Annotated in this window: 38 protein-coding genes (1 of these 38 cut by a window edge); 19 read left to right on the plus strand and 19 right to left on the minus strand. The window is 69.5% G+C overall.

The window, feature by feature from the left end; all coding sequences use genetic code 11:
* Both ACFWU3_RS12575 and ACFWU3_RS12580 read left to right on the plus strand, forming a co-directional pair.
* Positions 1-1384, plus strand: the 3' end of a protein-coding gene (locus tag ACFWU3_RS12575) for a trypsin-like peptidase domain-containing protein (protein ID WP_384435131.1). It extends 2375 nt beyond the left edge of the window; the window shows 1384 of its 3759 coding nt (coding positions 2376-3759); the start codon falls outside the window, past its left edge; it ends in the stop codon at positions 1382-1384.
* Between the two features lie 40 nt (positions 1385-1424).
* Positions 1425-2369 carry a bifunctional riboflavin kinase/FAD synthetase gene (locus tag ACFWU3_RS12580; protein WP_384435134.1) on the plus strand — a complete coding sequence of 315 codons (945 nt, stop codon included), beginning with the start codon at positions 1425-1427 and terminating at the stop codon, positions 2367-2369.
* A gap of 28 nt (positions 2370-2397) precedes the next feature.
* Here ACFWU3_RS12580 and ACFWU3_RS12585 read toward each other — a convergent pair whose 3' ends face one another.
* Positions 2398-3306 carry a LysR family transcriptional regulator gene (locus tag ACFWU3_RS12585; RefSeq protein WP_384435137.1) on the minus strand — a complete coding sequence of 303 codons (909 nt, stop codon included), beginning with the start codon at positions 3304-3306 and terminating at the stop codon, positions 2398-2400.
* Between the two features lie 154 nt (positions 3307-3460).
* Here ACFWU3_RS12585 and ACFWU3_RS12590 point away from each other — a divergent pair, with 154 nt between their 5' ends.
* Positions 3461-4171: a type 1 glutamine amidotransferase domain-containing protein gene (locus ACFWU3_RS12590; RefSeq protein WP_384435140.1), complete on the plus strand. Its 711-nt coding sequence runs from the start codon at positions 3461-3463 to the stop codon at positions 4169-4171.
* An 84-nt stretch (positions 4172-4255) separates the two neighbouring features.
* Here the strand turns inward: ACFWU3_RS12590 and ACFWU3_RS12595 are convergent, their stop codons facing one another.
* The 9 genes from ACFWU3_RS12595 to eccE form a co-directional block, all read right to left on the minus strand.
* The gene (locus ACFWU3_RS12595) at positions 4256-5230 is read right to left on the minus strand and encodes an ABC transporter ATP-binding protein (RefSeq protein WP_328861890.1); all 975 of its coding nucleotides are present in this window, start codon (positions 5228-5230) and stop codon (positions 4256-4258) included.
* A 14-nt stretch (positions 5231-5244) separates the two neighbouring features.
* Positions 5245-6222: an ABC transporter ATP-binding protein gene (locus tag ACFWU3_RS12600; RefSeq protein ID WP_384435144.1), complete on the minus strand. Its 978-nt coding sequence runs from the start codon at positions 6220-6222 to the stop codon at positions 5245-5247.
* A complete protein-coding gene (locus ACFWU3_RS12605; protein WP_384435147.1) occupies positions 6219-7121 on the minus strand; it encodes an ABC transporter permease in 903 nt (300 codons plus the stop codon). The genes ACFWU3_RS12600 and ACFWU3_RS12605 overlap by 4 nt, the downstream gene beginning before the upstream one ends.
* Positions 7118-8170, minus strand: a complete 1053-nt coding sequence (locus ACFWU3_RS12610; protein ID WP_313943762.1) for an ABC transporter permease — start codon at positions 8168-8170, stop codon at positions 7118-7120. Before ACFWU3_RS12610 ends, ACFWU3_RS12605 begins: the two co-directional genes overlap by 4 nt.
* 3 nt (positions 8171-8173) lie before the next feature.
* Positions 8174-10009 carry an ABC transporter substrate-binding protein gene (locus ACFWU3_RS12615; RefSeq protein WP_384435152.1) on the minus strand — a complete coding sequence of 612 codons (1836 nt, stop codon included), beginning with the start codon at positions 10007-10009 and terminating at the stop codon, positions 8174-8176.
* Between the two features lie 210 nt (positions 10010-10219).
* A complete protein-coding gene (locus tag ACFWU3_RS12620; protein WP_384435155.1) occupies positions 10220-13387 on the minus strand; it encodes an SCO5717 family growth-regulating ATPase in 3168 nt (1055 codons plus the stop codon).
* Between the two features lie 487 nt (positions 13388-13874).
* Positions 13875-14108 carry a DUF397 domain-containing protein gene (locus ACFWU3_RS12625; protein ID WP_340475743.1) on the minus strand — a complete coding sequence of 78 codons (234 nt, stop codon included), beginning with the start codon at positions 14106-14108 and terminating at the stop codon, positions 13875-13877.
* Between the two features lie 215 nt (positions 14109-14323).
* A complete protein-coding gene (locus ACFWU3_RS12630) occupies positions 14324-15031 on the minus strand; it encodes a hypothetical protein (RefSeq protein ID WP_384435159.1) in 708 nt (235 codons plus the stop codon).
* Positions 15031-16365 carry a type VII secretion protein EccE gene (eccE, locus tag ACFWU3_RS12635; protein WP_384435162.1) on the minus strand — a complete coding sequence of 445 codons (1335 nt, stop codon included), beginning with the start codon at positions 16363-16365 and terminating at the stop codon, positions 15031-15033. Before eccE ends, ACFWU3_RS12630 begins: the two co-directional genes overlap by 1 nt.
* Positions 16366-16545: 180 nt before the next feature.
* Here eccE and eccB point away from each other — a divergent pair, with 180 nt between their 5' ends.
* The 7 genes from eccB (at position 16546) to ACFWU3_RS12670 (ending at position 24025) form a co-directional block, all read left to right on the plus strand.
* On the plus strand, positions 16546-18072 hold the full coding sequence (eccB, locus tag ACFWU3_RS12640; protein ID WP_384435165.1) for a type VII secretion protein EccB: 1527 nt from the start codon (positions 16546-16548) through the stop codon (positions 18070-18072).
* A gap of 10 nt (positions 18073-18082) precedes the next feature.
* Positions 18083-19306, plus strand: coding sequence for a type VII secretion-associated serine protease mycosin (mycP, locus tag ACFWU3_RS12645; RefSeq protein ID WP_384435168.1), 1224 nt, complete (start codon positions 18083-18085; stop codon positions 19304-19306).
* 260 nt (positions 19307-19566) lie between these two features.
* On the plus strand, positions 19567-20043 hold the full coding sequence (locus tag ACFWU3_RS12650; RefSeq protein ID WP_384435171.1) for a hypothetical protein: 477 nt from the start codon (positions 19567-19569) through the stop codon (positions 20041-20043).
* A 6-nt stretch (positions 20044-20049) separates the two neighbouring features.
* Positions 20050-21915 (plus strand): hypothetical protein, encoded by a 1866-nt coding sequence (locus tag ACFWU3_RS12655; RefSeq protein ID WP_384435174.1) that lies wholly within the window; start codon positions 20050-20052, stop codon positions 21913-21915.
* Positions 21916-21953: 38 nt separating this feature from the next.
* Complete coding sequence (locus ACFWU3_RS12660; protein WP_384435177.1) at positions 21954-23183, plus strand: S8 family serine peptidase; 1230 nt, start codon at positions 21954-21956, stop codon at positions 23181-23183.
* Between the two features lie 118 nt (positions 23184-23301).
* Positions 23302-23655 carry a WXG100 family type VII secretion target gene (locus tag ACFWU3_RS12665; protein WP_384435180.1) on the plus strand — a complete coding sequence of 118 codons (354 nt, stop codon included), beginning with the start codon at positions 23302-23304 and terminating at the stop codon, positions 23653-23655.
* Positions 23656-23722: 67 nt separating this feature from the next.
* Positions 23723-24025, plus strand: coding sequence for a WXG100 family type VII secretion target (locus ACFWU3_RS12670; RefSeq protein WP_384435184.1), 303 nt, complete (start codon positions 23723-23725; stop codon positions 24023-24025).
* A gap of 122 nt (positions 24026-24147) precedes the next feature.
* Here the strand turns inward: ACFWU3_RS12670 and ACFWU3_RS12675 are convergent, their stop codons facing one another.
* From ACFWU3_RS12675 to eccCa, 7 genes are all read right to left on the minus strand, one after another.
* Complete coding sequence (locus tag ACFWU3_RS12675; protein ID WP_384435187.1) at positions 24148-26208, minus strand: PQQ-binding-like beta-propeller repeat protein; 2061 nt, start codon at positions 26206-26208, stop codon at positions 24148-24150.
* Between the two features lie 43 nt (positions 26209-26251).
* The gene (locus ACFWU3_RS12680; RefSeq protein WP_384435191.1) at positions 26252-28447 is read right to left on the minus strand and encodes a PQQ-binding-like beta-propeller repeat protein; all 2196 of its coding nucleotides are present in this window, start codon (positions 28445-28447) and stop codon (positions 26252-26254) included.
* A 211-nt stretch (positions 28448-28658) separates the two neighbouring features.
* Positions 28659-28967, minus strand: coding sequence for a hypothetical protein (locus ACFWU3_RS12685; protein WP_384435195.1), 309 nt, complete (start codon positions 28965-28967; stop codon positions 28659-28661).
* A 284-nt stretch (positions 28968-29251) separates the two neighbouring features.
* On the minus strand, positions 29252-29893 hold the full coding sequence (locus ACFWU3_RS12690; protein ID WP_384435198.1) for a hypothetical protein: 642 nt from the start codon (positions 29891-29893) through the stop codon (positions 29252-29254).
* Positions 29894-29896: 3 nt separating this feature from the next.
* Positions 29897-32191, minus strand: coding sequence for a hypothetical protein (locus ACFWU3_RS12695; RefSeq protein WP_384435201.1), 2295 nt, complete (start codon positions 32189-32191; stop codon positions 29897-29899).
* A gap of 5 nt (positions 32192-32196) precedes the next feature.
* On the minus strand, positions 32197-32694 hold the full coding sequence (locus ACFWU3_RS12700) for a hypothetical protein (RefSeq protein WP_384435204.1): 498 nt from the start codon (positions 32692-32694) through the stop codon (positions 32197-32199).
* A gap of 109 nt (positions 32695-32803) precedes the next feature.
* A complete protein-coding gene (gene eccCa / locus ACFWU3_RS12705) occupies positions 32804-36775 on the minus strand; it encodes a type VII secretion protein EccCa (RefSeq protein ID WP_384435207.1) in 3972 nt (1323 codons plus the stop codon).
* Positions 36776-37000: 225 nt separating this feature from the next.
* Between eccCa and eccD the strand changes: the two genes are divergently transcribed.
* The 6 genes from eccD (at position 37001) to ACFWU3_RS12735 (ending at position 44077) form a co-directional block, all read left to right on the plus strand.
* Entirely contained in the window at positions 37001-38500 is a 1500-nt protein-coding gene (eccD, locus tag ACFWU3_RS12710) for a type VII secretion integral membrane protein EccD (RefSeq protein WP_384435261.1), read from the plus strand.
* 165 nt (positions 38501-38665) lie between these two features.
* The gene (gene rpsO, locus ACFWU3_RS12715) at positions 38666-38956 is read left to right on the plus strand and encodes a 30S ribosomal protein S15 (protein WP_093600212.1); all 291 of its coding nucleotides are present in this window, start codon (positions 38666-38668) and stop codon (positions 38954-38956) included.
* A 279-nt stretch (positions 38957-39235) separates the two neighbouring features.
* A complete protein-coding gene (locus ACFWU3_RS12720; RefSeq protein ID WP_313943745.1) occupies positions 39236-41455 on the plus strand; it encodes a polyribonucleotide nucleotidyltransferase in 2220 nt (739 codons plus the stop codon).
* Positions 41452-42831 (plus strand): M16 family metallopeptidase, encoded by a 1380-nt coding sequence (locus tag ACFWU3_RS12725; RefSeq protein ID WP_384435211.1) that lies wholly within the window; start codon positions 41452-41454, stop codon positions 42829-42831. Before ACFWU3_RS12720 ends, ACFWU3_RS12725 begins: the two co-directional genes overlap by 4 nt.
* Before the next feature lie 26 nt (positions 42832-42857).
* Positions 42858-43610, plus strand: coding sequence for a 4-hydroxy-tetrahydrodipicolinate reductase (gene dapB / locus ACFWU3_RS12730; RefSeq protein ID WP_384435214.1), 753 nt, complete (start codon positions 42858-42860; stop codon positions 43608-43610).
* A 14-nt stretch (positions 43611-43624) separates the two neighbouring features.
* Positions 43625-44077 (plus strand): hypothetical protein, encoded by a 453-nt coding sequence (locus tag ACFWU3_RS12735; RefSeq protein ID WP_384435218.1) that lies wholly within the window; start codon positions 43625-43627, stop codon positions 44075-44077.
* 75 nt (positions 44078-44152) lie between these two features.
* Here the strand turns inward: ACFWU3_RS12735 and ACFWU3_RS12740 are convergent, their stop codons facing one another.
* Together ACFWU3_RS12740 and ACFWU3_RS12745 are read right to left on the minus strand one after the other, a co-directional pair.
* Positions 44153-44707, minus strand: coding sequence for a hypothetical protein (locus ACFWU3_RS12740; protein WP_384435222.1), 555 nt, complete (start codon positions 44705-44707; stop codon positions 44153-44155).
* Positions 44708-44837: 130 nt separating this feature from the next.
* Positions 44838-45077: a hypothetical protein gene (locus ACFWU3_RS12745; protein WP_384435225.1), complete on the minus strand. Its 240-nt coding sequence runs from the start codon at positions 45075-45077 to the stop codon at positions 44838-44840.
* 179 nt (positions 45078-45256) lie between these two features.
* On the opposite strand from ACFWU3_RS12745, the gene thyX reads away from it, so the two are divergent.
* The 3 genes from thyX to ACFWU3_RS12760 all read left to right on the plus strand — a co-directional run bounded on the left by thyX (position 45257) and on the right by ACFWU3_RS12760 (position 48912).
* Entirely contained in the window at positions 45257-45997 is a 741-nt protein-coding gene (thyX, locus tag ACFWU3_RS12750; protein ID WP_327679580.1) for an FAD-dependent thymidylate synthase, read from the plus strand.
* 199 nt (positions 45998-46196) lie between these two features.
* The gene (gene dapA / locus ACFWU3_RS12755; RefSeq protein ID WP_384435229.1) at positions 46197-47096 is read left to right on the plus strand and encodes a 4-hydroxy-tetrahydrodipicolinate synthase; all 900 of its coding nucleotides are present in this window, start codon (positions 46197-46199) and stop codon (positions 47094-47096) included.
* A gap of 130 nt (positions 47097-47226) precedes the next feature.
* Positions 47227-48912, plus strand: coding sequence for a ribonuclease J (locus ACFWU3_RS12760; RefSeq protein WP_384435232.1), 1686 nt, complete (start codon positions 47227-47229; stop codon positions 48910-48912).
* The last annotated feature ends 412 nt before the right edge of the window (positions 48913-49324 follow it).

A 49324-nucleotide genomic window follows, 5' to 3' on the forward strand; every position in this document is an offset into this window, starting at 1 on the left:
GCCTCCCGGGGCCCGGCGCCTGCCCCGCTATCTGGACGCCGCCGCCGCACGGCTGGCCGACAGCCCCTCGGTCGTACAGCCGCTGCTGTGCCGCTGGTTCACCGACACCACACCGCTGCCCGCCGAGCCCGGCGCGGAGATGCGGCCCACCGTCGCGGGTGCCGCTCAGGCACTGCTCTACGCCCGCCGGGACCTCGCCGTCGACGACCTCACCGAGGCCCTCGTCGCCACAGCCCACCCCCGCGCCGACGAACTGCTCGTCGCGCTCGCCGAGGACGAGCCGTCCGCCCTGTGCCGGGCCATCGACCGCTGGGCCCACGATCCGCGTCCCGAGCGACGTGTCGCGGCAGCCGCGTACGGACCGGTCACCGCCGCCCGGGTCACCACCGAGGCCGACCGCGAACTGCTGCGCTACGCCGCGTTCGCCCTCCTCGCCCGGGCCGCCGACACCTCGCTGCACGGGGCCGCCCTCGCTCTCCTCGTCCGTGACCCGCACACCCGCTCCCGGCACCTCGGCCGGGCGCTGGCCACCTTCGCCACGGGGGACCCGCAGCTGCCGGTGAGCGCGCTCGCCACGGCCCTGACCACGCATCCCGAGCCCGTGCTCGCCGCCTTCCGGGAGCGGCTGCGTCAGCCCGGCGAAGGGGCGGCGGAGGTGCTGCGGGCCCTGGCGGAGGTCGACGAACCGGTCCTGGCGTACCGGGCCGCGGAGCTCGTCGGCGAGTACCTCGACCACCGGCCCGAGGGCGCTGCGCACGCCGCCGCGTACGTCGAGCGCCGTCTGGAACAGGGACCCGCGGCCAGAGCTGTCCTCTTTCCCCTGGTGAGGGGGCTGCTGCGGGGCCGCCCGTGCCAGGTGCGCCGTGCGCTGGCACCCGTGCTGGCGGCCCCCGGCACGGTGGCTTCACGCGCGCTGCGGTCCGAGCTGCTCGACATCCTGCTGGACTGCGAGGAGCGGGAACAGGCGCTGGGGTACGGGCCTGCCCCGGGGCACGGGTCCGCCCCGGACGCACCGGCGTACGGGCGCGTCGCGCCGCAGCGGTCGCGGAGCAGCCGCGATCTGTCCGTCCTCGACGCGGTGCTGCGGGCCGCCGCGCTCGGCTGCGCGACCCGGCCGCAGGCCCGTACCCGCGATCTGGTGCACCGCACCGGCATGCTCCTCGTGCGTACGCCCGAGGGCGCCACCTGCTTCGACCGTCGTCTGGTCGAGCTGGCCCGCGAGGTGCCCGGGTTCGCCGCCCAGGTCGCGGGCTGGCTGGCCGGAGCGCCCCGGGAGTGGGCGGCGGTCGTCGGTCCGAGCGCGCGGCGGATGGTCGAGACGCTGGGCAGCCCGGTGCCGATGCGTGCCGGCAGCCGTGGGCATGGCAGTCTTAGACCTGCGTAATCGGCAATCCAGACACAGGTTCGGGCGAGGAGCGGTCACAGTGCAGCGCTGGCGTGGGTTGGAGGACATCCCCCAGGACTGGGGACGCAGCGTCGTCACCATCGGCTCCTACGACGGGGTGCACCGCGGGCACCAGCTGATCATCGGGCGGGCGGTGGAACGCGCCCGTGAGCTGTCGGTGCCGTCGGTCGTCGTCACCTTCGACCCGCACCCCAGCGAGGTCGTCCGTCCCGGCAGCCATCCGCCGCTGCTGGCCCCGCACCACCGGCGCGCCGAGCTGATGGCGGAACTGGGCGTCGACGCGGTCCTGATCCTGCCCTTCACCTCCGAGTTCTCGAAGCTGTCGCCGGCCGACTTCATCGTCAAGGTGCTGGTCGACAAGCTGCACGCGCAGGCGGTGATCGAGGGGCCGAACTTCCGGTTCGGCCACAAGGCGGCGGGGAACGTCGAGTTCCTCGCCGAGCTGGGCCCCACGTACGACTACGGGGTCGAGGTCGTCGATCTGTACGTCTCGGGCGAGGCCGGCGGCGGTGAGCCGTTCTCGTCCACCCTCACGCGGCGGCTGGTCGCCGAGGGCGACATCGGGGGCGCGAACGAGATCCTGGGCCGCCCGCACCGGGTGGAGGGCGTGGTCGTGCGCGGCGCGCAGCGCGGCCGCGAGCTGGGCTATCCCACCGCGAACGTGGAGACGCTTCCGCACACGGCGATCCCGGCGGACGGTGTGTACGCGGGCTGGCTGACGGCGAACGGCGAACGCATGCCGGCGGCGATCTCGGTGGGCACGAACCCGCAGTTCGAGGGTACGGAACGCACGGTGGAGGCGTACGCGATCGACCGGGTGGGTCTTGATCTGTACGGACTGCATGTGGCCGTGGACTTCCTGGCGTACGTGCGGGGCCAGGAGAAGTTCGAGTCGATCGAGGCGCTGCTGGAGGCGATCGCCGCGGACGTCAAGAAGTGCCGCGCGCTGACGGCGGGTCTCTAGCGCCGCAGCCGGCCGGTCGCCGCCCGGGTCACAGCGCTCCCCACAGGCGTGAGCGCTTCACCAGGTGGTCGTGGACGAGCGCCACGGACGGATGGGCGAGACCGCCGACGCGGGTGGCCAGATAGAGCGTGTTGAGCGGTGCCACGTGCGGTTGGTGGAGCAGCTCCACCGAGCGCGCGGCCAGGGCGGGCTCCGCGAGGTAGCGGGGCAGTACCGAGACTCCCGCTCCGGCGACCACCGCCGCCAGCACGGCGCGGAGGTCGGGCACGACGACCGCGACGTCGTTGGACGGCCGGCGGCCGAACTCCGAGCGCCAGTAGCGGCGGATGATGGGCAGCTCCTCGGCGTATGCCACCAGGGGCAGCGCCCCCAGGGCCTTGACCGGGTCCGTGGCCAGCAGGACGGGGTCGACGGTGCGGGCCAGCGTCGGCGGTCCGACGAGCATGAACTCCTCGTCCGCGAACGGTGTCGCCGCCACGTTCTTCAGGGCCGGCCGGACGGCGGAGACCACGAGGTCCAGGCGGGAGTTCGCCAGGGCGGCGAGCAGATCGTCGGCCAGTCCGACACTGATCCGCAGCCGTAGCCCGCGGGCCGCCAGCGGAGCGAGAGCGGGGACGACGCGGGCGGTCACGAGCTCCGCCGGGCCGGCGAGGTGGACCTGACCGTGGAGCGCGTCCCCGTCGGCGTCCCCGTCGCTGATGGCGGACCGCAGCTGGTCGAGGTGCGGTCCGACGCGCCGGGCGAGGTCGTCGCCGCGCGCGGTCGGAGTCACCCCGCGGCGCGAGCGCACGAACAGCGGCTCCCCGATCTGCTGTTCCAGGCGCGCCAGTTGGCCGGTCACGGCCGGCTGGGAGAGCCCGCGCCGGGTGGCGGCGGTGGTCAGCGATCCCGCCCGGTGGATCTCCAGGAAGGTGGCCAGCAGGTCGAGATCCACCACGCAACCCCTCAGTCATAAGAATCGTGATGACTGAAATCAGCCTATCGGACTAATGCTGATGGTTCCGTGGTTGTGTCGACCGCAACGAGGTACGCGGAGGAAGCGAGTGATCGCCCGACGCGTCCGACCGAGAACGACGAGAGAGAAGAACACGATGGCCAGGATCCTCATGATCGTCTCCGCCGCCGACAGCCTCACGCTGGCCGACGGCACCGACCACCCCACCGGCTTCTGGGCCGAGGAGCTCGCCGCCTCCCACCGGCTCCTGCGCGAGGCCGGGGCCCAGGTCGACATCGCCACCCCGGGCGGCGCCGCCCCCACCGTCGATCCGATCAGCCTCGACGAGCGGGGCGGCGTGGAGGAGGCGGACGCGGCACGGTTCCGTGCGTACCTGGACGACATCGCGCAGGACCTCGCCGCTCCGCTGGCCCTGGACGCGGTGTCTGTGGGCGACTACGACGCCGTCTTCATCCCCGGCGGCCACGGCCCGATGGCCGACCTCGCCCACGACGCCGACCTCGCCGGGCTGCTCGTCGAGGCCGACGCGAGCGGAAAGCTCGTCGCCGCGCTCTGCCACGGACCGGCCGCCCTGCTCAGCGCCACCCGCGAGGACGGCGGCTTCGTCTTCGCCGGGCGTTCGATGACCTCGTTCACCGACGAGGAGGAGAAGCAGGGCGGACTCGGGGACGCGTCCCCGTACCTCGTCGAGACGCGGCTCCGGGAGCTCGGCGCCGTCATCGACGCGGGCCCGGCCTGGCAGAGCAAGGTCGTCGTCGACGGCAACCTGATCACCGGGCAGAACCCGCAGTCGAGCGTCGACACCGCACGCCGGGTCCTCGCCGAGCTCGAAGCCCGCACGGCCTGAGGGCATCGGAGGCGGGCCGTCTTCCGGAGGGGATCCGGCCCGCCTCCAGCCGCACGCTCGTCCAGGGTGAACACGCCGCCGGTTTCACGCCGATGCCCAGTGACAGGCCACGCCGGCCACCGCTCCGCTCCCCAGTACCGGCAGCTCCTTCGTACGGCAGTCGCCCGACACTCCCGCCCGGTCCGCCTCGCCCGAGGACAGCACCTGGCAGCGGGCGTGGAAACGGCACCCGGCCGGGATACGGGAGGGGTCCGGGGGCTCGCCCGTGAGGACGACCGGCGGCACCTCCGACTCCGGGAGCACCGACAAGAGCGCTTGCGTGTAGGGATGCTGAGGGGACGTCAGGACCTCTTCCACCGTGCCGGTCTCCACGATCCGCCCCAGGTACATCACCGCCACCCGGTCGGCGATGTTCCACGCGAGGCCGAGGTCGTGCGTCACCACGAGGGCCGACAGTCCCAGTTCGTCGCGCAGGCGCAGCAGCAGGGCGAGGATCTCGCCGCGCACGGACGCGTCCAGCGAGGCCACCGGCTCGTCCGCGACGATCAGTTCGGGCTCCAGGACCAGTGCGCCGGCGATGACGACACGCTGGCGCTGGCCCCCCGAGAGCTCGTGCGGATAGCGCAGGAAGAAGCGCTCGGGCGGACGGAGCCCCGCCCGCGACAGCGCCTCGCCGACCGCCGCGCGCTCGTCGCCCTCGTACCCGTGGATCCGCAGGCCCTCGGCCACGGCGTCGTACACCGTGTGCCGCGGGTTGAGGGAGCCGCTCGGGTCCTGGAGGACCAGCTGGACCCGCTTGCGGTACGACTTGAGCGCACGCGAGCCGTAGTCCAGCGGGCTGCCGCCGAAGGTGACCCGCCCCGACGTCGGCGGCACCAGGCCGAGCAGCGAGCGCGCCAGGGTGGTCTTGCCGCAGCCGGACTCGCCGACCAGGGCCACGATCTCGCCCGCGCCGATGTCGAGGTCCACCCCGTCGACGGCGCGGGCGGACGGGCCGCCGCGGCGTCCGGGGAAGGTGACGTGCAGACCGGCGGCCGAGAGCAGGGGAGTGGTGGTCATGACGGGCTCCTGGGTCACAGCTGTTCCTCCACCGCCGCGCCGACGTGCACGCACGCCGCCCGGTGGGTGTCCCCGGCCGACACGAGCTCCGGGTCCGCGTCCGTGCAGACCTCCAGGGCAACGGGACAGCGGGGGTGGAAGGTGCATCCGGTGGGCAGGGCGGCGGGATCCGGCGGGTCGCCCGGCAGGCCGCGCGGCGCCCGGCGGGAGCCGATGTCGCCGATGCGCGGAAACGCGTCGGAGAGCGCCCGGCCGTAGGGGTGCTGGGCGGAGTCGTAGACGGTACGGGCGGGGCCCTCCTCGACGATCCGGCCGGCGTACATGACCGCGAGGCGGTCGCAGGTGTCGGCCAGGACCGCCAGGTCGTGGCTGATCATCAGCAGGCTGATGTCCTGCTCGGCCACCAACTGCTCGATCAGGCGCAGGATCTGAGCCTGGATCATGACGTCCAGGGCGGTCGTCGGTTCGTCCGCGACGATCAGGCGCGGGGCGCAGGCGAGAGCCATGGCGATCATCACGCGCTGCCGCTGGCCGCCGGAGAGCTCGTGCGGATAGGCGTCGGCGCGCGCCACCGGCAGACCCACCTGCTGGAGCAGCTCCCCGACCTTCTTCCTCGCGACCGCGGGGGTGGCCTTCTGGTGCAGCAGGATCGGCTCCGCGATCTGGTCGCCGATCCGGTGCACCGCGTTCAGCGAGTGCATCGCGCCCTGGAAGACGATCGACGCACCCGCCCACCGCACGGCCCGCAGCCGCCCCCATCGCATGCTCAGGACGTCCTCGCCGTCGAGAAGGATCTGTCCGCTCAGCCGTGCCGAGGCGGGCAGCAGACGCAGGAGGGCGAGGGCGAGCGTCGACTTGCCGCAGCCGGACTCACCGGCGACGCCCAGCTTCTGTCCCGCCGCAAGAGTGAGGTCGACACCGCGTACGGCGGGCACGGCTCGGGCGCCGGAACCGTACGTCACCTGAAGGTTCTTGAGTTCCAGGAGGCTCAACGAGCCACCCCCAGCCTCGGGTTGAGCACGGACTCGATGGCCCGCCCGCACAGTGTGAACGCCAGTGCCACGAGCGCGATCGCCAGTCCGGGCGGCGCCAGGTACCACCAGTGGCCGGACGAGACCGCCCCCGCCTCCCGTGCGTCCTGGAGCATGCCGCCCCAGGAGACGACCGTCGGATCGCCGAGGCCGAGGAAGGCGAGCGTCGCCTCGGTGAGGATCGCCGTCGAGATGCCGAGGGTCGTCTGCGCGAGGACCAGCGGCATCACGTTCGGCAGCACATGGCGGCTCATGATGTGGCTGTGGCCGCCGCCGAGCGCCTTGGCGCGTTCGATGTAGGGCCGCGACTCGACCGCGATGGTCTGCGCCCGCACCAGACGCGCCGTGGTCGGCCAGCTGGTCACGCCGATGGCGAGGATCACGGTCCACACACTGCGCGACATCACGGTGGCCAGCACGATCGCCAGGACGAGCGCCGGCATCACCAGGAACCAGTCGGTGATCCGCATCAGCACGGTCTGGAACCAGCCGCCGTAGTGCCCGGCGATGATCCCCACGACCGTCCCGATGGCGACCGACAGCGCGGCGGCCAGCAGACCGACGGTGAGCGAGATCCGGGCGCCCCACACCAGGAGACCGAGCAGGGACCGCCCGAACTGGTCGGTGCCCAGCGGGAATTCGGCACTCGGCCGTTCCAGCGCGGTACCGGGCGCGTTCGTCACGCTCTGCACGTCGTCACCGACGAGCAGCGGCGCGGCGAGCGCGATCAGGGTGATCAGGGCGAGCGCCGCGAGCCCGAAGATCCCGGCCCGGTGCGTACGGTACGAGCGCCAGAAGCGGCTCACCGAGTCGCGGCGGCGCGCCCACGTCAGCGACGAGGCGGTGGTTGCGGTCGTCATCGGCCCACCCGGGGGTCGAGCAGCGGATACAGCAGGTCGGCGAGGAGGTTCATCACGATCATCGCGCCGGCGAAGACCACGAACAGGCCCTGGACGAGCGGCAGGTCGGGCACGCTCAGCGCCTGGTAGAACAGGCCGCCGAGCCCCGGCCAGGAGAACACCGTCTCGACCAGGATCGAGCCGGCCGCCACATGGCCCAGATTGATGAAGACCATGGTCACGGTGGGCAGCAGGGCGTTGGGCACGGCGTGCCGGCGGCGCACGACGTCGTCGCGCAGCCCCTTCGCCCGTGCCGTCGTCAGATAGTCGCTGCCCATCTCGTCCAGCAGCGAGGACCGCATCACCAGCAGGGTCTGCGCATAGCCGACCGCGACCAGCGTGATCACCGGTAGCACCATGTGGTGGGCGACATCGGCGATGTAGGCGAAGCCCGTCTCGTCGCCCGACTCCATGCCGCCGGTCGGGAACAGCCCGGGGATCGGGCCGATGCCCACCGAGAAGGTGATGATCAGCAGCAGACCCAGCCAGAAGGACGGCACCGACCACAGCGTCAGCGCCACACCCGTGTTGACCTTGTCGCCCAGGCTGCCGTGCCGCCAGGCGGAGCGGGTGCCGAGCCACAGGCCGATCGCCGAGTAGACGACCACGGCGACACCCGTGAGCAGCAGCGTCGCCGGGACCTTCTGGGCGATCAGCTCACCGACGGGCGCGTGGAACTGGTACGACATGCCCAGATCGCCCGTCAGCGCCTTGCCGCAGTAGTCCGTGAACTGCTGCCACATCGGCTGGTCCAGCCCGAACTGCTTGCGGAGCGTCGCCAGTTGCTCGGCCGACGTCGGCATTCCGTGCGTCATGGCCTTCACCGGGTCACCGGGGATGATCCGGAAGAGGAAGAAGCTGGTGACGAGCACGGCGAGCAGCGAGATCGCCGCGCCGCCCAGCCGACCCGCCACATAGAGGAGATAGGCCCGTGCGTTCCCGCCGGCGGCGCGGGCCTCAGGGACCCGCGCCACCGCGGTTGCGGTGCCTGTCGTGCTGGTGGTGCTCATCGGCTATTCACGGTCTTCCGCGGTGGACCGGCGGCGCATCGCGACGAACACTCCGAGGGCGGCGACGAGGACCACGGCCGCGCCGATGCCGATCACGACGCCCGTGGAGGAGCCGCTGTCGGAACCGCCGTCACCGGCGGCCGGCTCGGCCGACCACCAGCTCCAGTACCCGTCCTGACCCCAGAGGTTGCCCGCCGCCTCCGGCATCGTCGTGATGGACTTGATCTGGTCGGTACGGTACGCCTCGACCGCGTTCGGATACGCGAGGACATTCATGTAACCCGTGTCGTACAGCCGCGACTGCATCTGCTTCACCAGATCGGCCCGCTTGGCCGTGTCGTACTCGACGGCCTGCTGGGCGTACAGCTGGTCGAACTGCTTGTCGCAGATGAAGTTGTCGGTGGCGCCGGTGTCCTTCGGGGTGGCCGGCAGCGCCGCGCAGGTGTGGATGGACAGGACGAAGTCCGGGTCGGGGTTGACCGACCAGCCGTCGAAGGCCAGGTCGTAGTCGCCCTTGAGCCAGGGGTCGGACACATTGTCGAGACAGTCGACCTTGAGCCCGACGCCGAGCTCGCCCCACCACTCCTGGAGGTACTTGCCGATCGCCTTGTCGTTGGGGTCGGTCGCATGGCACAGGATGCGGAAGTCGAGCGCCTTGCCGTCCTTGCCGACGCGCTTGCCGCTGCTGTTCTTCTTGTAACCTGCCTGGTCCAGCAGCGTGGCCGCCTTCGCCGGGTCGTAGGCCATCTTCTGGGTGGCCGCCGGCTTCCAGAAGTAGGAGCCGAAGCGCGGCGGGATGTACCCCTCGCCCTCGACGGCGTGCCCCTGGAAGACCTTGTCCACGATCGTCTTGCGGTCGGTGGCCTGGAAGAGCGCCTTGCGCACGTTCGGGTCGAGCAGGGCCTTGTGGCCGCTGCCGAACGCCTTGCCGTCCTTCGACTTCGCCCCCGGGTTGGTGGCCAGGGCGAAGAAGCGGCGGCCCGGCGCGTCGTTGACCTTGATGTTCTTCGCGCTCTTCAGCGCGGTCGCCTGGGCGGGGGTGAGGCCCTGGACGAAGGAGACCTCGCCCTTCTGGAGTGCCGCGACCGCCGCGTCACCGTCCTTGTAGTACTTGAGCACCAGCTCGTCGAACTTGGGTGCGCCGCGCCAGAAGTCCTTGTTCGGCTTGAGCTTGACGAACTGGTCGACCTTGAAGTCCGTGACGACGAACGGACCGTTGCCGACGATCGGGAACTGCTTGTCGTTGTTGAACTTCGAGAAGTCCCCGACCTTCTCCCACACATGCCGCGGCACGATCGGGACGTCCAGCGCCGTCATCGTGGCCTGCGGCTTCTTCAGCTCTATGACCAGCGTCTCGGGATCGGGCGCGGTGACGGTCTTGAAGTTGGACGTGAAGCTGCCATTGGCCGTGGCGGCGTTCTCGTCCGTCATCATCTTGTTGAACGTCCACGCGGCGTCCTCGGCCGTCGCCTGCTTCCCGTCGGACCACTTGGAGTCCTTGCGGATGGTGTAGGTCCACGTCAGCTTGTCCGGCGACGACTTCCACTCCGTCGCGAGACCCGGGATCGTGTGGCCGTCCTTCACGTCGTAATTCGTGAGGTACTCGTAGGCCAACCGGTGGACGGTGGTGCTGACCAGACGCTGCGCCAGAAACGGGCTCAGCGAGTCCACGCTCTGCGACACAGCGACGGTGAGCACCTTCTTGGCGTCGTCGTCCGCCGCCTGGACCGGCTGCTGCGGTACGGCCACGAGCGCGGAGGCAGCGAGGCCCGAGGCGAGGAGAAGGCGGATGAACCGTGGGCGTTGCCGGGCAGTGCGGGACGAATCCTTGTGGACCATGGGGCGTGACCTCGCGTCATCACTCGCTGTGGAGTCCCGCGTGGAGGCGGGGCTCATTTCTCTGGTTCGCCAGCTGGTGAAGCGAAGGTTTATCAGCGGTGGTCGAGCGGCGTCAACGGCGCGTCAAACATGGTGTGGTCTGCGGGAATGCGCCGAGGGCCCGCACCGTGGAGACGGTGCGGGCCCTCATTGGTTCAGACCTCTGACGCCCTACTGCTGAGGGGCTGGCGGCGCCTGCGGAGGCTGCTGCCGCATCCACTCGGCGGGCGGAACGGGATCCTGGGAATCCGCTTGCCCCGGACCGGCCTGCTGACCCTGCTGAGAGGGGTGGCTCGGCTGCGGCGGAGCTCCGGCGGGCTGCGCCTGGGGCGGCTGCTGCTGCCATCCCTGGGGCGGATAGGGCTGCTGAGGCGGCTGCTGACCGCCGTACGGCTGCGGCGGCTGGCCCTGCTGCGGCGGGTAGGGCTGCTGACCCTGGGGGTGGGGCGGCTGACCCTGCGGATAGGGCTGCTGCGGCGGGTACGGCTGCTGACCCGGGGCAGGCTGACCCGGCATCGGCTGACCCGGCATCTGCTGTCCGGGGATCTGCGGGGCGGGGTACTGCCCCGGAGCCTGCTGGTGGCCCGGCATGGGCGGGGCCATGGTCGGCGGCGGGTTGCCGTCGGCGGTCCACAGGCCCTGCTGCTGCTGTGCCCGGGCGAAGTCCTCGGCGATCAGCGCGGACAGATTGAAATACGCCTCACGGGTCTTCGGGCGCATCATGTCCAGGTCGACCTCGGCGCCGGCCGCCAGGTGCTCGTCGAAGGGCACCACGACGACACCGCGGCAGCGGGTCTGGAAGTGCTGGACGATGTCATCGACCTTGATCATCTTGCCGGTCTCGCGGACACCGGAGATGACGGTGACCGAACGCTGCACCAGGTCCGCGTACCCGTGCGCCGACAGCCAGTCCAGCGTCGTCGACGCGCTGCTCGCGCCGTCCACGGACGGCGTGGAGATGATGATCAGCTGGTCGGCGAGGTCGAGCACACCGCGCATGGCGCTGTAGAGCAGCCCCGTGCCGGAGTCGGTGAGGATGATGGGGTACTGCTTGCCCAGCACCTCCAGCACGCGCCGGTAGTCCTCGTCGTTGAACGCCGTCGAGACGGCCGGGTCCACGTCGTTCGCGATGATCTCCAGGCCGGAGGAGGCCTGCGAGGTGAACCGGCGGATGTCCATGTACGAGTTGAGGTACGGGATCGCCTGCACCAGGTCGCGGATCGTGGCCCCGGTCTCCCGGCGCACCCGGCGGCCGAGCGTGCCGGCGTCCGGGTTGGCGTCGATCGCCAGGATCTTGTCCTGCCGCTCGGTGGCCAGTGTCGAGCCCAGCGCGGTGGTCGTCGTGGTCTTGCCGACACCGCCCTTGAGACTGATGACCGCGATCCGGTAGCAGGAGAGCACCGGCGTACGGATGAGGTCGAGCTTCCGCTGCCGCTCCGCCTCCTCCTTCTTGCCGCCGAGCTTGAACCGGGCGGCGGCGCCGGACGGGTTGCGGCTCGACTTGGCCTTCTGCTTGTTGTTGCGCAGCAGGCGGTCGGACGACAGCTCGACGGCGGCGGTGTACCCGAGCGGCGCGCCCGGCACGGACCTCTCGCGCTGGTCGTGCGTGACCGGCGTGGGCCACGCGGCACCGGCACGCGGATCGACGGGGGCGCCCTGGGGCGGCCCCTGCGGGTGCGTCTGCTGCGGCGGTACGTGAGGGCTCTGCGGTGCCTGGCCCGGCTGGCCCTGCTGACTGGGGTCGGGCTGACCCGGCTGGGGGAAGCCGTAACCGGGCTGCGGCTGTGGGGTGTTGGGGCCGGGTGCTGTGGGCGGTGTGGGTGCGGGCTGCGGCTGCGCCTGCTGGGGGAAGCCGTAGCCGCCGCTCTGCGGGGCCTGCGGTGCCTGTGGCGGCTGACCGGGCTGGCCGGGCTGGGGGAAGCCGTAACCGGGCTGCGGCTGTGGGGTGTTGGGGCCGGGTGCTGTGGGCGGTGTGGGTGCGGGCTGCGGCTGCGCCTGTTGCGGGAAGCCGTAGCCGCCGCTCTGCGGGGCCTGCGGTGCCTGTGGCGGCTGACCGGGCTGCGGGAATCCGTAACCGGCCTGCGGATGTGGAGTGTTGGGGCCGGGCACCGTCGGCGGAAGCGGGGCAGCGGGTACGGCCTGCGGCGGCTGTGCGGGCTGCGCCTGCTGAGGGAACCCGTAGCCGGTCGGCGCGGGGGCCTGAGGCGGCACGGACGGGTCCGGGGTCTGCGGAGTCGCGGGCCACTGCGGGGCGGGCGCCGGCGCGGCAGGCTGGAAGGCGGGCGGCAGCGGAGGCAGCCCGGCATCCTGTGCGGGCGGCGTGGGAGACCAGGGCTGAGCGGGCGCGGGCGCCGGTGCCTTGGTGGGCGCCGGTGCCGGGGGAGCGTCCTGCGGCTCGGCGGCCGTGACGGGCGCGGGGCCCTCGGGGACGACGTCCTCGGGTACGGAGTCGGACGGCTCGTCCGCCGTGGCCGCATCCGCCGTCACGTCGTCTGCCGTCTCCGTCGCCGTGTCCGGGCCCTCGGGCTCGGTGTCGGCGCGAGGCGCGCTGTCGCCGTCATCGCCCTTGTCGCTGTCCGCGTCGGAACGGGCCTCGGTGTCCGACTCCGGCTCGGCGTCGCCGGTCTGCTCGGAGGTGCCGACGGAGGTCTCGGCATCGGCCGGAGCACCGGCATCCGCATCCCCATCCGCATCGGCGGACGTGGCCTCGGGCTCGGGCTCGCCGGCGGTGTCAGAGGCCGCGGCCTCCTCCGCTTCCTTCGCCGCCGCACGCTCCTCCATCTCGCGCCTCAGCGCGGCGGGGGAGAAGCGCATGGTGGCGCCGCTCTCCACATCACCGCCGCCGAAGGGCTGCGGCTCGGGCTCGGGAGCGGATTCCGGACCCGGCGCGGGCGTCTGAGGCGCAGGGGCCTGAGCCTGGGGCGCCGCGGCACTCTCGGGAGACTGCGGAACCGGCGGCTGCCCCTGGACCGCGTCCGGGCCCGGCACGGCCGCGGGCGGTGTCTGCGCAGGGGGAGGTGTCTGCGACGCAGGAGGCGTCTGCGGTGCGTGAGGTGCCTGGGCGGGTGGCGCCGGCTGCTGCCAGTTCGGCTCGAAGCCGCCGCTCGACGGAGCACCGGGCATCGCCACCGGCGCCCCGGTCGGCTGCGGAGGCGGCGTACCGCCCTGCCCCTGCTGCCCCGCGTTCGCGCCCGAGGAGTCACTCGAGGCGTTCTGCGTGTACCAGGCCGGAGGGGTGTAGTCGATGGTGAACTCACCCGTCAGCTCGGCGGGCTCCGCGTCGGACTCGTCGGCGGGAAGGTCCCATCCCCCGCGGATCTCGTCCCGATCGCTGTTCACTGTGCCTCCTGGTGTGGTCGAGCACCCTTGTGCCGTAGTGGGTGGGGGCGGCGACCGCTGACAACCGATCGGCCCGGCTCTCCCCCTCGGGACGCAGCGGGCATCCCCGCAGGTTCCTCTGCCGCTTTCCGTACCACCCTAATCGTCAACAAGGGCGCTCCGGCAGGCCCGCCCGCCCCCGGGCTGCTGTCCCGTACGTCACCCGATGCCCCCAAGTGAACTGCGGGCGGCTGAGCGTGAGGAAACGTGTGGGGCAAACCGGCACAACTGCATACGGAATTCGGCGCCACCGGTCTCCCAGGAGGCCGCGCCAACAATCCGGTCTCGACGACCGGCGCACACGATGCGCGCACCGCGCACCAGCACACAGCACCTGCACAGCACCCCGACACAAACGGCACCGCTCACGGCGCACAACGCGCACGGCGCGTCAGTGAAGAAAGCCCGCCCGGGGCACCCACAGAAGTCGGCGCTCAGTGCCCAGGGCTCAGCGGAGGTCGAACTCGCCGTCCCGCGCACCGAGCACGAACGCCCGCCACTCGGCCTCGGTGTAGCGCAGTACCGTGTCGGGCTCCAGAGACGACCGCATCGCCACGGCTCCGCCCGGCAGATGCGCGATCTCGACCCGTTCCTCGTCCTCGCTCGTGCCGGGGGCGCTGAGCCACTCGACCTCTGAGATGTCGAGGGCGTACAGCTCGTCCTTCTCCTGAGCGCTCCCCATCAGCCAAGCTCCCTTTCGGTAACGGCGAGACGGACCTGCCCCACGTGCCGGGAGGCTTCCCGGAGCCAGGTACAAGTCCACGTCACGCGGGCAGTTTATGTCCGTCCCGCACGCAGATTCCGGGCAACGGAGATGCTTCCCACGAACGGGAACGCTTCCGCGTGATGAGGACTTCCGGCGTACGGGGACGACGACGGTGGTGGACGGACCGGCGGTCAGTCCATCCGGCGGGCGACGCCCAGCAGTCCGGTCTCGGCGTCGGTACCGCTCGTCATGACCCAGTGGCGCTCACGCCCGGCGACCCACAGCGTGACACCGTCCGCCAGCGTCGGCAGGGCGTCGATCTCGACGCGCGTCAGACCGAGGATCCGCCCGATCTGCTCCGCTTCCTGCGGAGAGACCCGCTGGACGCCCACGAGGGTCGAGTCCCGCAGCAGGCGCGGCGCGACAGGGCTCAGATACGGCAGCAGCGTCAGGACCGACTGCCACGGCGACGACACCACGCGTCCGCGCGGCGGCCGCATACCGCAGTCCCGCACCACCACGACCGGGCTGCCGACCGTCGCGCCCATGGGCGGAACGCGGCCCACCTCGTGCAGGGCGATGCAGTCGAGGCCCGCGCCCGCCGCCTGCGCGAGCGTCGTCCACGCCTGTGCGCGCCCGGTCTCCACCGCGACCCGGGCGCCGGTGCCCGCCGCACGCAGCGCCACCACCTGCGCGGTCCACAGACCGCCGATCAACAGCACGTCGTAGGGGGTCGACCGGTGGAAGCCCACCATCAGGGGCCGGCCCTCGGAGTCGTCGCCTATCACGACACCGTCGTCCCCGACCGGCAGGGACAGCGCGCCGAGATGGTCGGTCGCCATGGTGTGCCCCGCATGGCGCGGACCGATCAGTCCGCGCATCGCTGCCATCCTGGCCATTACAGAACACCACCCAGCGGGAGAGTCGCGTGGACACCGGGCAACTGCTCGCGGTCCAGCCGTACGAGACCGACCTTTGCCGCCCGGGCGGCCTGCTCCAACGTCCTTCGTACGCCGATGAGTTCGGAGTCCGAACCGCCGGTGATCCGTACATGGCCGGCCACCGCCATCCCGCCCTGGTGCGGACCGCGCCGCAGGGTGAGGCTGAACGTCGTCGCGTACGCGGGCGCCGCTGTGAGGGTGGACACCAGCTTGGGCAACGGGGCTGCGCCGCGCCCCAACTCGGGCCAGCGGCCCACCGCGTAGGTCGTGTGCCAGCGGTCGTCGCAGCGCCAGACCCGCGCTGTCTCCGCGGTCCGCTGCTGCGGGGCGGCATCGGGCCTGCTCGCGCGGGCCGCGAGACGCGGGCTCGCGCAAGCGGCCGTCGCCATCGCGGAGTTCAGCTCCTCCTGGTCCAGGACGACGGCCTGGAACCCGGCGCCGGTGACCCGGCTCGCCACATGGTCGGCGACCCGGACGAGACAGCGCTGGGCGCCCTCGATCCCGCCGCCGCGTGCCTCGACGGCCTCCCGGCACAGTTCGGGGTCGAGCTTCACCGCCACCCAGGTCATCCGTAGGGCGGGCGCCCCGGTCCGCTCCTGGAGAGGTGCGTACGAGAGCCGGGCGACCGACTGCTGGGGCAGATGCGGGGCAGGCGCCGAACGCACCTGCTGCACCAACTGCACCGATTCCAGCACGATGTCGTCCACCGCGAGTGCGCCGCCGAGCAGCGAGAGCGACAACGACCGCGCACCGAACGCCGGCCGCAGCGCGGAGCCGCTCGCCTCGATGCGTACGACCGCGGTCAGGAACGTGCCGTCTCCCAGCATCCCGATGGTGCGGCGGTCGCGGTCGACGAAGGTGAACGGGCGCAGACCGGGAGCGCCTTCGACGACAGGCGCCAGCGACGGGTCGGTGTCCGCCGCGGCGGGACCTGCCGCCCGCCTGCGCACCCGCAGGCCGAGGGCGGTCGCCACCCAGTCCTGGACGGCGTGGCCACGCCGTCGTACGAAGGCCAGCAGGACGAGGACTGAGCCGATGACCGCCGCGGGGATCATCCACAGGTCACCGAGGACCATCCCGATCAGCGCCAGGGCGATCGCGATCTCGACCAGGGCGAGCTGCCGCAGCTGGAAGGGACCGACACGTCTGGTGCGGGACAGGGGGCGCAGGGTGGTCGTCGCGGGGGCGGCCGACGAAGGGGTGTTCACCTGCGCATTGCTGCGTTGCCCGCGGGAACCGCCGGGCGCCTGTCCGGAAGTCCGCCCATTTCGCGCGCGCGTCGCCGTACCCATCGCCGCGTTGCCCCCTCGTGTCCGTAATTACCAAATTCCCATGGGCGTTGACCGGGCGATCACCCTACCTGAGCAGTAAGTCGTGAACCCCAGCAGGCATAGTAGGGGGGCGGAACGACGGCGGGCCCGCTCGGAGAGTGCACAGCCCGGCCGCACAGCGGGGAGAGGGACAGCGGACAGATGGCATCACGTCGGGACGAACTCAACGCCTACACCTTCGCGAAGCGGAGACTGATCGCGCAGTTCCTCCAGCCCAACGCGACCGGCTCGGAGGAGGGCGCGCCCCGTCCCCTGCGTGCGGTGGTGCCGGGTGCGATCGTCGGTGTCGTGATCCTCGCCGGGTTCGGTGCGTGGGGGATGTTCAAGCCCGTCGCGCCCAAGGGCTGGGACGTCGCCGAAGAGAACGTCATCATCGCGAGCAAGTCGACCACCCGCTACGTCGTCCTGGAGACGAACGGCAAGAGGCAGCTGCACCCGGTGCTGAACATGTCCTCGGCCAAGCTCCTCCTCAAGCCCGGCAAGGGCAAGGTCATCAACGTCGACGAATCCGTGCTCGACAGCGGCAAGATCCCGCACGGCGCCACGCTGGGCATCCCCTACGCCCCCGACCGGCTGCCCGAGGCCAAGGAAGCCGGCGCGGCCAAGCGCTGGGCCGTGTGCGAGCGTCCGGGCGTGGGCGGCAGGGCGATCGAGAAGGCGGCCTTCGTCTTCGCCGAGCGCCAGGAGTCGAGGACCGAGGGCGCCAACCGCCTCACCGGCGGCGATCTGATGTACGTCGAAGGGCCCGGCGAGGCCCGGTACATCGTCGACGCCGGCGGCACGGCATACCCCGTCGCCGACGACGAGTTGCTGCTGCGACAGCTCGTCGGCCAGGGCCGTGAGCCGCAGCGGGTCTCCGAGGCATGGCTCAGCACCCTGCACAAGGGCGACCCCGTGTCCTTCCCCAGGATTCCGGACACCCCCGGCGTCGACGCGGGAGTGTCCGGAGAGCTGGACCCCGAGGTCAACAAGGTCGGCATGGTCCTCACCGCGACCGACGGGACGAAGAACCAGCAGTACGTCGTCCTCCGCGGCAGGGTCGCCCCGGTCTCCGACTTCACCGCGAAGCTGCTGCTCAACAGCCGGGACCTGATCAAGCTCGGTCAGGCCGGCCGGGCGACCTCCGTCAGCGCCGCCAGCTTCCAGCCCGGAACCCCCTTCGGCGACGACAAGAAGTGGCCGGCGAACGCGCCGAGGCCGGTCAACTCCGCGAGCACCGACGAGGGAAGCCGCAACACGGTGTGCAACGTGCTGCGCAAGGTGGACGAGGACGACGGCACGACCACGCTCAGCACCTGGGCCGGCACGGAGTTTCCGGAAGAGCTGCCCACCGGCTCCACGAGTGCGTACGTCACCCCCGGATCCGGCCAGCTGTTCCGCCAGTTCAAGGGGTCCTCGACCCGCTCGGGCTTCCTCTTCCTCGTGACCGACACGGGTCTGCGCTATGCCATGCAGTCCAACGGTGACAGCGCGACCGACGACTCCGGCATCGGATCCTCGGGCTCCGACAAGGACAAGAAGGAGATCCTGCAGGAAGCGCAGGACGCGCAGGAACGGCTCGGGTACAAGGAGGTCGAACCGCTGCCGATCCCGGCCGCCTGGTCCGGCTTCCTGCCGACGGGCCCCCGTCTGTCGACCGGCGCCGCGATCCAGCCCCAGGGCTCGTGAGGCGCCGGAGATGACGTACACCCACCGAACCCTCAGGCTCGCGGCGGCGACGGCGCTGGTCCTCATCGGCATGCCCGCCACGACGGCCACCGCCGACAGCACCCAGTGCAACTTCCCCGGCGACACCTACAAGGGCCGCCCCTGGGCGCTGCAACGCGTACTGCTGGACGAACTGTGGAAGCAGTCCACCGGCAAGGGCGTGCAGGTCGCGGTCATCGACACCGGCGTCGACATCAAGAACCCACAGCTCAAGGCCGCGGTTGACGCCAAAAAGGGGATGAACCTGCTGCCCCCCAAGAACAAGAAGGGCGAGAAGATCGACCGCGGCGCGACGAACGGCACCACGGACACGGTGGGCCACGGCACCAAGGTCGCCGGCATCATCGCCGCCCGCCCCCTCAAGGGCACGGGCGTCGTGGGACTCGCCCCCGCCGCCACGATCATCCCGATCAAGCAGAACGACGCGGAGGGCAACGGCACCGCGGCGACGCTGGCGTCGGCGATCACCAAGTCGGTCGCCGCGGGCGCCGACGTGATCAACATCTCCCAGGACACGGCCGACGCGGTGGAGCCGGCACCCGCCCTGAAGCAGGCGGTGGACGCGGCCCTGGGCGCGGACGTGGTGGTCGTCGCCTCCGCGGGCAACGACGGCCTCGGCGGCAACGTGAAGAAGACGTATCCCGCTTCGTACCCGGGCGTCCTGGCGGTGGCGTCCTCGGACCGCAACAACGAACGCGCGGCCTTCTCCCAGTCCGGCGACTTCGTCGGCATCGCGGCCCCCGGTGTGGACATGGTCACCACGGTCCCCGGCAAAGGCCACTGCGCCGACAACGGCACGAGTTTCTCGGCCCCTTACGTCGCGGCGGTCGCCGCGCTGATCAAGAGCAAGCACGGTGACTGGACCCAGAAGCAGATCGTGGCCCAGATCCAGCAGACGGCGGAACGCTCCACCCCGGGCCACGACCGCCTGGTCGGCTGGGGAGTCGTCGACCCGGTCCGCGCCCTGACGGAGGATGACAAGCCGATCGAGCAACCGGTGGCCCACGAAGGAGTGACAAAGGGCGAGGTCCCGACCCCGGCGAAACTCCAACTCGGGGAATCGGCGGAGGAACGCAACTCCCGGATGGCGACGTACGTCGTTGTGGGAGGGGGCGTCCTGGTGGCGTCGATCGCGGGCGGCGCAGTGGCTTTCCGCGACTCCAGGCGCCGCGCCCAGCGGCTCGGGGAAGGGTGAGCACGGCCGTTCTGTGAGGGGTGGTGCTGTGTGAGGGGTTGGTGGGCCCCGTGGGGCCAACTTTCACAGGACTGCCATGATGGGAACGATTGCAACCGCATAGCGGTCGTGAAGCGTCACAGCAGAGAAGTCGAGTGACGTATAAGGCACTTGGGGCTGTCAGACCCAGTGGCTAGAGTGGTAGGCCGACGATCGGAGATGGCCTGTTCACTACGATCGCAACGTGGGACAGCTGGAGCAAACGGGGAGGAACGGGCATCGTGCTCGAGGCAGAGGGTGGCGGGGGCAGCACGTCCGGTGGGAGTGACCTCGCGCGCGGTGTAGGCGCGCTGAAGACGTTCCAGAAGCAGATCAACACACTGCTGGCGGACTTCGAGAGCGGTGCGGCCGGGAAGTCGAAGGTGGCTGCTCAGGAGGTCTCGCGCGGCTCGTTCAGCGGAACCAACATGGCCTTCGCCGAAGCGGACGGCTTCTTCACCCAGTACAACCGTGTGCACTCGGCGCTCACCTCGCTCTCTCGGAGTCTCAGTGACCAGATCGAGCTGATGAGTATCGGCGTACACGCTGCCGACGTCGGCTACAACAACGTCGAGGAAGAACTGCGCTCCCGCTTCCACACTATCCAGGCACGCCTGGACGCGGAGAGGAAGGCGCAGGAGCAGCGGGAGAAGAAGCACGGTGAGCCGAACGGCGCGCCGGCGGTGCCCGCCAAGGATGCCAAGAAGGATTTGGGGTGACGACTGATGGGTGACGAGAAAAAGCCGGAACTGACCCCCCAGGACCACGAGAAGAAGCAGGCCGAGACCGCTTCGCAGATCGAGGGCCAATTCGGCGCGACTGACGCCCTCGAGCGCTTCGCAACGGTGATGGACAAGATCGGCTTCGGTAACCCCGGCGGCCTGTTCGGCAAGACGAGCTTCGAAGAAGTTCAGCTCAACGCCATGCTCGACCTCCTCGAAGCCTCCAACCCCTCGGACCTCGAGCGGGCCGGAGAGAACCTCGAAAAGGCTCGCGTCGCTCTCAACAAGGCGGCCAAGGACCTGGACGACTTCGTCAAGAAGACGGACTGGAAAGGCGAGGGAGCGACCGAGTTCCAGCGCTACGGCAGCGAACTTGCCGGTTACGCCTGGAAGCTGGGCGCCTTCGCCAACGTGGTCGGCACGCAGATGACGGTCGCCAGCACGGGCCTGACGTCGGTGAAGAACTCCATGCCGCGGGAGCGTGACACCCGGCTGATCGCGAAGAAGCCTGAAGCATTCGCGTTGGCGCCTGCCAAGGACACCAACCCGGAGTACATCGAGGCCGTGAAGGTGGAGAAAAACCGCCAAGAGGCCATCAACCAGATGAACCGGCTGTCATCGTTCTACGCGGTCTCGGAGCAGTCGCTGGCGCAGCAGCAGCCGCCGGAGATGCCGAAGATGCTGAAGGCGGCGGTGCCGCGGCCGTCGGCGAGTTGGCGTGGCACTCAGGAGAGCGCGTCGGAATCAGGCTCTCCTGGTGAGGCAAACAGGGTGTCGGGGGTTCAGCAGGTCGGGGAAACTGTTCCGCAGGACACGTCACGGACCGAGAGTGGCGGATTGGCGAAGCCGACCCCGACCCCGACCCCGACACCGTCCACTTCAGTGGAAATCGACAGCGTCACCACTCCGACAGCTCCCACGACTGCCCCAAGCAGCACCCCGCCGCAGTCGGCCACCAGCACGGGACCTCCTGCCAGTGGCCAACTCCCGCCCATGACGGCGGGCTTCAGTAGCCCTGTGAAGGGCGGTACAGCACGGGCGACGGGTACTTCCGGTGTGTCGAGGGCCGGCGGTGGCGGGCCTGCCGCTGGTAGGGCCGGTACAAGCGGTAGCGGCGGAACACCGGCAGGGCGGGCGGGAGCTACGGGCGCTGCGGGACGTCCCGGTGCTGTGGGTGGCGGAACACCGGCAGGGCGGGCGGGAGCTACGGGCGCTGCGGGACGTCCCGGTGCTGTGGGTGGCGGAACACCGGCAGGGCGGGCGGGAGCTGCAGGAGCTGCGGGACGTCCCGGCGCTGTGGGCGCCGGGGGGTCCGCGGGCCGTTCCGGTGCGGCGGGGAACACGACGCAGCGCCCTGTCGCGGGCAGGGCGGCCGGCGCCGGGCAGCCGGTGGTCGGGCGTCCTGGCTCGGGTGGGTCGACGGGCCCGGGTGCCGGACGATCGAACGGCATCGTGGGAGGGACTCCCCAGCGCACTGGTGGTTCCACCCCGGGAGCTCGAATCCCTCGGGGCACGGTCATCGGAAGCGAGGGGGCAGCGCCCGGGCGACCCGCCAATGCGCGACCGAGCCAGTCGGGCGTCATCGGTTCCGGACCTGCCCAGGGAGCAGCACGGCCCTCGGGCAGAGGCACGCCCAGCTCCAACGGCATCGTCGGGGCTCCACGGGCCGCCGGTGCCGGCGGGTCCAAGCCGGGCTCTGGCGGGTTCACGCGGGGAGGAGCCGGTCTTTCCGGTGGTCGCGCGGGCCAGCGTCAGGCGAATGACGAAGACCCGGAGGAGTCCGGTTCCAGCCGTCCGGATCACCTGACGGCAGATGAAGAGACACGGACGGTAGGGCGGCGCGGCGCCGTTCCACCAGTCATCGACTAGGCACAGCGGAAGGTTCGGAAGTCGGGATGACGGCAGCAATGAGCCACGTCCGAAAGCGCACCGCTTCGTTCGCCGTACGGCGCGCACTGCTGTGCACGGTGGTCACGTGCGGGGTCTACGCCGCGAGCGTGGTTGCCCCCGCCTCGGCAGCAGTTGCCGAGGACTGGGAGACGAAGCAGTGGTACCTGGACGCCATGCGTGCCAAGGACATCTGGAAGACCTCCACGGGCGAGGGGGTCAAGATCGCTCTTGTCGACAGTGGCGTCACAGTGACGCCTTCCCTGAAGGGACAGCTCGTCAAAGGGCTGGACGCCACTAAGGTCGACGGCTCGACGGACGACTTCAACGGGCACGGGACCACGATGGCCGAGCTGATGGTCGGCACAGGCACGGGAGGCGGCCTCCGTGGTCTGGCACCCGGCGCCAAGGTCATGCCGATGCGAGTTGCGGACAAGGAATTCGAGAGCAAGCACAAGTCGGACCCCTGGGATCACTCGACTGCGATCCGTGCGGCTGCTGACAGTGATGCCAAGATCATCAATCTGTCGTACGGAAGCGACTTCCTGGACTGGAAGGAGAAGGAGGCCGTCAAGTACGCGGAGAGCAAGGGAAAGCTGCTCTTCGCAGCTGTCGGCAACACGGGGAACAAGGCTAATAAGCGCGAATATCCCGCCAACTACGACGAAGTCGTCGGTGTTGCGGCCACCGACTCGGAGGGGAAGGTGGCCGAGTACTCCCAACATGGTGATTTTGTCGACATCGCGGCCCCTGGTAACGATATTCCTCGCTGGTGCGACGAGAGCTTCACGAAGTACTGCGACGGTGACGGCGGCACGAGTGCCGCCACCGCCCTCGCCTCAGCGACCGCCGCGCTCATCTGGTCCGAACACCCCGACTGGACCGCCAACCAGGTGCTGCGGGTCATGTTCGAGTCCGCGGCACGCGGGGACGACTGGAAGGGCAAGGTCAGCACCTACCTCGGCCACGGCATCGTCCGCCCCAACGCCGCCATCAACCGCGGCATCGGCAAGCCGGGCGACCCGAACCTCAATCCGCTGACCAATGAGAGGGCCGGCGGCTCCGCCGCCCCCTCTGCACCAGCTTCGTCACAGCCCTCCAAGCCCAAGCCCGGCTCCGACGCCGCCGTGGCAGGCTCCAGCAAGAGCACGTCGGACGGCGGGCAGTTGGGGCTCATCATCGGGATCGGCGCAGCCGTCGTGATCGCTGTCGGCGCCTTCGCCGTCGTCCGTAAGCGTCGCAGCGCCTGACCGAACGGCCGGGCCGCGAAGGCCCGTTCAGACCTTCACGTCACGTCGTGCTTCACCTCGCTACCCGGTGAGGCACAAGGCAACCAGTCACAACAGAAGTCCAGAAGGGAAACCCAACGTGTCACAGGGCCAGCGGCTTTCAGACCAGCAAGTCATCCAGCTCGAGAAGCAGCTCTTCGAGAAGTTCCAGTCGATCAAGGGCCAGCTCCAGCAGATCCAGGGCACGATCGACAGCCTTGAGGGCCAGTGGAAGGGCATCGGCGCCGGGGCCTTCAACACGAAGCAGCAGGAGATCAACACCTCGATGGTGGGTCTCGGCAACATCCTGGCGAAGTTCCTCGACGGTCTGAGCAGCTCCAGGAAGATCAAGGACGGCACGGAAGACGACGTCCGCGCTGCCGTGCAGGCGATCAACGTCGACCTCGGTGTCGGCACCAGCGCCGTTCCGAAGTCCGGCATCAGCAGCCTCTGAGCCGCTGCGCGCACTCGATCTCGGCACTCAGAAGTCGAGTGACCACAACACGTGAATTGAGGGAACCATGGGCATGAACTCGGGAGACGAGCTCGTCGTCAAGTACGACGGCCTCGACCTGGCGGCGACCACGCTCGGCAACCAGGCCAAGAAGCTCGAAGAGGACCTGCGGGAGATCAAGACCGCCATGGCCACCGTGGCCGCCGGCTGGGAGGGCGAGGCGCACCAGGCCTACGTCCAGGAGCAGGTCAAGTGGGACAAGGAAGCCGCGGACATCCACCGCGCCCTCATGCAGATCGGCCAGGTCGTCGCGCGGGCGGGCGGCGACTACATGGGTGGCGACAAGAAGGCCGCCAGCTACTTCGCCTGAGCGCGACACGCTGTACGCAGCACCGGAGGTGGGCACGCGCGAGGGGTGCCCACCTCCTTCGCGTGCGCTTCCGGGTGCGACGCGCCGCGCTCCGGGCTGCGTCAGGCGCGCACCGGCCTGCGTCAGAGCACCGGCATCGCGACGATCGAGCCCTTGTTCAGCAGGAACACCCGATTGCCCGCACCTGCCATGTACCAGGGCCCTTCCGATTCGGCCTCGTATGTCCACAGGAGCGAGTCGTTGAAAGCGGACACTCCGGAGGACGTACCGCCTTCCGTGATCCACACGGTGCGGCCCTCGGCGACGGGCGGGTGGCCACGGGACGGTTCACTGCCGTCCGGCCATGCGACCTGGCCTTCGCCGCCCGCGGCTTTGTCCACACGGTAGAGGCGACCGTCGTCGATCACGGCGAGGCTCGCGTGGTCGATGGTGGGTGAGCCCCACCCGCCCTGGGACGGGTTGGACGACTGCGACTGCGTGGACCAGATCTCGTCACCTGTCCGCAGGCTGACAGCGAGGAGCTTCTCTCCACCCAGGTACGCGGTCCCCTCCTCGACGGCCGGGGTGAGGGCTGTCGAGCTACGGCTGTTCAGCTGCCACAGGTCCTCGCCGCTCGCGGCGTCGAAGGCGCAGTAGGTCCCGTCGGACGAGCACACGACGAGTACGCCCGCTCCAGCCGCTCCCACGGCGCCGGGGTCCAGGTTCAGACCGGCGGGTGCGAGCACTTCCCAGCGGACCATGCGCTTCGCGGTGTCCACCGCGGCCAGTTGACCTTCCTTCGTCAGTACATACACGGCAGAGGCGTCGGGCGCGGCTGCCAGGAGCTTCTCCGCATCCGCCGCAACAGACCACTTCTTCTCGCTGGTCGATGCGTCGAAGGCCATGACCTCTCCGCCCGCAGTCGCCGCGGCGAACTGCTGGGCCGCCAGTGGTACCAGTCCGGCGGCCGGTGCGACCTCGGCGAGTGACCACTTCTTCCGGCCGTCGGTCACTCGGTGCGCGACCAGGCCTCCGGAGCCACCGGCGAACATCACGACGTCCCGTAGCGGCACCAGGACCGACGCTTCCGGCGCTGCGACCTTCAGCGGCCCCCACAACGGCTTCGGTGGCGTGCCCCGTTCGTAGCCGTTCGAGGGCAGCGGCTTGGCGGGTTTCGCGTCCGCCGCTTCGGGAAGATCGGGCCCGGCCGTCAGCCACCAGGCACTGCCTCCGCCCAGGGCCAGCACGGTGCCGCCCACGGCGAGTGAGGTGAGAAACCGGCGCCTCGACGGCGTTGCGCCCTCTGCCGGAACGCGGGTGACAGCGGTGAGAGTCCTGGCCCTGGCTTCGTGCTCCTTGATCTGCTGGGCGAGCGGGCCGTGCTTCCACAGGCGCTGCGAGGCCCGCGAGGATGCGAAGGCCGCGGTGATGGCCGCGGGTTGGGGACGCTGGGCCGGATCCCCGGCCAGACACGGCTCGATGAGGGCCCGGAGCGCCGGCGGCACGGCATCGAGGTCGGGGCGTTCGTGAACCACGGCGTACTGGACCGCGGCCACATGACCCCCGTCGTACGCACGCCTGCCACTCGCCGCGTAGACGAGCACAGCACCGAGGGAGAACACGTCCGCGGCGGGGCCGACCCGCTGTCCGAGGATCTGTTCGGGCGCGCCGTACCCGGGAGTGACCGGCGCCTGGCCTGTCGTGGTGAGGGTCAGCCCGTGTTCCGGGCGAGCGATTCCGAAGTCGATGATGCGGGGGCCGCCGGAGGTCAGCACGATGTTCGACGGCTTGAGGTCCCGGTGGATCAGGCCGGCCCGGTGGATGTCCTGAAGCGTCGACGCGAGCGCCACCGCCAGAGCTCGCGTCGTTCCCTCGTCCAGGGGACCGCCCGCGTCGATGCTCTGATCGAGTGTGGGCCCGGCGAGGTACTCGGTGGCGATCCAGGGACGTCCGCCCTCGGTCTGCGCGCCCAGGACCTGTGCGATGCCCTTGCTGTGGACGGCTTGCGCGGTGTGGGCCTCGCGCAGGAACCGATCCGCGAGATGTCTGTCGTGCGCGAGGTCGGGACGCAGCACCTTGACGGCCGCTGCCCGGCCGACGTTGTCGATCCCGAAGTAGACCTTGCCCATGCCGCCTTCCCCGAGCACACCCGTGAGGCGGTAAGACCCCAGCCGGATCGGGTCACCATGGCCGAGAGGGAACATGAAGTGGGCAGCCTTTCGCGGAGGGAGAGGTACGGGCGGTGCCTCAGGACGAGGACGACGGCGGGCCCGACGTGCCGTCGGGCCGTAGCGCGATCAGGCCGTTCTCCTCGAAGCCGATCAGGAGGCCCGGCGCCGACAGGGCGCTGAACCTGTCCAGACGCTTGTCGTGGAGCCACACCGACGCGTGGGTTCCGAGGTCGATCGCGCGGACGCCGGCCGCGCTGTGCTTGTAGACGAAGTGCTCGTCAACACTGGGCGCGACCTCGAGTTCATTTCCTGACCAGACGGTTTCCTTCTCCCGCCACAGGAGTTTGCCGGTTGCGGCGCTGACGGCCACCAGTGCGCACGGGCCGGTGTCCTCCACCGCGTAGACCACACCCTCGTGCACGGTGGGGGCGCCGTACGAGGCCCGCGCATCCCGGTACGTCCACGCCTCTTCGCCGTCGGACAGACGTCGGGCGGACAGGCCCTCCGACGCGACGTACAGGTTGTCCCGGTCGACGGCCATCGGGCTGCGTGCGGCGTCGTCCGCCTTGAGCGGAAGAGTGTCCCGCCATGCGGCTTTCCCCGACTTCTTGTCGCACACGAGCGCCTCGACGCCGCCCGCCTCGGTGCGGAAGAAGAGCACCAGAAGGCTGCCCGACGTGCGCATACCGATCACCCACGGATAGTCCTCGGGGTACTTCGCATCGAGAGCGACCTCCGACTGCTTCGTGCCGTCGGACAGGGAGAACGCGGCGAGCAGCCACCCACGGTCGGGGTGCGTGCTGTCCGGGGTGTCGGCGTCCGTCGCCGGGGCCCGCGCCGTGAGCAGCCAGGCGATGTCCTCGGTCACATCGAGGAGCTGGTTCCCCAGCAGCTTTCCGTTGTAGGCCTTGGTGTCGATGAGAGGATCCCCGAGCGAACCGTCCTCGAGGTCGATCTGCACGATGCGCAGGCCCTCCGTCGGGGACAGCGAGTAGTCGACCGCGTAGAGGTTGTCCCCGTCGGTTGCCACGTCCCAGGGGCTGAGTACGGGGTTCGCGGACCAGATGGTGCGACCGGTGGACGCGTCGAGTGCGGTGAGGCCTCCCTCCGACGCCACCAGGATGCGGTCGCCGATCAGCCGGGGCCGTCCGAGATCCGCTGGCGGCGCCGTCACGATGCTCCGTCGCCACAGAACGGTCGGCGACTTCGCCGACTGCGTGTTCGGCTTCCTTCCGCCCCGCAGGGTCCACCATCCGGCTCCGCCGCCCGCCACGGCCAGCAGTGAACCGCCGCCGATGGCCAGCGCCTTGCGACGCCCCACTGATGTGGATCTCGCTGACGGAGCCGTCGGTGCCACCGCGTGATCGGCGGGCACCGGCAGTCTGTACGGCCGGTGCTGCCAGACCTCGGTCGCGCGACGACCTATGTCCGTCAGCACTCCGTCCGGTAGGTGATCGGCGAACTGACCCCGGCCGTCGTGCAGTTCGGCGGCGAGCCCCTGTGTCGTCGGCCGGTGCGCCGGATTCTTGGCCAGGCAGCGCGCGAGGACGGGCGCGAGGGCGTCCGGCACTCCGGTGAGGTTCGGCTCGGAGTAGCGGACGCGATAGAGCAGGTCGGCGGCCTGTCCCGTGCCGAAGGGGCCGTGGCCCGTGGCGGCGAAGACCAGCACGCCGGCGAGGGCGAACACGTCGCCCGCCGGGCCGTGTTCCTGGCCCGAGGCCTGCTCCGGAGACATGAACGCGGGGGTGCCCGCCGCCGTGCCGGTACGGGTGAGGCGGTTGTCGCCGGCCGCGCGGGCGATGCCGAAGTCGATGATCTTGGGGCCGTAGGCCGTGATCATGATGTTGGAGGGCTTCAGGTCGCGGTGGACGACGTCGGAGGCGTGGAGCTGAGCGAGCGCGCCGGCGAGAGCCGCGCCCAGGGCCCGGACGGATGCCTCGGGCAGGGGGCCGCAGAGGGCGACGGCGTCGTCGAGCGGTGGTCCGAGGACGTATTCGGTGGCGAGCCAGGGTGTTTCTGCGGCCGGGTCGGCGGCGAAGACAGCCGCGCCGTGGTGGCCGCCGATGATGCGGGCGGCGTCGGTCTCCAGGTGGAAACGGGTGCGTGCGGCGGTGTCGGCGGCTATGCGGGCGTGCATGGTCTTGAGTGCGACGGTGCGGCCGGCGGCCGAGCGCGCGAGGTAGACGGTACCCATGCCGCCATGGCCGAGGCGGGCGAGGAGCCGGTGGCCGCCGATCTCGCCGGGGTCGTCGTGGGTCAGAGGCGCAAGCATGGTCAGGTCCTGATGGTAGGCCGGAGGCTGCGGACTTCCGCGGAGCAGATCTCCGCGGACTGGCCGGCGAGGGCCTCGGCGGCGCGCCTCGGCGGCTGGCTGCGGGCGGGCAGCGACGCCCGGTCCAGCACCGTCGCCGACGGCGCGTATGAGGACGGCGTGAGGACGGGTCGCATCTCGGCTGCCGTGTCGCTGCTTAGGGGGCGGGCACTCAAGTTGCCGAGCGATTCGGCGAGTTCGGGGTGGTCCGGAAGCGTGTGGCGTACGCGAGCCCCGGACACGTGGATGTCGCCCGCAGGTCGCGGGCGTCCGCTGCCTCGGGGGCGAGGCTGCCCTGTTCCAGCCTGGCATGGCCGCGCAGGAGCCGTTGCAGGCGAGCAGCCCACTGGCGGTGGATGAACCGGTGCTCGGGCACGGGCGGGAAGTGGGGGCCGGCCAGGTCGAGCCGGGTGATCGGCTGGTACGGGCCGATGCAGCGCGGGCCGTCGCCCAACAGCCCTTCTGCGCGCCCTCGGTCCATTTGTGAATCCTTCTCGGAAGGTGAACAACCTCGGAAGCCTAACGAGAGGCCGTGAAGCGGTATGGCGCGGGGCGCGCGCTCGCTGCCGCTCCCATTGCTGGGCATGCGTCGCGCGGTAGCCGTCGATGACTTCGAACGTGCGGCGGTCCGCCCTACCACCAGCCTCGCCGGGTGCCTGTATGGGCTGAACGGTGGGAGACCCGTGTACACAACGGGAGCGCGTGAAGGGTTTCTCCGTGGGGTGCGAACATGCGGCGCCGTCTCCGGTACTCGGCACGCTGGACCTACAACTTGGCCGCGAGATCGCACCGCGCATTCCTGTGCGCGTAATCGGCCGCGCTACGTACCAGATCAATCAGGCTTTCACGGCTCTCCGTATCGCCTGCCCTGCTGTTCCCCTTCAATGTGACGACGACGCTCAAATCGTACTCGCCGCCCGGAATCTCTCCCGGTGGCGTGCAGGGTACGAGAATGGCGGACGTTCGTGACGAAGCGACTGCGCCATTACCTGCGGCGAAGCTCCTGAAGGGGCGCTGGTCGGGGCTGTTCGTCCGGATTCCGTCGGCCCAATCGGCGACAGTGCTCTTCGTCGGTTCAGGTCCGATCAGCATCATCTCTGTCCTGACACTGAGCACCTGTTCCGTGTCGCCGCTCACGAAGCATGCCGAGGTGTAGTTGTCGTCGGAGTTATTCGCCCGGCTGGTGACCTCGTCGTCGAATGAGTAACGAGATTGGCGCGGCAACACTCGTTCAAGTGACGCAATTACCTTGCTCGAGTTCCCCAGAGACTCGCACATTGTGCCCGCATCGATGGTTCCCCGCTCTTGGAAGGGCGGGAAGCCGGCGACGTAAGCGACGCCGGTGAGTACGCTCACTCCCGTAAGCAGGGCGATGGGAACGACGACTGCTTTACGCGCGGTGGCCATGTGTCAGCTTTCCTTGTCCAGCTGCTTGGGGAGGCCCTCTCCCTGCAGGTAGTCGCCGACGTTCGTCTTGGCGTTGTTGAAGCCCGCTTCGGCTTCCGTGGCCACGAACGACACGATGTGCGGCGAGGGGTTGCCCGCGCGTTCGGCAGCGGTCTGAGCAGCCTTCTCGACCAGGGTGTACGTGGACTCTTTGGTTCCGTCCAATTCCTCTCCGTTCCGATAGATGACCTCCCCCGAACTGTCCTTCATCGCGCCTTCGGTCAGTGAGCCGATGATCTCCTCCGCGGCGGTTCCTGCCAGGTCCCCCACGATGGCTGCGCCCGGGCCGGCTGTGGGTGAGGTCGCCATGCCGATGCCAACGCCGACAGCGGCGCCACCCCAGGTGCTGACGCCTTCGATCACAGAGTTGTAATCTTCGTCCTTGGCCCCGCCCTCGAGTTCCCCCTCGTATGCGCGCCCAGCGCCGATGGTTCCCTGGATTTCGCCGGCCACCTTGGCGATGTCGCCGATGCCCTTTTTCAGGCTCTCGTTCTCAGGAAATGAGGGATCCGCGACATAGGCGTCAGGGTTACGGAAGTGATACTCCATCAGAGATGTTGTGTAGCTGTGCTGTCCGAGGCTGATGGCGCTGTAACCCTCGGGGTTGCGGCCCACTGTGTACATGAATCGTGTGAGGTCGTTCTCTTGGAGTGAAGCCGCTTGGCCCGCTACGGGGAAGAGCTGAGCTTCGTGATATGTGCCGGGGTGCAGCCCGCGATGAATGTCGGGCATGTACTCCGCGGCCATCTGCCCCATGCTGTCGGACATGTACCCGTGGTTGCTCAAACGCTCGGGTTTCTCGGAGATCGACTCGACGATGTTCTCCATCAATTTCGCCTGCTCGGCATTGTGCGGTGGGGTGTCCACCGTCGGCTTCTCGCCCGCCGGGTGGCCCGTCACCGCCGCTTCCAGCGCCAGCGCCATGTTATTGCGCCCGGTGACGCTGCCCTTGCCCTCGGAATCGGCGTCGTACGGCCAGTCCCGCTCCTCGAAGAGGTACTGGAAATTACTGAGGCCGACCTTCCCGTTCTTGCCGTTTCCGTCGGTGTCTCGCTCGAACCCGTGGTCCTCGTCCTTTGTCACGAATGTGTCGTTGAAGAAATCAGCGGCGGCATCCGGACTGTTCGAAAGAGCTTTCATGAAGCCCGTCATCGGGTCGTAACCGCCGTCGGTGCCCGTGCGGTTCATGTCGGGCTCCATGAACGTCGGCGCTTCCCAGGCTCCCGGAACGTGATCGCCGTTGTCGCCGAGTTTCTTCTCGGTCGCGATCAGGGCGCTTCCGTAGCTTCTGAGGAAACCATCGTCGTAGTCGCCCCACCGCATGAGGTTGCTCATCACCTGGAAGCCCATCGGCCCGCTGCCATTCCGGCCGACCCATTTGTCGCCGAGGTCCACAGCCTGCCGTTTCCAGTCTGCCATGCTCGCAGTGTCACTCTGCGAAGCATTCGCGAGTGTGAGGCTGAGGTTCCGCTGGAGCTCGGCGAACTGTTTCTCCGACTTCCCGCTGAGCTCAGTGGTCAGCCGTGGCTCATTGATGTCGGCCCAGAAGTCCAGGGTCCCTCGCGTGCCCAGTTCGAGGGCGAAGTGCTCGGCGAACAGAGGGTCCTTTGCGTATGTCTTCAGCCCGGCATTGAGGGCGTCGAAGTCCCGCGGTGTGAGGTCCTCCGGCTTCTTCTTCGCCAGCGCCGCGAGCCGCTCCGCCTCCTTGAGAGCGTTGGCAGCCTCGTCCCGATCCTTGTACGTCGCGTCGGAGAACCCGTAGTCCGTGAGATCCACCAACGCCTTGAGGGACGTCGCCGCCGTGCTGTCGATCTCGGCGGCCTTGTCCAGGATCACCTTGAGCTCGTCGCGCAGTCCGTCGACATCGGTCTGACCGCCCGGGGCCCTCTTGTCGGGGTTCTCCCGCACGGTGTAGCCGCCGCCGTTCGCCGTCACCGTGAGGTTCTTGCCCCGGCCGCGCTCGATGGCCTCCTTGAGGAGGCGTTGCTGGGTCTTCAGCTCGTCGCGGGTGTCGCGCATGATGTTGCGGATGGACGTCGCCTGGGTGAGCGCGTCGCCGAACTCCCCGGCGGTCTTGCCGATGAACTCGCGCGAGACGGTGGCGTTGTAGCCGGCCCAGTTGGACTTCTTGGCCTGCCCGTGCAGACCGTCCTCGGCGTCCTTCTTCAACTTCTCGAGATTGGTCAGCACCGTCGACCAGTCGCCGACGGTGTCGTCGAGGAGCTTGAAGTTGGCGGAGTGCAGGGCTTCGAAATCCATAGGAGTCAGTCCTCGTCCTTCTTGTCCTTCGTCCCGTAAATTCCGTTCGCCTGACCCGGTTTGGCCCAGTTCTCGTCGAACCCCGCGTCGAGGGTGTGGATGCTGCTCACATGCCGCTGGATGAAGACCTCGTCGCCGGCGTGCGCGTTCTTGGTGAAGTCCATGTGGTTGGAGATCAGCGCGCAGGCGTCCATGACCGACCCCAGCTGCTTGTCCCAGCGCGTCGACACGTGCTGAAGCGCACCGCCGAGCGCGAAGCCCTGCCCGGCGAGGTCGCTGCCGGCGCCGTCCGTGCTGGTGACCCGGGCCTCTTTCCACAGCCGGTTGTAGAGGGTGAACGCGTGGTCACCGATCTTCGCCAGGTCCTGCTGACGGACGGTGAGGTCGCCGGCAGGGCCGCCCGCGTTGGGTTTGTCCTCGTCCGGAATTCCGTTGAGCTGCATCTGCGTCGGCCCGTTCCCGGCCGCCGACGCCTTCAGTTGTTCCCACTCGTCCCAAGCCATGGAGTGCCTCCGCTCAGCTCAACTCGTTCGATGTGATCGGGGAAGTGCCCCTACGGGCTGAGGGCGGGGCGGTCGACGGTGAGTTCGCCGTCTACCGCCCCGCCCGCCGTCACTGCGGATCCCCCAGCCACCCCGTCTGCACCAGCGGCTTCCCCCGCTGGCGCGACGCGAAGATGCCACGCCCCGCCGGCATCGGCCGCATGCGGACCCCGAGCATCTCGCCCTCCTGCGGATCGCCGGAGAGCAGGAGGCCCTGTGCGCCGAGTTCCATCATTCGCTGCAGGAACGGCTCGTACGCCGCTCGGCTCGCTCCCGCCGAGTTGCGGGCGATGATGAAGCGGACACCCACGTCACGCGCGAAGGGCAGGTGCTCCGTGAGCTTGGCCAAGGGGTTGCCGCTCGACGTGGACACGAGGTCGTAGTCGTCGACGACCACGAAGACGTCCGGGCCCTGCCACCAGCTCCGGTCACGGAGCTGCTGTGCCGTGACGTCGGCGGTCGGCGCACGGCGCTGCATCAGCTCCGCCAGCGCGTCGACGTGATGGTCCATGTTGTTGGACATCGGCACGTACTCGGCCAGGTGCGTGGCGGGGGTGACGTCGAGAAGGGCACGCCGGTTGTCGATCACGAAGAACTTGGCGGCGTTGCCCTCGTACCGTTCCGTCAACTGCTTGATGAGCAGGCGCAGCAGGTTCGACTTGCCGGACTCGCTCTCACCGAACACCAGGAAGAACGGGTCGCGGGCGAAGTCGGCGAACACCGGCTCCAGGTTGTTCTCGTCGATCGCGAACGACACTCCGCGCCGGGGTTCGGCGAAGCCCGCGGGGAGCTGGTTCGCGGGGAGTTCGCGCGGGAGCAGACGCACCTTCGGCGCGGCGGGGCCGGTCCAGTGGCGGGTGACCTCCTGCACCATCGCGGTGGTCGCCTCGGACAGGTCGTTGTCGGACTGCATACCGTCGATGCGCGGCACCGACGCCATGAAATGCAGCTTCTCGGCCACCAGACCGCGGCCGGGGACGCCCGGCGGCACGTTCATGGCGATCTTGCGGTCCACCTCGGAGTCCATCGGATCGCCCAGACGCAGTTCCAGGCGGTTCATCAGGTGGTCCTTGATGTTGGAGCGCACGTCCATCGAGCGGGACGCCGTCAGGATCACGTGGATCCCGTAGCCCAGCCCGCGCACCGCCATGTCGACGACCGCGGTTTCCAGACCCTCGTAGTCCGCACGGAAGTTGCCCCATCCGTCGATGACCAGGAACACGTCGCCCCAGGGCTGCTCCGCCATCGAGATGTCGCCGCGCGCCCGCATCCTGCGGAACGTCGCGATGGAGTCGACGCCCGCGCCGCGGAAGTACTCCTCCCGGCGCGTCAGGATGCCGTACACCTCGGCCACCGTCCGGCGCACGCGCTCCGGGTCCAGTCGCGATGCGACCCCGCCGACGTGCGGCAGCCCGGACATGGAGGAGAGGCCGCCACCACCGAAGTCCAGCCCGTAGAACTGCACTTCCTGCGGCGTGTGGGTCAGCGCGAAGGCCGAGATGAGCGTGCGCAGCAGAGTCGACTTGCCCGACTGCGGGCCGCCGATGATCTGCATGTGGCCGGCCGCGCCGGAGAAGTCGCGGTACAGGGTGTCGCGGCGCTGCTCGAACGGCTTGTCGACCACACCGAGCGGTACGACCAGGCGGCCCGCCCCCTCGAAGCCCGGCTGGGTGAGTCCGCGGCCGTCGACGTTCGACAGCCCCGGCAGCAGCTCGTCCAGCGGCGGCGGGTTGTCCAGCGGAGGCAGCCACACCTGGTGGGCCTCGGCTCCGCGGCCCTCCAGCCGGCGCACGATCACGTCCAGCACCGAGTCGGCGAGCGCGTCGTCGTCGGCGGAGCGGCGCGCGTCCGGCACTGCGGCCCCCGTGGTCGGCTCGGCGTAGTGCACCGGCACCGGAGCCGCGGTGAACGGCGCCGGCCTGCGGTCGACCGGCAGCGGGCCGCCGCTCGACGCCGCCTGGTGGCCGTTCACGCGGTACACACCGGAGACGTAGGCGGCCTTGAACCGCACCATCTCGTCCGTGCCGTACTTCAGGTAGCCGGAACCGGGGACGTTGGGCAGGGAGTAAGCGTCGGGGACACCGATCGCGGCCCGCGACTCGGCCGCCGAGAAGGTCCGCAGACCCACCCGGTACGACAGATAGGTCTCCAGGCCGCGCAGCCGGCCCTCCTCCAAACGCTGCGACGCCAGCAGCAGATGGACGCCCAGCGAGCGGCCGATGCGGCCGATCTGCACGAACATCTCGATGAAGTCCGGCATGGCGGTGAGGAGTTCGCTGAACTCGTCGATGACCAGAACGAGTGACGGGATGGGCTGCAGCGGGGCACCCGCCGCACGCGCCTTCTCGTAGTCGTGGATGTTGGCGTAGTTGCCCGCGTCGCGGAGCATCTCCTGCCGGCGGTTGAGCTCACCGCGGATGGAGTCGCCCATGCGGTCCACCAGCGTGAGGTCGTCGGCCAGGTTGGTGATCACCGCGGCGACGTGCGGCATCTGCGACATACCGGCGAAGGTCGCGCCGCCCTTGAAGTCCGCGAGGACGAAGTTGAGCGTCTCCGAGGAGTGCGTGACGGCCAGACCGAGCACCAGCGTGCGCAGGAGTTCGGACTTGCCGGAACCGGTCGCGCCGACGCACAGCCCGTGCGGTCCCATGCCCTCCTGCGCCGCCTCCTTGAGGTCCAGCATCACCGGGGCGCCGTCCTCGCCGACACCGATGGGGACCCGCAGCCGCTCCGACTGCGAACGGGGGCGCCAGGTGCGGCTGACGTCGACGGACGCGGCGTCGCCGAGATTCAGCAGATCGGTGAACTCGAGGTTGGCGAGCAGGGGTTCGTCGTCATCGCCACCGGTCGCGACGCGCAGCGGCGCGAGCTGGCGGGCGAGCGCCTCGGCCGCCTCCAGGCTCAGCCGGTCGGGGACGCCGTCGTACACGAGCCCGTGCCCGGACTCCAGTTGCAGCGAATCCGGGTGGACCACCACGGACAGCTCACCGCGTGCGCCGGTGACCTCACCGGCGACGACCTCCAGAACCGTCACGCCCTGGAGCCCTTCGGCCGCCGCGAGCGGCGAAGTCTGCGGTACGGACTGACCGTCGAGGACGACGACGAGGTGCGGCTGGTCCAGCAGCGGGTGCGCACTGCCCTGGAAGCGCGGTCGGCCGTCGAGCCGCCCGGCGAGCAGGTCCTCCAACTCCCGTGCGTCGGCCGTGATCAGGCGGCGGCTGCCCGCGCCGTCACCCGGGCCCGATGCCTGGAGGTGTGGCAGCCACTTCGTCCACTCCCAGTGCTTCGCCGACTCCCGGCCCGCGGCGACGACGATCACCAGGTCCTCGGGGGAGTGGAGGGAGGCGAGCGAGCCGACCATCGCGCGGGCGGTGGAGCGCACGGACTCCGGCTCACCGCTCACCGTCACGTGGTAGAACGCCCGCAGCGACACGGCCATCGGCAGTCCGTCGAGCGTGCTGTGCGCCGACAGGAACTGCCGCATGGCACCCGCCGTCAGCGGCTCAAGCTCATCGACGGGCGCGGTGTCGGGGGCCAGCAACGGGGTGGCGAGCTGCTGGCTGCCCAGCCCGATGCGCACCTGCCCGAAGTCGGCGTCGCCGACCCGGCGTTCCCACACCCGGCTGCCCTCGGCCACCAGGGCCCACAGCTGCTCGGGGGAAGGGTGCAGGTAGTACTGCGCGTCACGCTGGAGGTGAGCCGTCCGCAGCACCGTACGACGGGTCTGCGTCAGGTACTTGAGATAGTCGCGCCGCAGGTCGGCGAGCTGTCCCTGGGTGCCCTTGCGATAGCGCACCAGCATCGCGATCGCCATGGCCACCGTCGACGCGATCATCACCATGCCCATGATCCGCATGATCGGATTCGGGGTCATGAAGAAGAAGACGACGGAACCGCCCATGCCCAGCATGGGCAGCAGCTGCATCAGTGCGCCCTCCTGCTGCCCTCTCGGCAGCTCGGGCGGAGGTTGCAGCTGCACCTGCTCGCCGGGTACCTCGGCAGGCAGGGCCCGGGGTGGGCGCTTGACGACGATCTGACTCACAAGCTCACCAATTCCCTTGCCGGACGGAAATGTTCCTATCGGCGCCCCCGTGGCGACGGGTCCCGTCCGCGGGGAGGGATCCTACTTGCGCCGGGCCGGACACGTGGGCGGTAGGGTGGCGCGACGTGTTTGCGCACCCATGAACTTCCGCAAAAAAAGGGTCATTCGGAGCGCAATGCCGGGCGTACGAATCATGAGAACCACGAGGGGATGCAGCAGGTGACTATGACGGCCCGAGCGGCGGCTGCGGGGACGGGTCATCCGGGTTCCGCGACTCCGTCGAGCAGCGGAACCGGTTTCTGCCGAGTGACGGTCGTCGCGCCGGACGGCCGCGTCGATGTGGCACTGCCCGAGGACATCCCCCTCGCCGACCTCTACCCGGAGATCCTGCGCCTGTCCGGACAGAGCCCCGCGGAGGGCGCCCCGGTCGGTTACCACCTCGTGCGGCGCGACGGCACCGTGCTCGACAGCACCCGCTCCCTCGCCTCCCAGCGCATCCTCGACGGCGAACTGCTGTCCATGCGGCCGTTCTCCGAGTCACTGCCGCCCGCGGTCTTCGACGACGTGTCCGATGCCGTCGCCTCCGCGGTCGCCCGCGACCGCACCCTGTGGAGCGACGGACTGATGCGCGGCGCCGGCCTCTTCGGCGGCTCGGTCCTGCTCGTCCTCGTCGCCTTCGTGCTGTGGACGGCCGACCCCCTGCACGACATGCACGGCCTCGCCGGCATCCTGGCCGCCGTCACCGGCGTCCTGCTGCTCGCGCTCGCCTGCGTACGGGCCCGGGTGTACGACGACCGCGGATCCGCCGTCGCCCTCGGCATCGGCGCGATGGCGAACGCGGCCGTTGCCGGCTCCGGACTGCTGCCCCCGGCCACCGGGGAGGGCATCGGCAAGCTCCAGTTCCTGCTGGCCTGCGCCGCCGTCCTGGTCTTCGCGGTACTCCTGACCATCGTCGCCCCCGCCGGTGACGGCCCCTTCGTCGCGTTCGTCTTCGCCGCGACGGTCGGCGTGCTCGTCACCTTCGTCGCGATCCTGCGCCACCTGGAGCCGGTCGAGAGCGCCGCGGTGTGCGCACCGCTCGCCGTCGGCGCCCTCGCCTTCCTTCCGGGCTTCTCCACCCGCTTCGCGCGGCTGCCCATCGGCTTCGACCCGCCGCGCACGACCATGGGCGAGTACGGCAGCGATCCCGAGCCCGCGGGCCCGGTCGACGCCGAGCGCATCGCCGCCCAGGCCCGCCGCGGCCACGAGCTGATGGTCGGCCTCGTCGGCGGCTGCGCGCTGATCGCCGTCGCCGCCGCCGCCGTCCTCGGCTTCTCCGACAACGTCTGGGGCCAGCTCCTCGCCCTCAGCACCGGCATCGCCATGCTGATGCGCGCCCACCTCTTCCGCTACACGGCGCAGGTCGGCTGCGCGCTCGCCGCCGGCCTCGGCTCCCTGGTACTGCTCGGGCTCGGCCTGTGCCTCAACCCGCCGGCCGGGCTCATGCGCGACGCCCTGCGTGGCGACAGCAGCGCCCTCGACATCCGTACGATCTGGCTGACCGCCGCCGTCGCCGGTGTGGCCGCGCTGATCACCGCCATCGGCCTGATCGTGCCCCGTAAGGGAGTGACCCCCTTCTGGGGCCGCTTCCTGGAGGTCGCCGAGACGTTTGTGCTGCTCACGCTGGTGCCGCTGTGCCTCGCGGTGTTCGATGTGTACCACTCGATCCGGGCGCTGACCTCGTAGCCGAGGCTGGTACGCTGTGTGACGGCCGTTTGTGTACGCCCTTCCCGGAGCCTCGGTGCTCTGGGTGCAGCGCTCATCGGACCTTCGCCTCCGAGTCACGGAAGCTCTCCTGAGAACAAGACCAGGGGCACTCGTGGGCGCATCGAACATCAAGAGGAGTACCGAGTGTCTCTCGACGCCGCTACGAAGAAGCAGATCATGACCGAGTTCGGCACCAAGGAGGGCGACACCGGCTCCCCCGAGGTGCAGGTCGCGATGCTCTCGCGCCGTATCTCGGACCTGACCGAGCACCTCAAGACGCACAAGCACGACCACCACTCCCGTCGTGGTCTGCTCATCCTCGTCGGCCAGCGCCGCCGTCTGCTGCAGTACCTGGCCAAGAAGGACATCCAGCGCTTCCGCGCCCTGGTCGACCGCCTCGGCATCCGCCGCGGTGCGGCCGGCGGTGCCAAGTAAGGACGCCGTGAAGGGAGCGGTTCCCACTCTGAGGGGGCCGCTCCCTTTGCTGTACGTGCGCGACGTACCGGACGCCAATTAGTCTGGTCGCAGAACGCACCACCGAACACGAGCGGGAAGCCGCCTCGCCGCCGCCGGTCCTCGGTAGTGGCTCCCGGAGACACAAGCCCCCGGGTGCTTCGATCGAAGACCGGCCCGCAGAACGAGAGCTTCTCCGCCACCGTCCTCCCGCCACACGGGCGGAAGGACGAAAGACGCAACGTAACGGAGAAAACGCTAGTGGAGAACGAGACCCACTACGCCGAGGCCGTCATTGACAACGGTACTTTCGGCACCCGCACCATCCGCTTCGAGACGGGACGCCTGGCCAAGCAGGCCGCCGGTTCCGCCGTGGCGTACCTGGACGACGACACCATGGTGCTGTCGGCCACCACCGCCTCCAAGAAGCCCAAGGACCAGCTCGACTTCTTCCCCCTGACGGTGGACGTCGAGGAGCGGATGTACGCAGCCGGCAAGATCCCCGGCTCCTTCTTCCGTCGTGAGGGCCGGCCCTCCGAGGACGCGATCCTCACCTGCCGCCTCATCGACCGCCCGCTGCGCCCCTCCTTCAAGAAGGGCCTGCGCAACGAGATCCAGATCGTCGAGACGATCATGGCGCTCAACCCCGACCACCTGTACGACGTGGTCGCGATCAACGCCGCCTCCTGCTCCACGCAGCTGGCCGGCCTGCCCTTCTCCGGCCCGATCGGCGGCACCCGTGTCGCCCTGATCAAGGGCCAGTGGGTCGCGTTCCCGACGCACACCGAGCTCGAGGACGCCGTCTTCGACATGGTCGTCGCCGGTCGCGTCCTCGAGGACGGCGATGTCGCGATCATGATGGTCGAGGCCGAGGCCACCGAGAAGACCATCCAGCTCGTCAAGGACGGCGCCGAGGCTCCCACCGAGGAGATCGTCGCCGCCGGTCTCGAGGCCGCGAAGCCCTTCATCAAGGCGCTCTGCAAGGCCCAGTCCGACCTCGCCGCCAAGGCCGCCAAGCCCGTCGGCGAGTTCCCCGTCTTCCTCGACTACCAGGACGACGTCCTGGAGGCGCTCACCGCCGCGGTCAAGGACGAGCTCGCGCAGGCCCTCACCATCCCGGGCAAGCAGGAGCGCGAGACCGAGCTCGACCGCATCAAGGAGATCGCCGCCGAGAAGCTGCTCCCGCAGTTCGAGGGTCGCGAGAAGGAGATCTCCGGTGCCTACCGCGCGCTGACCAAGAAGCTGGTCCGCGAGCGCGTCATCAAGGACAAGGTCCGCATCGACGGCCGTGGCGTCACGGACATCCGTACGCTCGCCGCCGAGGTCGAGGCCATCCCGCGCGTGCACGGCTCGGCGCTGTTCGAGCGTGGCGAGACCCAGATCCTGGGTGTCACCACCCTCAACATGCTCCGGATGGAGCAGCAGCTGGACACCCTCTCCCCGGTGACCCGCAAGCGCTACATGCACAACTACAACTTCCCGCCCTACTCCGTCGGTGAGACCGGCCGCGTCGGTTCGCCGAAGCGCCGCGAGATCGGCCACGGTGCGCTCGCCGAGCGCGCCATCGTGCCGGTCCTGCCGACGCGCGAGGAGTTCCCCTACGCGATCCGCCAGGTCTCCGAGGCGCTGGGCTCCAACGGCTCGACGTCCATGGGCTCGGTCTGCGCCTCCACCATGTCGCTGCTGAACGCCGGTGTGCCCCTCAAGGCCGCCGTCGCCGGTATCGCCATGGGCCTGATCTCGCAGGAGATCGACGGCGAGACCCACTACGTCGCCCTCACCGACATCCTCGGTGCGGAGGACGCCTACGGCGACATGGACTTCAAGGTCGCCGGTACGAAGACCTTCGTCACCGCGCTCCAGCTCGACACCAAGCTCGACGGCATCCCCGCCTCGGTCCTGGCCGCCGCGCTGAAGCAGGCCCGCGACGCACGCCTCCACATCCTCGATGTGATGAACGAGGCCATCGACGTCCCGGACGAGATGTCCCCGAACGCCCCGCGGATCATCACCGTCAAGATCCCGGTGGACAAGATCGGTGAGGTCATCGGCCCCAAGGGCAAGATGATCAACCAGATCCAGGAGGACACCGGCGCCGACATCACGATCGAGGACGACGGCACCATCTACATCGGTGCCGCCCAGGGCTCGCAGGCCGAGGCCGCCCGCGCCACGATCAACGGCATCGCCAACCCGACCATGCCGGAGGTCGGCGAGCGCTACCTGGGTACGGTCGTCAAGACCACCACCTTCGGTGCGTTCGTGTCCCTGCTCCCGGGCAAGGACGGCCTGCTGCACATCTCGCAGATCCGCAAGCTCGCCGGTGGCAAGCGCGTGGAGAACGTCGAGGACGTGCTCGCGGTCGGCTCCAAGGTCCAGGTCGAGATCGCCGAGATCGACTCCCGCGGCAAGCTCTCCCTCATCCCCGTCATCGAGGGTGAAGAAGAGCCCGAGGCCGAGAAGGACGACGCTGCCAAGTGACGGCTCGTAGTTCCACGACGACGGCCCGCACCTCCTCGGAGGCGCGGGCCGTCGCCCGTACCCAAACGCTTCTCAAGGGCGAGAACGGCATCGGCACGGTCCGCCGCACCACCCTCCCGGGCGGCCTGCGCATCGTCACCGAGTCGCTCCCGTCCGTCCGGTCGGCGACCTTCGGCATCTGGGCACACGTCGGCTCCCGCGACGAGACCCCCGCGCTGAACGGAGCCACCCACTACCTCGAGCACCTCCTGTTCAAGGGCACGCACAAGCGCTCCGCCCTCGACATCTCGTCCGCGATCGACGCGGTCGGCGGCGAGATGAACGCCTTCACGGCGAAGGAGTACACCTGCTACTACGCGCGGGTGCTCGACACCGATCTGCCGCTCGCCATCGACGTGGTCTGCGACATGCTCACCGGTTCGCTGATCCTCCAGGAGGACGTCGACGCCGAGCGCGGTGTCATCCTCGAGGAGATCGCGATGACCGAGGACGACCCGGGCGACTGCGTGCACGACCTGTTCGCGCACACCATGCTCGGCGACACCCCCCTCGGCCGCCCGGTCCTCGGCACGGTCGACACCGTCAACGCGCTGACCGCCGAGCGGGTCCGCCGCTTCTACAAGAAGCACTACGACCCGACCCATCTGGTCGTCGCCGCCGCGGGCAACATCGACCACGCCACCGTCGTACGTCAGGTCCGCCGCGCCTTCGAGAAGGCCGGCGCCCTCACCCGCACGGACGCGGTCCCGCTCGCCCCCCGCGACGGACGCCGCCCCCTGCGCACCGCCGGCAAGGTCGAACTGCTCAACCGCAGGACCGAGCAGGCCCATGTCGTCCTCGGCATGCCGGGCCTCGCCCGCACCGACGAGCGCCGCTGGGCGCTCGGCGTGCTGAACACCGCGCTCGGCGGCGGCATGTCCTCCCGTCTCTTCCAGGAGGTGCGGGAGAAGCGCGGCCTCGCCTACAGCGTGTACTCGTACACCTCGGGCTTCGCCGACTGCGGACTCTTCGGCGTCTACGCGGGCTGCCGTCCCAGCCAGGTCCACGACGTGCTGAAGATCTGCCGGGACGAGCTCGACCGGGTCGCGTCCGAGGGACTGTCGGACGACGAGATCGGCCGCGCCGTCGGCCAGCTCTCCGGTTCCACGGTGCTCGGCCTGGAGGACACCGGCGCGCTGATGAACCGCATCGGCAAGAGCGAGCTGTGCTGGGGCGAGCAGATGTCGGTCGACGAGATGCTCGCCCGGATCGCGGCCGTCACGCCCGACGAGGTGCGCGCGGTGGCCGGCGATGTGCTGGGACAGCGCCCGTCCCTCTCGGTGATCGGCCCGCTCAAGGACAGGCAGGCCGACCGCCTGCACGAAGCTGTCTCCTAGAGTTCCTCACATTAGGGATAGAAACGATGAGCAAGCTGCGCGTGGCCGTCCTCGGTGCCAACGGCCGGATCGGCTCGGAAGCCGTACAGGCCGTCGAGGCCGCCGAGGACATGGAACTGGTCGCCGCACTCGGCCGGAGCGACAAGCTGGAGGCACTGGTCGACGCCGGCGCCCAGGTCGCGGTCGAACTGACCACCCCCACCTCGGTGATGGGCAACCTCGACTTCTGCGTACGCCACGGCATCCACGCGGTCGTCGGCACCACCGGATGGACCGACGAACGCCTCGCGCAGCTCAACACCTCGCTCGCCGCCTCCCCGCAGACCGGCGTGCTCATCGCGCCGAACTTCTCGATCGGCGCAGTGCTCACCATGAAGTTCGCGCAGCAGGCCGCGCGCTACTTCGAGTCCGTCGAGGTCGTCGAGCTCCACCACCCGAACAAGGCCGACGCCCCCTCCGGCACGGCCACCCGCACGGCACAGCTGATCGCGGCGGCCCGCGCCGAGGCCGGCCTCGCGCCGCAGCCCGACGCCACCGTCACCGCGCTGGACGGCGCGCGTGGCGCGGATGTCGACGGCGTCCCGGTGCACGCCGTACGGCTGCGCGGTCTGCTCGCCCATCAGGAGGTCCTGCTGGGCGGCGAGGGCGAGACGCTGACCATCCGGCACGACTCGCTGCACCACAGCAGCTTCATGCCGGGCATCCTGCTGGGCGTCCGCCAGGTCGTGTCCGCACCCGGGCTCACCTTCGGCCTGGAACATTTCCTCGACCTCGGCTGACCCGGAAAGCCCTCATGCGCGCGAAAATCACGTACCTCGTCACGGCTGCCGTCCTCGTTGTCTACTTCGTCCTGGTCGGCAGCCGAGGGGTGATGCTCATCCAGCACGGCACCCTGCTCACCGTCAGCTTCGGTGCGGCCGTGCTGATCCTGCCGGTGATCGGCCTCTGGTTCCTCTGGAAGAACACGCAGTTCGTGACCCGGGCCAACCAGCTCGCGGCCGAACTGGACGCCGAGGGCGGCCTGCCGGTCGACGAACTGGTCCGCACCCCCGGCGGCCGCATCGACCGCGATTCGGCGGACGCCGTCTTCGCCCGGCGCCGCGCGGAGACCGAGGACTCACCGGGCGACTGGCGCTGCTGGTTCCGGCTGGCGGTGGCGTACCACGACGCGCGGGACACTCCGCGCGCCCGCAAGGCGATGCAGCGCGCGATCGCCCTGCACGACGGCCGGCCGGCTCCCACCTAGGGGCTGTCGTTCGGATCGGGCCGAACCCGGCACGATCCGCATGACAGGCCGTGGAACCGGCACCGCCTGGAAGGTTCAGGCCTGGCCGGGCCGGTACTCCGAGCCCCATGCCTCGACGGTGTCCGCGGCCCGGTCGAACGCCTCGACGCGCGCCAGGAAGTCCGCGTTGTGGTCGGTGAGCAGATGCAACGGCTCGCTGCCGGGGCGGGAGAGAACGAGCGCCTGACCCTGCACCGTCCGCGGCAGACCCAGCCAGCGGACCGGCTGCTGCACCGTGCGGACATCGGCCGCCTCGTTCCACGGAACCGTGGTGGTCCCGAAGAAGCCCACCCTGCGCAGCCCGTGCCTGCTGACCCACACACCCACGCGCAGCAGGCGCAGCGCCGCCACGATGAGCACGAGCCCCAGGCCCGCACAGGCGGATGCCCCGGGCAGTGCGCCGGCGAAGGCGATGATCATCGCGGCGAGCAGGACGAACGACGCCAGCAGCAGCAACAGCGCGGCCGCCGCGACCCGCCACGGGCCCGGTCGGTACGGCCGGCGCCACTGGTCGTGGTCGTCGAAAGGCAGCGCGACATCGTCCGCGTTCGTGTCAAATGCGCGGTCCGCCGTCAGGAAGGGCAGGGGCACGACTGATCCTCACTCACCAGCACACTCGATTGGGCTGTGCCCGGTGAGGCTACCGAGCAGGTCACCGGCCGACCACCCCAGGGGGGCCATGGGGGTGCCTTCCCGGCCCGTTCGGGGCCGGAAGGCGAGATCAGCGCCCCTCGGACGCTTCGGACTGCTGTGAATGGGCCGGCGCGGGACCGGAACCGAGGGCGGGAAGCCCGAACAGAAGCGAGCCGACCAGCCCGGCGACGAGGGTAAGCCCGATCAGCGTACGGCCGGTGAGCTCGGAGACGCTCGGACGTTCACGGGGCGGGGGAGTGACGTTACTGCGGAAGCGATCGGCCTCGGCGACGAATGTGAACGGGACGGCTTCTCGCCGGAGGAACATCAGAAAACTCCTTGAGGTCTGGTACCTGGACGCTTCTCCTGGTATAGACGCGAGAAACCACCCGGAGGTGCCATCGTTCGGCAAGTTGCTCCAGAAGACTCACGAGGGCGGAGGTACCCCCGGGAGGCTGCGTCGTTAAAGTGGGCGCCGCCCCCTGAGTACGACCGGAAGGACCCCTGGTGCCCGACACCCCCGCCGAGAGCGCAACTCCGAGCTTCCGCGGTGACGTCACCGTCGAGCTGGTGAAGCACACTGCCGGCGACTCCGACGTGCTGTGGGCCGCCCGCGTCTCCACGGCCGGCGAGCAGTCGCTGGAGGAGCTCCAGAAGGACCCGGAGCGCTCCAAGGGGCTCATCAACTACCTGATGCGGGACCGCCACGGCAGCCCCTTCGAGCACAACTCGATGACCTTCTTCATCAGTGCCCCCATCTTCGTGTTCCGTGAGTTCATGCGGCACCGCGTGGGCTGGTCGTACAACGAGGAGTCCGGCCGCTACCGGGAGCTTCAGCCCGTCTTCTACGTCCCCGGACAGGACCGCAAGCTCGTCCAGCAGGGCCGCCCCGGCAAGTACGTCTTCGTCGACGGCACTCCGGAGCAGCACAAGGTCGTCAGCGAGGCCATGGAGGAGTCCTACCGGCGCTCCTACGAGACCTACCAGGAGATGCTGGCCGAGGGCGTCGCCCGTGAGGTGGCCCGTGCGGTCCTGCCCGTGGGTCTTTTCTCGTCGATGTACGCGACCTGCAACGCACGCTCGCTGATGCACTTCCTCGGCCTGCGCACCCAGCACGAGCTGGCGACCGTTCCGTCCTTCCCGCAGCGGGAGATCGAGATGGTCGGCGAGAAGATGGAGGAGCACTGGGCGCGCCTGATGCCGCTCACCTACGCGGCCTTCAACGCCAACGGTCGCGTGGCTCCCTGAGCCGCCTGCGAGTACATACGTACGCATCCACGGGTGAAGTGTCCGCATTGCGGTGTTTCGTGAAGTTCATCTAGGCTGATCAAACGGACCCGGCACTGCTTGAACCCCCGAGCAGGCAGTGCCGGGCTCCTCATGCCACGTCGTACGTCACGTGCCCCGAGGGGACACACCGTGCTGAGCAGCGAGTAGCGTGTTACCCATGGCTCCGATCTCCACTCCGCAGACCCCCTTCGGCAGGGTCCTCACCGCCATGGTCACGCCGTTCACGGCTGACGGCGCACTTGACCTCGCCGGTGCTCAGCACCTGGCGGCCCACCTGGTGGACGCAGGCAACGACGGCCTGATCATCAACGGCACCACCGGTGAGTCGCCGACCACCAGCGACGCGGAGAAAGACCAGCTCGTACGAGCCGTACTGGAAGCGGTCGGAGACCGGGCCCACGTCGTGGCCGGAGTCGGCACCAACGACACCCGCCACAGCATCGAACTCGCCCACGCGGCCGAACGGGCCGGCGCGCACGGCCTGCTCGCGGTGACGCCGTACTACAACAAGCCCCCGCAGGAGGGCCTGTTGCGTCACTTCGCGGCGATCGCCGACTCGACGGAACTGCCCGTCATGCTCTACGACATCCCAGGCCGCAGCGGTGTCCCCATCGACACGGAAACCCTGGTGCGTCTGTCCGAGCACCCGCGTATCGTCGCCAACAAGGACGCCAAGGGAGACCTCGGCCGCGCCAGCTGGGCCATCGCCCGCAGCGGCCTCGCCTGGTACTCCGGCGACGACATGCTCAACCTCCCGCTGCTCTCGGTCGGCGCCATCGGATTCGTCTCCGTCGTCGGCCATGTCGTCACCCCGGAGCTCCGCGCCCTCGTCGACGCCCATGCCAGCGGTGACGTCCAGAAGGCCACCGAGATCCACCAGCGGCTGCTCCCGGTCTTCACCGGCATGTTCCGCACCCAGGGCGTCATCACCACCAAGGCGGCGCTGACCCTTCAGGGTCTCCCCGCCGGGCCCCTAAGGCTTCCGCTCGTCGAGCTGTCCCCGCAGGAGACCGCCCAGCTCAAGATCGACCTGGCGGCCGGCGGGGTACAGCTCTGACCACCGACTTCACAACTGAATAAGCAGGAAGAACCGGCCATCCGCGGCCGGACAGACAACAGCAAGTGCACGAATGACATGTACGCCACGTGCCCCAGCGGTACGTGGCGTACGTGGTGAGGAGAGTCTTTTGAGTCATCCGCATCCCGAACTCGGCGCCCCGCCGAAGCTCCCGAAGGGCGGCCTGCGCGTCACCCCGCTCGGCGGTCTCGGCGAGATCGGCCGCAACATGACGGTCTTCGAATACGAGGGCCGACTGCTCATCGTCGACTGCGGCGTCCTCTTCCCCGAGGAGGAACAGCCCGGAATCGACCTCATCCTTCCGGACTTCACCACCCTCCGGGACCGTCTCGACGACATCGAAGGCATCGTGCTCACGCACGGCCACGAGGACCACATCGGTGGCGTCCCCTATCTGCTGCGCCTGAAGGCGGACATCCCGCTCATCGGGTCGAAGCTGACCCTCGCCCTGATCGAGGCGAAGCTCCAGGAACACCGCATCCGGCCGTACACGCTGGAAGTGAGCGAAGGCCACCGCGAGCGCATCGGTCCGTTCGACTGCGAGTTCATCGCGGTCAACCACTCCATCCCGGACGCCCTGGCCGTCGCCATCCGCACCCCCGCGGGCATGGCCGTCCACACCGGCGACTTCAAGATGGACCAGCTGCCGCTCGACGGCCGGCTGACCGACCTGCACGCCTTCGCCCGGCTCAGCGAGGAAGGCATCGACCTTCTGCTGTCCGACTCGACGAACGCCGAGGTCCCCGGATTCGTCCCGCCGGAGCGGGACATCTCGAATGTGCTGCGCACGGTCTTCGCGAACGCCCAGAAGCGCATCATCGTCGCGAGCTTCGCCAGCCATGTGCACCGCATCCAGCAGATCCTCGACGCCGCCCACGAGTACGGAAGGCGTGTCGCCTTCGTCGGCCGCTCGATGGTCCGCAACATGGGCATCGCCCGTGACCTCGGCTATCTGAAGGTCCCGCCCGGCCTCGTCGTGGACGTCAAGACGCTCGACGACCTGCCGGACCACGAGATCGTCCTCGTGTGCACGGGCTCGCAGGGCGAACCCATGGCGGCCCTGTCCCGCATGGCCAACCGCGACCACCAGATCCGGATCGTCCAGGGCGACACGGTGATCCTGGCGTCGTCGCTCATCCCGGGCAACGAGAACGCGGTCTACCGCGTGATCAACGGCCTGAGCCGGTGGGGCGCGAACGTCGTCCACAAGGGCAACGCCAAGGTCCATGTCTCGGGCCACGCCTCGGCGGGCGAGCTGCTGTACTTCTACAACATCTGCCGGCCGAAGAACCTGATGCCGGTCCACGGTGAATGGCGCCATCTGCGGGCCAACGCCGAACTCGGCGCCCAGACGGGAGTCCCCAAGGACCGCATCGTCATCGCCGAGGACGGAGTCGTCGTCGACCTCGTCGACGGCAAGGCCAGGATCGTCGGCAAGGTCCAGGCGGGCTATGTGTACGTCGACGGCCTCTCGGTCGGCGATGTCACCGAAGCGTCCCTGAAGGACCGTCGCATCCTCGGGGACGAGGGCATCATCTCCGTCTTCGTCGTGGTCGACTCCACGACGGGCAAGGTCGTCGGCGGTCCGAACCTGCACGCCCGCGGTTCCGGTATCGAGGACTCGGCCTTCAACGCGGTCATCCCGAAGATCGAGGAAGCGATCGCCAAGGCAGGCGCCGACGGCGTCGCCGAACCGCACCAACTCCAGCAGTTGGTACGCCGCACGGTGGGCAAGTGGGTGTCCGACACCTACCGTCGCCGGCCGATGATCCTCCCCGTCGTCGTCGAGGTCTGACCCTCTTCCGACCCTCTGACGTCGCTGTTCTCGGAGCGGAGCCCCCCGATTTGCATCGGGGCGCTCCGCTCCAGTACGTTTACGTCTCCGCCCGCAGGGAACTCGATGTGCTTACGCGCTCGAAGCAGTGACCTGAACGGGAGGGAAATTCCGACTCAGAATCTCTGATAAAGTCGGTGCAGCCGAAAGGCAAAAGGCCACTCCAATCGGCCATCGGATTCAAACTCCACCGGAAACGGAACGGAAAAAGAATCTGGTAGGGTTGGAAACGCAAGACCGAAGGGAAGCGCCCGGAGGAAAGCCCGAGAGGGTGAGTACAAAGGAAGCGTCCGTTCCTTGAGAACTCAACAGCGTGCCAAAAGTCAACGCCAGATATGTTGATACCCCGTCCATCTTCGGATGGCGAGGTTCC

It is taken from the genome of Streptomyces sp. NPDC058685 (assembly GCF_042714725.1).
In the GTDB taxonomy this organism is placed as follows: domain Bacteria; phylum Actinomycetota; class Actinomycetes; order Streptomycetales; family Streptomycetaceae; genus Streptomyces.

Bases quoted from the DNA above. Each gene is read 5' to 3' on its own strand.
- ACFWU3_RS12615 (WP_384435152.1), bottom strand. From the start codon at position 10,009: ATGGTCCACAAGGATTCGTCCCGCACTGCCCGGCAACGCCCACGGTTC.
- ACFWU3_RS12610 (WP_313943762.1), bottom strand. From the start codon at position 8,170: ATGAGCACCACCAGCACGACAGGCACCGCAACCGCGGTGGCGCGGGTC.
- eccE (WP_384435162.1), bottom strand. From the start codon at position 16,365: ATGGGTACGGCGACGCGCGCGCGAAATGGGCGGACTTCCGGACAGGCG.
- ACFWU3_RS12595 (WP_328861890.1), bottom strand. From the start codon at position 5,230: ATGACCACCACTCCCCTGCTCTCGGCCGCCGGTCTGCACGTCACCTTC.
- ACFWU3_RS12605 (WP_384435147.1), bottom strand. From the start codon at position 7,121: ATGACGACCGCAACCACCGCCTCGTCGCTGACGTGGGCGCGCCGCCGC.
- dapB (WP_384435214.1), top strand. From the start codon at position 42,858: ATGAGCAAGCTGCGCGTGGCCGTCCTCGGTGCCAACGGCCGGATCGGC.
- ACFWU3_RS12735 (WP_384435218.1), top strand. From the start codon at position 43,625: ATGCGCGCGAAAATCACGTACCTCGTCACGGCTGCCGTCCTCGTTGTC.
- eccD (WP_384435261.1), top strand. From the start codon at position 37,001: ATGACGGCCCGAGCGGCGGCTGCGGGGACGGGTCATCCGGGTTCCGCG.
- mycP (WP_384435168.1), top strand. From the start codon at position 18,083: ATGACGTACACCCACCGAACCCTCAGGCTCGCGGCGGCGACGGCGCTG.
- ACFWU3_RS12675 (WP_384435187.1), bottom strand. From the start codon at position 26,208: ATGTTCCCTCTCGGCCATGGTGACCCGATCCGGCTGGGGTCTTACCGC.
- dapA (WP_384435229.1), top strand. From the start codon at position 46,197: ATGGCTCCGATCTCCACTCCGCAGACCCCCTTCGGCAGGGTCCTCACC.
- ACFWU3_RS12695 (WP_384435201.1), bottom strand. From the start codon at position 32,191: ATGGATTTCGAAGCCCTGCACTCCGCCAACTTCAAGCTCCTCGACGAC.
- ACFWU3_RS12590 (WP_384435140.1), top strand. From the start codon at position 3,461: ATGGCCAGGATCCTCATGATCGTCTCCGCCGCCGACAGCCTCACGCTG.
- ACFWU3_RS12690 (WP_384435198.1), bottom strand. From the start codon at position 29,893: ATGGCCACCGCGCGTAAAGCAGTCGTCGTTCCCATCGCCCTGCTTACG.
- ACFWU3_RS12700 (WP_384435204.1), bottom strand. From the start codon at position 32,694: ATGGCTTGGGACGAGTGGGAACAACTGAAGGCGTCGGCGGCCGGGAAC.
- ACFWU3_RS12630 (WP_384435159.1), bottom strand. From the start codon at position 15,031: ATGGCCAGGATGGCAGCGATGCGCGGACTGATCGGTCCGCGCCATGCG.
- ACFWU3_RS12670 (WP_384435184.1), top strand. From the start codon at position 23,723: ATGGGCATGAACTCGGGAGACGAGCTCGTCGTCAAGTACGACGGCCTC.
- ACFWU3_RS12660 (WP_384435177.1), top strand. From the start codon at position 21,954: ATGAGCCACGTCCGAAAGCGCACCGCTTCGTTCGCCGTACGGCGCGCA.
- ACFWU3_RS12680 (WP_384435191.1), bottom strand. From the start codon at position 28,447: ATGCTTGCGCCTCTGACCCACGACGACCCCGGCGAGATCGGCGGCCAC.
- ACFWU3_RS12625 (WP_340475743.1), bottom strand. From the start codon at position 14,108: ATGGGGAGCGCTCAGGAGAAGGACGAGCTGTACGCCCTCGACATCTCA.
- ACFWU3_RS12745 (WP_384435225.1), bottom strand. From the start codon at position 45,077: ATGTTCCTCCGGCGAGAAGCCGTCCCGTTCACATTCGTCGCCGAGGCC.
- ACFWU3_RS12655 (WP_384435174.1), top strand. From the start codon at position 20,050: ATGGGTGACGAGAAAAAGCCGGAACTGACCCCCCAGGACCACGAGAAG.
- ACFWU3_RS12685 (WP_384435195.1), bottom strand. From the start codon at position 28,967: ATGGACCGAGGGCGCGCAGAAGGGCTGTTGGGCGACGGCCCGCGCTGC.
- eccB (WP_384435165.1), top strand. From the start codon at position 16,546: ATGGCATCACGTCGGGACGAACTCAACGCCTACACCTTCGCGAAGCGG.